Source organism: Caulobacter sp. UNC358MFTsu5.1 (genome assembly GCF_000712075.1).
Lineage (GTDB): Bacteria > Pseudomonadota > Alphaproteobacteria > Caulobacterales > Caulobacteraceae > Caulobacter.
Window position 1 is genome coordinate 1 of the sequence record NZ_JONW01000003.1, and the last position, 55,385, is coordinate 55,385.

Consider the following 55,385-nt stretch of genomic DNA (forward strand, 5'->3'; position numbering starts at 1 on the left):
CTTCGAAAGCCTGCGCGACCAGATCACCAAGGCCGTCACCAACGCCAAGTTCAACGGCGTGTCGATCGCCGACGGCTCGACCACCAAGCTGGCCTTCCTGGCCAACTCGGACGGCTCGCAGTTCACGGTCCAGTCCAAGACCCTGTCGCTGAAGGGCATCGGCATGACCACGACGTCGACCTTCACGACCGCCGCGGCCGCCAAGACCATGATCGACACCGTCGGCAAGGCCATCGGCACCGCCACCAACAAGCTGGCGTCGCTGGGCACCAGCTCGACCGGCCTGGACACCCACCTGACCTTCGTCGGCAAGCTGCAGGACAGCCTCGACGCCGGCGTGGGCAACCTGGTCGACGCCGACCTGGCCAAGGAAAGCGCCAAGCTGCAGTCGCTGCAGACCAAGCAGCAGCTGGGCATCCAGGCGCTCTCGATCGCCAACCAGTCGACCGGCTCGATCCTCAGCCTGTTCCGTTAATCGGACCAAGCCCGAGTTTAGTAGCGTCAGTAGCTTAGGAAGGGCGGGTCCTCGGACCCGCCCTTTTCTATTGGCCCTTTTATTGGAATGGGGCCTGTAGAGCCTTGCCCATCCGCACCAGCGGCACCTCGACCCCGCTGGACGTCGGCGCCGAGAACCGTTCGATCTGGTGATAGCCGCACGCCCGGTACAGCGGCTCGCCGGCCATGGTCCCCGCCAGTTCGCAGCGCGTGAACCCCTCCCCCGCCGCCGCGGCCTCGCAGGCGTCCAGGATCAGCCGCCCCACGCCTTTCCGCACATGGTCGGGGTGGGTGTACATCGCCCGCACCCGGGCCGGGTCGCGGGCGGGGTCCAGCAGGGCGGCGTCGCGGCCGGCCGAGTGGTCGCCGCCGAACAGTGTCGCCCGCCGGCTCCAGCCGCCGCAGCCGGCCAACGCGCCCCTTTCTCCAACGGAAAAGTCCTCGACCACGAAATAGGTCCCGTCGGTGATCAGCTGGCTGTCCAGCCCCATGATGTCGAACGAGGCCGCCACCTCGTCGGGTGCGAGGAAGGGCTTGAGCAGCTCGCCGATCGAGGCGTTCATCAGGTCGCGCAGGGCGGGCAGGTCCTCGGGGACGGCGAGGCGAAGGGTCAAACTCAACAGGACGGCTCCTTCTGGATCCCTTCCAACTTGGCGAGGCGACCGGCCGTCGCCAAGGCCGCCGGCCCAAGGAAACCAAGGTTTTCAGCGTCGCCGGAAAAAATTCCATGACAACGTTGTCACAGGAGGAACATTGCGCTATAGAGGTCTCAGTCCTTCTGGGCGTTTCCTCCTATGCGACTTCCGGCCGTCTTCTTCTCCTGTAGAAGGCGGCCTTTCTTTTGCGCGGAGCCCTAGGCCCGCCGCCCGATGCGGGCGAACGCGCCCACCGCCTCCGCCGCGAACATGCCGCTGCGCCAGGCGCTCTCGCGATCGGGCGCGCCGCCCTGGGCCGTGATCCGCGCGTCGAAATCCATCACCTGCCAGGTCCATTCGTCGTTGCCGGCGTGGATCACCACGGCGTAGTCGCGCACCTGGATCTGGTCGAAAGGCATCGGTCGGGCTCCTGCTCTGCCCGGACAGGTCTAGGGCCGCGAGGTCGCGCGATCGTGGCCGAGGGTTCCAGGGGGCGGGAAAAGGCCGTGCAGTTTCCGTGCAGCCCGGCCGTCAAGCCGTGACGATCCGCCCGTCCTCGACCCGCACGGGCCACGGCGACAGGCGCGCCCCGACGCAGGGCCCGCCGACGCAGGCCCCGGTGTCGGGCTCGAACAGGGCCCCGTGCCACGAGCAGGCGATCAGCGCACCGTCCTCGGTGAGGTAGCGGTCCAGCACCTGGGCCAGCGGCAGGCCGGCGTGGGGGCAGCGGTCGACATAGCCGAACGCCTCCCCGCCCCGGCGCACCACGAAGCCGTGGAAGCGCTTGTCGCCGATCTGCAGCACGTAGTTCCGCGCCCCGGGATCGGCGATCAGGTCCAGCGGACCCAGCCTCACGCCCGCGGGCGTCGTCCAGACCCGCCCGACAGTCGTCGCTTCCGGCGCGACCTCCTGGCTCAAATGCGCTCGACCGTCTGCTCGATGGCGCCGAAGATCGAGTGCCCCTTGGCGTCGCGCATCTCGATGCGGATCGTGTCGTCGCCCAGCAGGAACGGCGTCTTGGGATGGCCGGTCTGGATCGTCTCGACCGTGCGCACCTCGGCCAGACACGAATAACCAAGGCCGCCCTCGGCCACCGGCTTGCCCGGACCGCCGTCGGCGTCGCGGTTGCTCACCGTGCCCGAGCCGACGATCGTGCCGGCGGTCAGGGCGCGGGTCTTGGCGGCGTGGGCCACCAGGGTTCCGAAATCGAAGGTCATGTCGACGCCCGCGTCGGCCTTGCCGAAGTCCTTGCCGTTCAGGGTGACCAGCAGCGCGCCGTGCAGCTTGCCGTCCTTCCAGGCGTCGCCCAGCTGGGCCGGCGTCACGGCCACGGGCGAGAAGGCGCTGGCCGGCTTGGACTGGACGAAGCCGAAGCCCTTGGCCAGTTCGGCCGGGATCAGAGCGCGCAGGGAGACGTCGTTGCACAGCATGACCAGCTGGATGGCGTCCAGGGCCTCCTCGCGGGTCGCGCCCAGCGGCACGTCGCCGACGATCACGGCGATCTCGCCCTCCAGGTCGCAGCCCCAGGCGGAGTTGGCCAGCGGGATGGTGTCGCGCGGGCCCAGGAAGCCGTCCGAGGCGCCCTGGTACATCAGCGGATCGGTCCAGAAGCTCTCGGGCATCTCGGCGCCCCGCGCCTGCCGCACCAGCTGGACGTGGTTCACATATGCCGAGCCGTCGACCCACTGGTAGGCGCGCGGCAGCGGACTCGCGGCGTCGTGCTCGTGGAAGCGTTCCAGCGGCACGCCGCCGTCCTCGACGCTCTTGGCCAGGGCTTCGAGCATCGGACCGCAGCGTTCCCAGTCGTCCAGGGCCGCCTGCAGGGTCGGGGCGATCGTTCCGGCGTCGGTGAACCAGGCCAGGTCGTTGGAGACCACCACCAGCCGGCCGTCGCGGCCGCCCTTCAGAGACGCGAGCTTCATGGGCGCTTCCTCTTGCTGTCGTTGTTCTAGGGCAGCCGGGCCTTGGGGAAGCCCGTCCAGCACGCGTCATAGTCGGCCTGAAGCGCGGAAGTCTCCAGAGCGTATTTCGTGGGACGGATCACCCAGCGGCTTTCGAACATGAAGGCCATGGTCCCGTCGATCTTGTGCGGCTTGAGCTCGGCTTCGGTCGCGCCCTTGTGGCTGGCCACGTCGGGGCCGTGGTCGCTCATGGCGTTGTGCAGGCTGGCGCCGCCCGGCGAGAAGCCGCCGGCCTTGGCGTCGTAGGCGCCGGTGACCAGCCCCATGAACTCGCTCATCACGTTCCGGTGGAACCACGGCGGACGGAAGGTGTGCTCGGCCACCATCCAGCGCGGCGGGAAGATCACGAAGTCCACATTGGCCGTGCCCGGGACCTCGCTGGGCGCGGTCAGCACCGTGAAGATCGACGGGTCGGGATGGTCGAAGCTGACCGTGTTGATCGTGTTGAACCGGGCCAGGTCGTACTTGTAGGGCGCGAGATTCCCGTGCCAGGCCGCCACGTCCAGCGGGCTGTGATCCCAGGTGGCCTTCCACAGGCCGCCCTGGAACTTCTGGATCACCTCGGTGGGGTTCTCGATGTCCTCGAAGGCGGCGACGGGGCTGAGGAAGTCGCGGCTGTTGGCCAGGCCGTTCGATCCGATCGGACCCAGTTCCGGCAGGCGGAAGGCCGCGCCATAGCTTTCGCAGACATAGCCGCGCACCGGGCCGGCGATCTCGACGCGGAAGCGCACCCCGCGGGGGATCACCACGATCTCGCCGGGCGCGACGTCCAGCCGGCCGAACTCGGTGACCAGGTGAAGGTCGCCCTGCTGGGGCACGATCAGCAGCTCGCCGTCGGCGTTCTGGAACACCCGGTCGATCATCGAACGGTTGGCCAGGTAGAGATGGGCGGCCATGCCGGCCTGGGTCGCCACGTCGCCGTTGCCGCCGATCGTCACCAGGCCGTCGACGAAGTCGGTCGGCTCGGCGGGGACCTCCATCGGGTCCCAGCGCAGGCGGTTGGGCGTGGGCGCGGCGGCGTCGAACGGGCCGCTCTTCAGGCGATCCTGCGCGTAGGGCGCATAGGGTCCATGCCCGGCGCTGGGCCGCAGGCGGTACAGCCACGACCGGCGGTTCTCGTGGCGTGCAGCGGTGAAGGCCGTGCCCGACAGCTGCTCGGCATAGAGCCCGAACGGCGGCGTCTGCGGCGAGTTCTGGCCCAACGGCAGGGCGCCGGGGACGGCCTCGCTGCTGAAGTGGTTGCCGAAGCCGGATTGGTAGTGGAGGTCCATGAGCGTTTCCGTGACCCTCTGGCCATCATTTATCGTTGTCATCCCGGAAGCCTCGCAGAGGCTGTCCGGGACCCAGGGGAACCGCACCGCGTCAGCCCAGTCCCCAGGGTCCCGGCTCTACGCTACGCTTCGGCCGGGATGACACGGAAGGGGAATTCGGAGAAAGCCCCTCAGGCCTCGACCGTGATCACGCCGCGGCGGATCTGGTCCAGCTCGATGCTCTCGAACAGGGCCTGGAAGTTGCCGTTGCCGAAGCCCTGGTTGCCCTTGCGCTGGATGATCTCGAAGAAGATCGGGCCGAACAGGTTCTCGGTGAAGATCTGCAGCAGCAGGCCTTCCTCGCCGACATTGCCGTCCAGCAGGATGCGGTTCTTCTTCAGGCGCTCGGTGTCCTCGCCGTGGCCGGGCACGCGCTTGTCGACCAGCTCGTAATAGGTCTCGATCGTGTCCTGCAGCTTCACGCCGCGCGCCCGCAGGCGCTCCACCGTGTCGTAGATGTCCTCGGTGGTCAGGGCCAGGTGCTGGATGCCCTCGCCGTTGTACTGGCGGATGAACTCCTCGATCTGGCTCTGGTCGTCCTGGCTCTCGTTCAGCGGGATGCGGATGGCCTTGTCGGGAGCGATCATCGCCTGGCTGAACAGGCCCGTGGCCTGGCCCTTGATGTCGAAGTACTTCTGCTCCTCGAAGCCGAAGACGTCGCGATAGAAGGTCGACCAGGTGCGCATCTGGCCCCGGCGGACGTTGTGGGTCAGGTGGTCCAGCAGGTCCAGGCCGACATTGTTGGCCGCCTCCGCCTCGGCCGCGCCGGGGACTGGGGTCCAGGTCGAGAAGACCGCGTCGGGACCGGCCACCAGGTACAGCATCGAGCCGCCGATGCCTTCCAGCACCCGCGCGCCCTCGCCCAGCACGGTCGGGCCGGCGTCGGCCGCCACGGCGCCGCGCTTCAGGGCCGCGGCGTAGGCCTGCTCGACGTCGGCGACGGTGAAGGCCATGCCGTTGGCCGAGGGGCCGTGGGCGGCGCGGAACTCGGCGACCTGGCCGGTGGGCTCGTCATTGACCAGCAGGTTGATGCGGCCCTGCTTGTAGCGGGTCACGGCCTTGGTCGGATGGGTCGAGGCGGCGACGAAGCCCAGTTGCTCGAACAGCGCCTTCATGGCGGCCGGCTCCGGGCTGGTGAACTCCACGAAGGCGAAGCCGTCGAGGCCCAGGGGGTTTTCGGGGGAGATGCTCATGGACGTGGCTCCGAAGGATCAGAGAGCGAGAGCGGCCGGCAGGGCGGCGATCAGGCGGTCGTTGTCGGCGGGGCGGCCGATGGTGATCCGCACCCAGCCGCCGGGCACGGGCGTGGGACGGACGATAAGCCCTTCCCGCAACAAACGCGCGGCGGTGGCTTCGGCGCCCGACGGGCTGCGCAGGAAGACGAAGTTGGCGGCGCTCTGGGTGCGCTCCACGCCCATGGCGTCCAGCACGGCCTCGACCCGGCCGCGCTCGGCGATCGTGAGCGCCACGGTCCGTTCCAGGTGTTCCTGGTCGTCCCAGGCGGCCAGGGCGGCGGCCTGGCTGATGGCGGTGACGTTGAAGGGCGGGCGGATGCGGTCCAGATAGCCCGTCAGCTCGGCCGACGAGCAGATCCCGTAGCCCACCCGCATGCCGGCCAGGCCGTAGGCCTTGGAGAAGGTGCGGCCCGACACCCAGGTCCCGCCCCAGGCCTTCAGCAGCTCCAGGGTGTCGAAGGCCTGATGGTATTCGCGATAGGCCTCGTCGACGAAGACGACGGTCGAGCGCGGCGTGACGGCCAGGATCTCGGCCATCTCGACGCCGGTCATGGCGTTGCCGGTCGGGTTGTTGGGGGTGCACAGGACCAGCAGCTTGGGGCCCTTGGCGGCCTCGACCTTGAAGGCCTCGACGTCGAGGTCGAAGTTCGCCAGGCGCGGCACGTCGATGAAGGTCGCCTCGGCGCAGCCGCCGAAGATCGCGTAGGCCGGGAAGGTCGGCGAGCTGAGCAGGACGCTGTCGCCCGGGTGCAGCACGGCGCGGAACAGGTAGTCGATCAGGGCTTCCGAGCCCGGGGTCATGACGATCCGCGCCGGATCGACCGCCAGCCGCTCGCCGATCGCGGCGCGCAGGGTCTCGCAATAGGGGTCGGGATAGATCTCGGGGCTGGCCAGGGCGGCCTGCACGGCGTCGGCGACCTTGGGGCTGCAGCCCAGCAGGTTCTCGTTGCTGGCCAGCTTGGACAGGTCCGCGCGGCCGGCCAGGCGACCGGCCTCGGCCAGGGTCATGCCGGCCTTGTAGGCGCTGACGCCTTCCAGCGCCGGACGCACGGGCGAGACCACGGCGGGCGACAGGGACTTTTGATCGACAACCAGCATGCCGCGCTCCTCCGGACAGAACCGGGGCAAGTTAACGCGACGGGCCGGTCAGAGCGTGGCGATCATGGCCAACATGCAGATAAATAATGTCACTATATGCCAACGATTGGCCACTTCGGGTCATGTTGAGACATGCCCCTGTTGCGACGCGACAGCCGTCCACGCGACACGGCTTGACTCGCGCGACGGCCTCGGACCAAATCGCGTAATACTAGAAAAATCCCGTCACTAAATCCATGAGGGCATGACGCGCGCCGCGGGACGCCCGTCGCAGAGTCACGAGGAAAGCATGTCGACGCCAACCATCGACCATGTGGTCGTGCTGATGCTGGAGAACCGTTCCTTCGACAGCCTTCTGGGCTGGCTCTACCAGACCGGCGCGCCGTCCCAGGTCCTGCCGGCGGGCTCCAGCCCCACCTTCGACGGCCTGCAGACGGTCGACCTGGGCGCCTTCACCAACACCGCCTCCAATCCCGCGATCTCCAGCCCGCCGATCCAGGGCGCGCAGGGCTTCACCGTCCCCACGATCGACCCCGGCGAAGAGCTCGAGCACGTCAATCTGCAGTTCTTCAACACCGAGACGTTCCCGCCGGTCACCGAAGCCAACATGCTGGGCTACCTGCAGGACTTCGTGAACGTGATGACGGCGCTGGGCATCGACGCCGGCGACATCCCCGGCCTCGCGCCCGAGGTGATGCAGAGCTATACGCCCCAGCAGTTGCCGGTGCTGAACCAGCTGGCCCAGGCTTATGCGGTCAGCGACGCCTGGTACGCGTCGGTCCCGTCCCAGACCAATCCCAACCGCGCCTTCCTGATGTGCGGCACCTCGCTGGGCCTGGTCAACAACGGCCAGCTGGAAGACCCCAACTCGCCCGCCGCGACGATCGAGTCGATGCTGGGCATGTCCATCGGCGACGACCGCTTCGACGCGCCGACCATCTTCAACGCCGTGGACGCCGCCGGCCGGGGCTGGAACGTGTTCTGGCAAGCGCCTTACCTGCCCGAGAAGATCTCGACCCTGCTGGAATACGGCAAGGCGCTGGCCACGGTGCTGGCCGTGGTCGACCCGCCGGTCGGGGTCGCGCTGCTGGCCACCTGGACGGCCCTGCAGCCCTATATCAGCTACATGCAGTCGCTGACCAACGGCCAGCTGGAGTCCTGCTACACGTGGCGGCTGTTCCCCCAGATCCAGAACCTGAAGGACGCCAGCAGCAAGTTCCAGTCGCTGGACCAGTTCCACAAGCTGGCCCAGGCCGGGAACCTGCCGGCGTTCAGCTATATCGAGCCCTACTGGTCGATCTCGCAGACCACCATGGCCAGCCAGTCGTCCCTGCCCAAGGCGCTGATCACGGCCCTGGGCAACGACTACCACCCGCCCAGCAACCTGCTGGTGGGCGAGCAGTTCGTGAAGGAGGTCTACACCAGCCTGATCTCGCACCAGGACGCCTGGCAGAAGACCCTGCTGCTGATCACCTTCGACGAGTTCGTGGGCACGTTCGACCACCAGACCACGGGCCTGGCCCAGGGGCTGGTGCAGCCGCCCTGGGGCTCGGGCACGCCGCCGGCCCTGGCCACCCAGAACAACTTCAACTTCGACCGGCTGGGCGGCCGCGTGCCGACCATCGTGGTCTCGCCCTACATCCAGGCGGGCACGGTGTTCCGCTCGCCCACCGATACGCCCTACGACCACACCTCCATGATCGCCACGGCGCTGAAGCTGCTGGGCGGCTCGAGCCAGCTGTCGGACTTCGGGGCCCGGGCCGAGGCGGCGCCGACCTTCGAGACCGTGATGACCCTGAGCCAGCCGCGCACCGACGCGGCGAACCTGGACTTCATGGACAAGACCCGGAAGAACGGCGACGGCGTGAAGTACGGCGACAGCTTCCTGCTCAAGAACCAGAACGGCCACCACCTGACGGCCTTCCAGGCCGCGGTGAAGGCGGCGATCCCGGGCCTGCCCAGCGGGGCCATGGGCATGTGCGTCGACATCGGCCTGGCCGCCCTGTTCCCCACCCTGGGAGAGGGCACGCCCTCGCCCCTGAGCTTCGTGACGCCGGCGTCCAACGTCTCGGGCCACGTGCCCGACCAGGCCCAGGTCTACCTGATCTCACGGGAATCCGGGCTGTGGGCGGCCAACGCCCTGGGGGCGTGGAGCGACTCCCACGACTGCTACTACTACACGCCCTATTTCGACGGGGACTACCTGCCCTACCAGACCTGGACCATCCACAACAAAAGCCGGCCGGGCCAGTCGATCAGCTACGGCGACCAGGTGATCCTGATGAACAACCAGTTCCAGCAGGGCCTGAGCCGCGACACCCGGCCGTTCGAGGGCAGCTGGATCAGCACCAGTTCCAGCCCCGACTACTGGACCGTCGAACCCGCGCCGGTGACCCCGCCCAGCTAAGGCGGCGCGCGCCTATTCCAGATAGTCCAGCGGCAGGGCCGTCGCGTCCTTGATCGTCTCCAGCACGAAGGACGACCGGATGTCCTTGACCGCCGGCATCTTCAGCAGGCGCTTCATCGTGAACTCGGCGTAGGCGTCCAGGTTCGGCGCGACCACGCGCAGCAGGTAGTCGTAGCCGCCGGTCATGGCGTGGCAGCCCACTACCATCGGCTCGCGCCGCACGGCCTCGGCGAAGGCCTCGGCGGCGGTCTCGCTGTGGCGGTCGACCTGGACCTCGACATAGGCCAGCAGGTCCAGCCTGGCCTTGCGCCGGTCCAGCAGGGCGACATAGCCGCTGATCAGGCCCGAGGCCTCCAGCTGCTTGACCCGGCGCAGGCAGGGGCTGGGCGACAGGCCGACCCGCTCGGCCAGCTCCACGTTCGTGATCGAACTGTCCTGCTGGAGGATCTCCAGGATCTTCCGATCGGCGCGGGTGAGGTTCATCGTGACCTGGATTGAAGCTGGATTGGCAGGTTGTGACCCATAGCAGATGCTCCCCCTCCGGGGGAGCTGTCGCGAGGGGCTTTCCCGGTCTGCGGCCTTCCCCCTCCGTCGGCTTCGCCGACACCTCCCCCGGAGGGGGAGGATCCAAAGCAAAACCCCGGAGCTTTCGCCCCGGGGGTCTCGGTTACGCTTACTGGTACGCTACTAAACTTATCGAGCTTTTCAGTTGGCCAGGCGACGCAGGAACGACGGGATCTCCAGATCCTCGCCTTCGTCCGTGGTCGGCTGCTCCAGCGGCTGCAGCTGCGGGCGGGCCGAACCCCGTTGCGGCTGCTGGGCCGGTTGCTGCTCGTAGCGCTGCTGGCGACCGCCGCCGAACAGGCTCATCCAGCCGCCCGACTTCTGGGCCCGGCGGTCTTCGTAGGTTTCGCTGTACAGCGGCTCTTCCTCGACCTCGGCGGTGTCGGCGACCAGCGGGTCGACGATGCGGGTCACGCGCGGCGCCGGGGCGGTCACGCGGGGCTCTTCCATCACCGGCTCTTCGAAGTGCAGGTCTTCCTGGGCTTCGACGATCGGGGCGGGTTCTTCATAGGCCGGTTCCGGCGCGTAAGAGGCGACCGGGGCCGGAGCCGCGGCGGGACGCTCGATCGGGCGCGGCTCGTAGCGCATGCCCGGGCGACCGGTCTCGGCCACGGTAGGGGCGGGCGCCGGAGCGGCCTGCGGCGCCGCCGGACGGGTCTCGGCGATCAGCGGCTGGGCCGTGGTGTTGCGCGCGACGGGCTTGGGCTCGATCTGGGCGATCGAGGCGCCGTCCATGCCGGTGGCGACCACCGACACGCGGATCACGCCGTCCAGCGACGGATCGAAGGCGGCGCCGAAGATGATGTTGGCTTCCGGATCGACCTGGTCCGAGATCGCGTTGGCGGCCTCGTCGACTTCCAGCAGGGTCATGTCCATGCCGCCGGTCACGTTGACCAGCACGGCCTTGGCGCCCTTCAGCGAGACTTCGTCCAGCAGCGGGTTGGCGATGGCGTTCTGGGCGGCCATCAGGGCGCGGTCTTCGCCGGTGCCCTCGCCGGTGCCCATCATCGCCTTGCCCATCTCGGTCATGACCGTGCGGACGTCGGCGAAGTCGAGGTTGATCAGGCCCGGCAGGACCATCAGGTCGGTGATCGAGCGGACGCCCGAGTGCAGCACCTGGTCGGCCATGCCGAAGGCTTCGGCGAAGGTCGTGCGCTCGTTGGCGACGCGGAACAGGTTCTGGTTCGGAATGACGATCAGGGTGTCGACATAGCGTTGCAGCTCACCGATGCCGGCGTCGGCCAGACGCATGCGGTGACGGCCTTCGAAGTGGAAGGGCTTGGTGACGACGCCGACGGTCAGGATGCCGCGCTCGCGGGCGCACTTGGCGATGATCGGGGCCGCGCCGGTGCCGGTGCCGCCGCCCATGCCGGCGGTGATGAACACCATGTGCGCGCCGTCCAGGTGCTCGCCGATCTCGGGGAAGCTCTCCTCGGCGGCGCTCATGCCCACTTCGGGGTGCGCGCCGGCGCCGAGGCCCTGGGTGACTTGCACGCCCAGCTGGATGCGACGGTCGGTCTTGGCGAACTGGAGCTGCTGCGCGTCGGTGTTGGCCACCACGAACTCAACACCCTCGAGGCCGGCCTCGATCATGTTGTTGACAGCATTGCCACCGGCCCCACCGACGCCGAACACCACGATACGCGGCTTCAGTTCAGTGGTACGCGGCGCGGAAAGAGAAATAGCCATGGGACCCTCGCGTCCTAAACGCCGAATTCGTCAACTACCGAGCGGATCAACCGCCGGGAGTCATCTCGACGATCGGGTTAACAGAACAACCACCAACCTTAATCGGTGGTTAACTCCATAAAGTGAGTCGGCCCGGGGTCGATCCCAAAGCGCCTCTAAAAATCCAGTTATCCAAAGGAATCACGAGGGATTCCTTGGGTTCCCGAAGGTAGCCAAAACCCCCGTGCGGCGGAACGCCGCTGACCGAAAAAGCCTTGGAAAACCCCGTTTTCAGAGCGTCGAAAACTAGGCCGTCAGGTGTTTCCGACACTTAGATCGTAAACGAACAGGCTTAAGTTCTGTTAAGACTTGGCCGTTGCTCTTGGCCAGCTTCACCAAGACGAAAAAATTTCGTGTCACGCGCGATTTCGAGGTCGCGCCCCGACGGGCGCGACTCAGCCAAGCTTCTGGTCAAGCTGGGAATATGTGGGACGAAGTCCCACGATGTTCGATCAGAGATTGTCGCGCAGCCACGCCGCGGCCCGGGCGACCGGGCTGGCGTTGGGGTCCAACGGACGCTTGCGGATCGCCGCCCCGGCCAGGGCCTTGGGCGAGACGACCTCGCGCGGACCGAAGGCCGTGCGGTGCAGGACGCCGGCGGCGGCGCAGAAGGCCGGACCGGAGGCGGCGTCGGCCAGGTGCGGCACTCGGCGCGGGCGGCCCAGGCGGACGGGGCGGTCGAAGACGCGCACGGCCACTTCGCGCACGCCGGCCAGCTGGCTGGCGCCGCCGGTCAGGACGATGCCCGCGCCCGGTTCGACCGGCGCGCCCGAGGCCTTCAGGCGCTCGCGCAGCAGCTCCAGCGTCTCCTCGACGCGCGGCTGGATGATGCCCTTCAGCAGGCTGCGGGGCGCGATCACCGGGCCCGCGCCCGGATCGTCGCCGCGCGGCGGGGCCTCGATCATCTCGCGGTCCTCGTTGGCCGAGGCGATGGCGCTGCCGTGCAGGGTCTTGATGCGCTCGGCGCCGGCGACCGAGGTCTGCAGGCCGCGGGCGATGTCCTGCGTGACGTGCCCGCCGCCGACGGCCAGGCTGTCGACGTGGCAAAGGGCGCCGTTGTTGAACACGGCCACCGAGGTCGAGCCGCCGCCCATGTCGATGCAGACCGCGCCCAGGTCCATCTCGTCCTCTTCCAGGGCCGCCAGGGCCGAGGCGAAGGGCGCGGCGACCACGCCTTCGAAGCTGAGGTGGGCGCGTTCCACGCAGTGGGCCAGGGTGTGGAAGATGTTCTCGTTGACCGAGACGACCAGCAGCTCCAGCCCCAGGGCGCGGCCGAACATGGCGCGCGGGTCGCGGATGCCGCGCTGGCCGTCCACCGACCAGGCGATCGGCAGCAGGTGGATCGGCTTGCGGCCCGGAATGCGGACCTGGGCCAGGGCTGAGGCGATGGCGCGCGACAGGTCGCCGTCGCCGATCGGACGGGCGCCCAGCGACACCTGGGTATGGACGCGGTGGCTGGCCAGCTGGCCGCCGGCCGTGCAGACCGAAACGCCCTGGACGTTGACGCCGGCCACGGTCTCGGCCCGCTCGACGGCCTGGGCGATGGCCTGCGCCGCCTCGTCCAGATTGACGATCGCCCCGCCGCGCACGCCGCGCGACTGCACGTAGCCGACGCCGGCCGTGGTCAGGGTGCGGTTGTCGCGATGGACCCCGTCGGCCTTCATGATGAAGCAGGTGACCTTGGACGCGCCCAGGTCGACGGCCGCGACCGCGGGCTGACGCACGAGCGTCGCCTTCAAGCCTTCCCTGGCTTGTTTCCGGTCATCCAGTCGCGACATCGCTACAGTCACCTCACACACAAGTTCATGATCAGGCCCCGCCGGCCACGGGCTGCCCGGGCAGCACCGCGTCGCGAGGCCTCACGGCCACCATTTCGGGATCGCGCAGATCGATGCGCGCGAAACCGAGATCGAGGATTCGTTGTCGTTGATCGAGCTGATCCAATTGAATCAGCGCGGACTCTTCGTCAATGGCCGGAAGCTGGATCAGCGAACCATCTTTCAAGCGCAGGTCCCAACGACGGTCGTCGACCCGCACCAGGGCCTCCAGACGGTCGCGCAGGCGCGGCCGCGCGTTGACGGCCGGCAGGATGGCGCCGGCGGCCTGGTCGGCGCCCTGCCCCACCACCAGCGGCAGCTGCGGGAAGCGCGCGGCGTCGGCCTCGCGGATGATCCGGCCCTCGCCGTCGATCACGCGCATCGCGCCGGAGTGCTGCCACACGGCCAGGGCCGGGCGCTCCTCGACGGAGATGAACACGGTGTCGGGCAGCAGGCGCACGACCTTGGCGGACTTGACCCAGCCCACGCCCTCGACCCGCGCGCGCAGGTCGTTGAGGTCGAGACCCAGGGTCGGCTGGTCCTGGTAGAGCGCCGTGGCGTTCAGGATGTCGGCCTTCGCCATCGGCGAGGCGCCCTCGATGTGCACGGTCTTCAGCTTGAAGCCCAGGTCGGCGAACTCGCCGTCGACGCCGCGCCCCAGGGCCTCGCCCAGGTGCTGCAGGCGATGGCCGGTGGCCAGGGTGGCGATCACGGCGACGGCCAGGGCGCCGCCGGCCACGGTCAGGGCCAGGCGCGGCGAGACGCCCACGCCTCCACGCGCGGCTTGCAGCTTGCCGGCCGGCGGCGCGGCGTTGCGCGCGGCCGGGCGGGCCTTCGGACTTGCGGGCGCTTCGGCCCGGGGGCGCGTTGGCTTACGCGATCCCCCCCGCACTGACGCGGGCATAAGCGTCCTCCACGATCCAGAACACTAAACGATCAAACGAAACGCCGGTGTGGTCCGCCTGCTCGGGGACGAGCGAAGTGGGTGTCATGCCAGGCTGCGTATTGACCTCTAAAAGGACCAGAAGGTCGTTAATGTCGTCATAACGGAAGTCGCATCGGGTCACACCTCGGCAACCAAGACTTGTATGGCCAAGCTCGGCCATGCGCATGGCCCGATCCCTTACGGCGCTGGGAATCGGGGCTGGAAGCAGGTGGATCGAACCGCCTTCTGCGTACTTGGCCTCGTAGTCATAGAAACCTGTGGACGAGCGGATTTCGGTTACCGCCAGGGCCCTGGGACCATTTGACTCACCCACCACGGCGACCGCCAGCTCCAGACCCGGAACGAAGGGCTCGACCATCACCCGCTCCCCGAACGCCCAGTCGGGCGCGGCCAATTCGCGCGGCGGTCCGTTGGCCCCCTCGCGGACGATGAACACCCCGACCGACGAGCCCTCGGCGTTGGGCTTCACCACGTAGGGCGGCGGCATCACATGGTCGCGCGCGACATCGTGGCGGTCGTACAGGCCGCCGCCGGGGACGGGAATGCCCGCCGCCGCCAGCACGGCCTTGGACTTGGCCTTGTCCATGGCCAGGGCCGAGGCCAGGACGCCGGAGTGGGTGTAGGCCAGGCCCAGGGTCTCGAGCACGCCCTGGACGCAGCCGTCCTCGCCCCAGCGGCCGTGCAGGGCGTTGAAGACGACGTCGGGCTTGAGGCGGGCGAGGACCTCGGCGACATCGGGCCCCGGATCCACGCGACTGACCCGCGCGCCCAGGCGCTCCAGGGCGTCGGCGCAGAGCGCGCCGGTGGTCAGGCTGACCTCGCGCTCGGCGGAGGGGCCGCCCAGAAGGACGGCGATGTGACGGTCGGTGAGAGGCTGGGTCATGCGTCCTGGCTAGCGAGGACGCGTCGAGACCTGAGGGAGCGGCTTCGGAAGTTCGGTGCAGGGTTTGGGGACACGCCGCGAGGGCATATCCCCGGCCCGCGATCGGGGACACGCCCTTGCGGCGTGTCCCCACGTCTCGCTAGTGCCCCGCCGGAGCGGCCGGAGCGGCCGCCTTCAGCGCCCGGAAGTCGATGTCGCTGTCGGCCACCAGGTAGATGAAGCTGGCCCAGGCGGCGACGTTCTGCGCCAGTTCGTCCGGACGGACCTTGTTGAGGGTGTCGTCCATCGTGTGGTGGTAGTCGAAGTAGCGGCTGGCGTCCTGCTCCAGCTCGATCGACGGCACGCCGGCTTCTTCCAGTCCCTCGATGTCCGAACCGCCATGGGCCGACGGGTCGCGGTTCACATAGATCTTGAGCGGAGCCAGCACGTTGCTGGCGACCGTGGCGATGGCGTGCTTCTGGGCGCCGGCGGGCAGCTTGAGCGAGTAGATGCGGTCGGCGCCGGTGTCGCTTTCCCCCGCCAGCACGATCTTGGGCAGCTCGTCCTTGTGGGCCGCCACATAGGCTTCCGACGAGCCGCCGCTCTCTTCCGAGCCGAACATCACCACGCGGATGGTGCGCTTGGGATGCTTGGGCAGGTCGCCGATCAGCTTGGCGGCGGCCGTGGTGATGGCCACGCCGGTGGCGTCGTCCAGGGCGCCGGTGCCGACGTCCCAGCTGTCCAGGTGGCCGCCGATGACGACGACTTCGTCAGGCTTTTCCGAGCCCTTGATCTCGCCCGAGATGTTCCAGGCCACGTCGGCCGGATCGACAGTCGAGGCCAGCTTCAGCTTGATGCGCAGCGGGCCCTTGGCGGCCAGGCGTTCCAGCTGCTCGGCCTCCGGCACGCCCATGGCGGCCGAGGGGATCGAGGCGACGCCGTCGCCGAAGGCGGTGACGCCGGTGTGCGGCACGGTGGAGTCCGAGGTCGAGACCGAGCGGATCAGCAGGGCGACGGCCCCGCGCTTGGCGGCCTCGACCGGACCGGCGCGGCGCGAGATGCCGGCCACGCCGTAGCCGGCGCCGTCCTGGGCGCGGACCATCGGCTGGGTGATCACCACGATCTTGCCCTTCAGCGAGCCCTCGGGCGCGGCGATCATCTCGGCGTAGGTCTTGAACAGCGCGACCTCGGCCTCGATGCCCTCAGGGCCGGTCGGCACGGTGCGGCCCAGGCCGACGATGTTCAGCTTCATCGGATAGGGAGCGACCAGTTCGGCGCTTTCCTCGCCGCGCGTCCACGACGGCTTGGCGAATTCCTCGACCTTGACGTTGGTGAAGCCCAGGGCCTTCAGCTTGGCCACGCCCCAGTCCTTGGCCCGGGCCATGGCCGGCGAGCCGACGATGCGCGGGCCGATGTTGGTGGTCAGGTCCTCGGTGACGTTCCACGCCGTGCGGTCCAGCAGGGCCTTGTCGCGCAGGGCCTCGGCGGTCTTGACGTCCTGGGCGTGGGCGGCGCCGGCCATCAGGGCGGTCGCGGCGGCGGCGGTCAGCAGAGTGCGGAACAGGCGCATGAAATCTCCCTCGATTTGGGGGTTTCATAGCACCGCTATTGCCAGCGGATAGGCAACAACCGGATGAACTATCGGTAACCTTTGGGATGCCCGACCCTGAGGCGCCGCGGGCGAAGATGGGGACACACACTCGCGGCAAAGCTTCCGCAAGTCCGCAAAGGCCGTGGGGCGAGTGTGTGTCCCCTCCGTCGTGCGCGGCCTCAGCCCGCCCGCCCGATCCGCTTGATCTCCCAGTCCAGCTGGACGCCGGTCTTGGCCAGGACGTCGGCGCGGACGGTGTCGCCCAGGCCTTCCAGGTCGGCGGCGGTGGCCTCGCCGGTGTTGATCAGGAAGTTGCTGTGCAGAGGGCTGAACATCGCCCCGCCGTACGGCTTGCCGCGCCAGCCGGCCTCGTCGACCAGCTTCCACGACGAGTGGCCGGGCGGGTTCTTGAAGGTCGAGCCCCCGGTCTTCTCGCGGATCGGCTGGGTGGTCTCGCGGCGCGCGGTGATCTCGGCCATGCGGGCCTGCACCGCCGCCGGGTCGTCCGGCGTTCCCTGGAACACGGCCTGGACCCAGAACATGCTGTTGGCCGGCACCTCGGTGTGGCGATAGGTGAAGCCGAAGTCCTCGTTGTTCCAGACCCGCATCTCGCCGGTGCGGTCGTAGCCCCAGGCGCTGACCAGGATGTCCTTGGTCTCGCGGCCGTAGCAGCCGGCGTTCATGGTCAGGGCGCCGCCGACGGTGCCGGGGATGCCGACGAAGAACTCCAGGCCCGCCAGGCCCGCCTTGGCCGCCGCGCGGGCGACCTGGGCGTCCAGCGCCGCCGGGCCGGCGATGATCAGGTTCTCCTCGGCGTCGACGATCACCTCGCCGAACGCCCGGCCGGCGCAGCGGATGACCACGCCCTCGACGCCGCCGTCACGGATGATGACGTTGGAGCCGACGCCAAGCGCCTGGACCGGAACCTCTTCCGGCAGCGCCATGAGGAAGTCGCGCAGGTCGTCCGGATCGGCCGGCAGGAACAGCACCTCGGCCGGCCCGCCGACGCGGAACCAGGTGAACGGGCACAGGGGCTCGTCGAACAGCAGCTTGCCGCGAACGGCGGGGAGCGACGCCTTCCAGCTCACTTGGACAGCGCTTCCAGCTGACCCGGCAGGGCGTAGGCCCAGCTGGTGATGTCGCCCGCGCCCAGCAGAACGACCAGGTCGCCCGCCTGGGCCTCCTGGGCGATCAGGGCCGGCAGGGCGGCGGGGCTTTCCAGCGGCAGGGCCCGGCGGTGGCCGAACTTCTTGAGGCCCTCGACCAGGTGGTCGCGGTCCACGCCCTCGATCGGCTGTTCGCCGGCCGTGTAGACGTCGGCGACGATCACCGTGTCGGCGTCGTTGAAGCACGAGCTGAACTCGGTCATCAGGTCGCGCAGGCGGGTGAAGCGGTGCGGCTGGACCACGGCGATCACCTTGCCCGTCGAGACCGCGCGGGCGGCCTTCAGCACGGCGGCGATCTCGACCGGGTGGTGGCCGTAGTCGTCGACCACGCGGATGCCGTTGGCCACGCCCGTGGTGGTGAAGCGGCGCTTGACCCCGCCGAAGCCGGCCAGGCCGGCGCGGATGGCGTCGGCGTCGACGCCCAGCTCGCGGGCCACGGCCACGGCGGCGGTGGCGTTGAGCACGTTGTGGTGGCCGGCCATCGGCATCTTCAGCCCGTCATAGCGGACCTGCTCGCCGTCGCGCGGGGAAACCAGAATGTCGAACGTAGCGCCGTCGGGACCCATCTGGATGTTGGAGACGCGAACCTCGGCCTGCGGGTTGGCGCCGTAGGTGACCAGGCGGCGGTTCTCGATGCGCGAGGTCAGGGCCTGGACTTCCGGGTGGTCGGTGCAGACCGCCGCGAAGCCGTAGAAGGGGATGTTCTCGATGAAGTCCTGGAAGCCGCGCTTCACCGCGTCGAAATCGCCCCAGTGGTCCAGGTGCTCGGCGTCGATGTTGGTGACGATGGCCACGGTGGACTTCAGCTTCAGGAAGCTGCCGTCGCTCTCGTCTGCCTCGACCACGATCCAGTCGCCCTCGCCGACCTTGGCGTTGGTGCCGTAGGCGTTGATGATGCCGCCGTTGACCACGGTGGGGTCCAGGGCGCCGGCGTCCAGCAGGGCCGCGACCATCGAGGTGGTCGTCGTCTTGCCGTGCGTGCCGCCCACGGCGACGCTGAACTGCAGGCGCATCAGTTCGGCCAGCATCTCGGCGCGGCGCACCAGCGGCAGGCGCTTGTCGCGGCCGGCGACCATCTCGGGATTGTCGCCCTTCACCGCCGTCGAATAGACGATGGCCGAAGCGCCTTCGACATTGGCCGCGTCGTGGCCGATGAAGATGCGCGCGCCCAGCTTCTCCAGGCGCTCGGTGTTGGCGCTGGCCTTGGCGTCGCTGCCCTGCACGGTGTAGCCGATGCGGATCATGATCTCGGCGATGCCGGACATGCCGATGCCGCCGATGCCGATGAAGTGCACGGGGCCGAGTTCGAAGGGGACGGGTCGTCGACGCTGGATCATCCGGCTCGATTAGACGATTTGGCGACAGGGTGAAACGGGATGTTTGGTGCAGATCGCGTGGATTTTGGCCTTCGGGCAAGCGTGGCCGGTGCGGTCTGCGGCCTGGCCGCCCTCGCCTCGCCCGCGTTCGCCCAGGTCCCGCTCGAGCTGCGCCTGGCCGATGTGGGCCGCTTCGCCAGCTTCGTGGACGTGGGCGGGATCGCCTGGACGGGGCGGACGGCCAGGCTTCGCGTGCTGCAGGTGACCGAGGACGGCTTCACCGCCGGGAGCGAGGCCTTCTGGGGCGGCTGGCGCTATGAGCTGATCGACTGCGACGCCCGCACGATCGCCCACGCCGGCTTCTCCAGCGTCCGGGTCGGCGGTCGCGAGGGCCCGGTCAGCGGCGATCTGCGCCCAGCCGCGGCGATCCCCTCCGGAAGCGCCGACGACGCGGTGGCCAAGCTCGTCTGTGATGGGTGGCGGCCCTATGCGGGCGTGGCGCCGGCCGCGAGCGTCGAGGAAGCCGTTAGGATCGGCCGTCCGCTGATCGCCACGGGCGCCGAGCCCTGACCGCCCGCGCGAAGCGTTACGGGCGGCCTCGCAATCTCCAGCTGAATCTTCGTTCCGCTCCCCGAAAAATCCGGCTACCCATGGCCAAGTTCCAAATCGCTTTCGGGGGAAGCGTACATGCGTCTGAAATCCTTCTTGCTAGCCGGCGTCCTGACGCTCGGCGCGGGACCGGTCATGGCGGGCGAGCCCAGCGACTGGGTGCGCTGCGACGGCCTGGCCAAGCCCGAGAACGTCGGCGTCACGCTCAGCCGGCTGGTGCCCGCGATCATGACGGCCGGTCTGATGGGCCTTCCCGAAGCCAGCCGCGAGGAACCGGCCGAACAGGGCGCCGCCGGCGTCAAGGCCTGCGACACCGTGCTGGCCGACCCGATGCTCGACCGCTACTGGGCCCGCAAGGTCAGCCTGCTGAAGGCCCGCGCCCTGCACCACATCGAGGCCGGCGACCTGGACGCGGGCCTGGCCGACCTGGCGGCCACCCACGCCGCCGCCGCCGGCAATGTCGACGACGCCACCTATGCGCGGTCCCTGGGCGCCTCGACCCAGCTGTTCGAGGCCGCGACCCAGCTGAAGAAGGATCGGTTCGACGAGGCCGCCGCCCTGGCGATCAAGGCCGCCGACGCCCGGCCCTACTCGCTGGAGGTGGGGATGGCCGCCGTGCGCATCCTCGACGCCGATCCGCGCTGGTCGCCCGACGAGGACCGTGTCCTGACCCGCGTGGCGGCGCTGGAGCCCGACCTGCGCGTGGCCCGCGCCAAGTCCCGCGAATGGGGCGGTCAGCACGCCCGCGCGGCCGCAGACTGGGCGGCGATGGCCGATTCCCCGACGTCGCCGCTGGCCGGCGTGCGGCTGCCGCGCGGCATGACCCTGCCCACCATGACCGGCGATCCGGTGTTCATGGCCCGGGCCGCCCTGGCCTATGCCCGGGCCGGCGACAACGCGGCCGCCGCGCCCCTCATCGCGCGCTACAAGACCGATTTCGCCGCCCCGCCCGCCGCGGCTCCGGCGGGCGACGACGTGATGGCCAACATGGTGGCGCGGCTGCGCGCCGAGCAGGCCAAGAACGCGCAGGGCTTCATCACCGTGGCCGAGGCCTGGACCCAGGCGAACGACGGGAAGATCGACCAGGCGCGGGCCACGCTGGAGACGCTGGGCGACCGTTTGCCCGCCACGCCCGCCACCCTCGACCTGATCGAGAAGGTGAAGCGACCGACGCCGGCGGGCATGGTGTCCCTGGCCCCGTCCGCCTCGGCCCAGATGGAGGCCCTGATGAACGCCGACCGCGCCGACGCGGCCCGGCGCCTGGATCCGAAGAGCTTCGCCAAGGCCCTGCCGCCGCTGGAGCGCGCCGACCGCTCCTATTCCAAGCAGAGCGCTTGGTTCAAGCCGAACGGCTTCAAGGACAAGAAGACCGCCGACGGCAAGGGCGCCTCGATCGAGTTCTCGGGCGCGTTCTCGACCCACGCGGCGGTCGAGGAGATGATGCTGCTGCGCGCCGCCCAGCTGACGCGCGAGGCGGGCCGGACCGGCTTCGTGATCCGCAAGCGGGCCGACTACAAGCAGTACATGGTCCAGACGATGTACGGCTCCGAGATCTCGCGCTCGCCCAACGGCTTCAAGACCACGGCCGAGATCGAGTTCGTCGACGCCCCGCCCGCCGGCGCCGCCGACAGCCTGGTCTTCAACGCCGACAAGGTCTGGAACGACCTCAGCCCCATCTACACCACGCCGGCCCAGGGCAAGACCTAGACGCGGCCGGGGCCGCGGGGCGCTGCGTTTTTCGCAATCGCCCCCAAGTGCGGCGCGGGACGGCCGCTATCCTCGATGACGCACCTTCACCGCCCAAGAGGTCGTCATGACAGCCAGCCCCCCGTCCCAGACCCGCCGCGCCACGATCGCCGGAGGCCTGATCACCAGCTTGCTGGTCGCGGGCGGGGCCGAAGCCCGCCCCGCGGGCGACGACCCCAGCCGGGGGATCACCGGCGGCCCGGACGATTGGGCCTTCCTGGTGGGGCGCTGGAACGTCCGCCACCACCGGCTGAAGGAGCGGCTGGTCGGCAGCACCGAATGGCAGGACTTCAACGGGACCTGCGAGAACTGGCCCCTGATGGGCGGGCTGGGCAATGTCGATGACAACCTGCTGGAGCTGCCGGCCGGGACCTATCGCGGCGTCGGCGTCCGGGCGTTCGACGCCGAGACCCGCCAGTGGTCGATCTGGTGGATCGACTCCCGCATCGCCAACATCGACCCGCCGGTGCGCGGCGGTTTCAAGGACGGGACCGGGGTGTTCATCGGCAGCGACACCCACAAGGGAACGCCCGTCACGGTGCGCTTCCGCTGGTCGGAGCTGACCGGCGACACGGCCAAGTGGGACCAGGCCTTCTCCACCGACGGCGGCAAGACCTGGGAGACCAACTGGCGGATGGAGTTCACCCGGGCGAAGGGGTGAGGCCCGCGCAACTCGGCGGCGGCTGGCGCGCTTAAGGCGGCATCGATCCGGAGCGGCCCGCCATGGCGACGAAACTCTCACGCGACGAGCTGGTGGAGCGCCTGGTCAAGGCCGGTGAGGCCGAGGTCGCCGGAGCGCCGCCGGACGAGATCGCCGGCTATTTCGACACCGAGGCGTTCCGCTTCCACGGACCGGACGGCTTCGAGTCCGACTACGAGGGCCTCAACGCCTATTTCGCCGCGATCCGCGCGGCGTTCGACGACCGGACGATCCGGCGCGGGATCGTCGTCGTCGAGGGCGACCTCGCGGCCTGCCAGACCTGGATCGAGGGCACGTTCGTGCGCGAGTTCACGATGTCGCCCGCCGGCCCGCTGCCACCCAACGGGGCGCGCGTCACGTGGGACCTGATCAACATCTTCCGGTTCGACGATCGCGGCCGGCTGGTCGAAGAGTTCGTGCGCACCGACTATCGCAGCTTCCTGCGCCAACTGGGCGCGGAGCACCGATAGGGCCTAGCGGGCCATCTGCTCCACCAGGTCGGCCAGCTTCTCGGCCGCGTCCGGCACGGCCACCTTGCGCGCGCCCGCGGCCATGCGGCCCAGGCGCTCGGGGTCCTTGAGCAGGGCGTTCAGGGCGCCGGCCATGGCGTCGACGGTCAGCTCGTCCTCCAGGCAGACGGCGGCCGCGCCGGCCTCCTCCAGTTGCTTGGCGTTGAAGCGCTGGTGGTCGTCGGCGGCGATCTTCAGCGGCACCAGGATCGACGGGCGGCCGGCCACGGCCAGCTCGGTGCATGTCGAGGCGCCCGAGCGGCCGATCACCAGGTGGGCCTGGCGCAGATAGCCGGCCATGTCGCGGAAGAACGGCGCGACCTCGCAGTCGACCATGGCGTTGCGATAGGTCTTGCGGGCGCCTTCCATGCTCTCGGCGCGGGCCTGCTGGAAGACCTTCAGGCGCGAGCGCAGGTCCTCGGGCAGCTTGGCGACCGCCTCGGGGATCAGTTCAGACAGCAGGCGCGCGCCCTGGCTGCCGCCGGTGACCAGGATGCGCAGCTGCACCTCGGGCGGCAGATAGGGCACGTCGTAGAGCGCGCGGATCGGCGGGCGCACGGGATTGCCCACCACCTGGGCGCGGGCCTTCACGGCGGGCTTGGCCATCTCCAGGGTCGGGAAGGCGCAGGCCACCGCGTTCACCTTGGGGGCCAGGAAGCGGTTCACGCGGCCCAGCACCGCGTTCTGCTCGTGGATCACCGTGGGCCGCTTCTGGCCCAGGGCGCCCAGCAGGGCCGGCAGGGCGGGATAGCCGCCGAAGCCTACGACCACGGCCGGATCCAGGCGCTTGAAGGCGGCCTTGGCCTGGTTCATGCCCTGCCAGACCACCAAGCCGGCCTTGGCCATGCCGATCGGGTCGCCGGACTTGGCGGTGGCGGCCGACAGCGCCAGGCGCTCCTCGGCGGGGAACTTGTCGGCGTACAGCGCGCCGCGCTCGTCGGTGGCCAGCACGATGCGCCAGCCGCGCACGGCCAGGGTCTCGGCCAGGGCCTGGGCGGGGAACAGGTGCCCGCCGGTGCCCCCGGCGGCGACGACAGCCAGCTTGCTCATCAGACGAAGGCTCCAATACGCGAGCGGATCATGGGCGAGACGGCCTCAAACAAGACAGGCAGCGACAAGACGGGTCTCCCGAGAGACTCAGCCCAGGGCCCCAGCCTGATCGAACTCTCCCGCCCCGCCATAGGCCCCCGGACGCTTGCGCGTCAACGCCAGGGCCATGCCCAGGGTCAGGCCCATGGCCAGCATCGACGAGCCGCCGTAGCTGATGAAGGGCAAGGTCATGCCCTTGGTGGGGATCATGTTCAGGTTCACGGCCACGTTGATGAAGGCCTGCTGGCCCACCAGCACGAACAGGCCCGAAGCGGCCACCTGCTCGAAGGTGTCCGACAGCTTCATCGCCCGGTACAGCCCGCGCACCACGATGAAGGCGAACAGGGTGATCAGGGCCAGGGAGAACACCAGGCCGTATTCCTCGGCCGCGACCGAATAGATGAAGTCGGTGTGCAGGTCGGGCACGTGGCGCTTCATCACGCCCTCGCCCGGGCCGCGCCCGAACAGGCCGCCGGCGTGGATGGCCTCGGCGGCGCGGGTGATCTGGTGGGTGTCGGCCTGGTCGGGGCTGAGGAACTTCTGCACCCGGGCGTGGACGTGGTCGAACAGGAAATAGGTCGACATCAGCCCGCCGACGGCGACCGCGCCCAGGCCCATGATCCACGAGATCGGCACCCCGGCCATCCAGAAGGCGGCCCCGAAGGCGATGGTGATCAGCACGGTCTGGCCGACGTCCGGCTGGACCAGCAGCAGGGCCACGGCGATGAAATAGAGGGCGAAGGCGATCGAGACGCCCGGCACCCCCTCGCCCTTCTGGCCCTCGGCGAACATCCACGAAACCAGCACGATCAGGGCCGGCTTCATGAATTCCGAGGGCTGGAAGGTGAAGCCGCCGATCAGCAGCCAGCGGGCCGCGCCCTTGGCGCTGTGGCCGATGAACGGCAGGGCCGCCATGACCCCGATGGCCACCAGGTAGATGAAGAAGGCCGAGCGGCGGATGCCCCTGGGGCTGAGCATCGACACCGACAGCACGATCAGGGCGGCGCCCAGGCCGAACACGCACTGGCGGACGGCGAAGTGGAACTGGTCGTCGATGCCGATCCGGGCGGCGGCCGCCGGGCTCGAGGCGAACGACAGCAGCACGCCCACGGTGACGAGGATCGCGGTGGCGCCCAGCAGCCAGCGATCGGTCGTCCACCACCAGACGCCGAGCCGCGAACGGTCGGTGCGGGCGAAGGCGTGGGTGGTCTGGAACGTCATGGCCGGAGGGTCGGAGTTTAGGGTTAAGCGAGTGTTGTTGTGGAGGTTGGAAGAGGTGTGGCGAAAGGACTCTGATCAGTCCGAACCGGTGTTTTCGTAGCCGAGCGGAAACCAGATCCCACGAACCAGGATGTCGCCCATGTTCGGGATCACATGGCCCTGGTCCAACCCATCGAGGTTCTTCAGGACCGCCATATCCGCGACGGCCAGTCCGCCAAAGGCCTCTCCAATCAGACGCCGAGCGTCGCCGTCGTCGCGCGCCGTGACACCCGCGCCCAGGTTCAGGGGCGTGGGGTGATCGATCGGCTCGAAGGTGAACCAGTAGGGATGCATGCCGAACCTTTCACCCGAAGGCGATGGCGCGCCTTAGGCCCTCTTCGCCGAAGCCGGCGCCCTGCCCAGGCCGTTGACCGCCGCGCGGAAGGCGTCGCCCCGCTGCTCGAAGTCGGCGAACTGGTCGAACGAGGCGCAGGCCGGCGACAGCAGCACGATGGCCTCCTCGCCCGAGGCCGCGGCGTCGGCGTAGGCGGCGGCGACGGCGGTCTCGATGTCGCCGCACTGGCGCACCGGGGCCTTGCCCTCCAGCGTCTTGCCGAAGTCCTCGGCCGCCTGGCCGATCAGGTAGGCGCCGGCCACGCGCGGGAACAGGTCGACCAGATCGTCGATGCCGCCCGCCTTGGGCACGCCGCCGGCGATCCAGTAGAACTTCGGATAGCTGGACATCGCCTGGCGGGCGGCGTCGGCGTTGGTGGCCTTGCTGTCGTTGACGAAGCGGACCTTGCCGATCTTGCCGACCGTCTCCATCCGGTGGGCCAGGCCCGGGAAGCTCATCAAGCCGTCGACCGCCTGCTGGGGCGAGATGCCCAGGGCGCGGGCGGCGGCGTAGGCGGCCGCGGCGTTCTGCCAGTTGTGGCGGCCCGGCAGGCTGCGGGCCCGCAGCAGGTCGACCATCTCGGTCACCCGCTCGCCGGTAGCGTCGTACAGCACGCCCTGCAGGGCGTAGACGCCCCGGCCCATGGCCTTGCCGGCGCTGATCGGCCAGATGGTGCGGCGGTTGGCGGCGGTGATCTCGGTGCAGATCTGCTGGCACCAGGGATCGTCCACCCCGATGATCGCGGTGTCGCCCTTGCCCTGGTTCAGGAAGATCCGGCGCTTGGCGGCGATGTAGCCGTCCATGCCGCCGTGACGGTCCAGGTGGTCGGGCGAGATGTTCAGCAGCACGACGGCGTCGGGCTTGAGGCTGGAGGTCAGGTCCAGCTGGTAGGACGACAGTTCAAGCACATACACGGCTCCGCCGTGCATATCTTCCAAGCCCAGCACGCCCTCGCCGATATTGCCGCCCACCCGCGTGTCGCGGCCGGCCTGGCGGCAGACGTGGCCGATCAGGGCCGTGGTGGTCGACTTGCCGTTGGTGCCGGTGATGGCGACGATCTTGGGCTTCTTGTGATCGGGCGCGGCGTTCACCGTGCGGGCGAACAGCTCGATGTCGCCCAGCACCTCGACCCCGGCGGCCTTGGCCTTGGTCACCGTCCAGTGCGGCTTGGGATGGGTCAGGGGCACGCCCGGCGACAGCATCAGGGCGGCGAACTGGCTCCAGTCGGCCGTGTTCAGGTCGACGACGCTGAGGCCCTCGGCCACGGCGGCCTCGCGGCTGGCCTGCTTCTCGTCCCACAGCGCCACCTTGGCCCCGCCGGCGATCAGCGCGCGCGCGGCCGTCAGCCCCGTCCGGCCTAGGCCGAACACGGCGACGGTCTTGCCCTCGAAACCGCGGACCGGGATCATGGCGCGCCCTCTCCTATCTCAGCTTCAGGGTGGCGAGGCCGACGAAGCTGAGCATCATCGACACGATCCAGAACCGGACCACGACGGTGCTCTCGGCCCAGCCGAGCTTCTCGAAATGGTGGTGGATCGGCGCCATCAGGAAGACGCGCTTGCCGGTCCGCTTGAAGTAGGCGACCTGGATCATCACCGACAGCGCCTCGGCCACGAACAGGCCGCCGACGATGCCCAGCACCAGCTCGTGCTTGGCGCAGACCGCGATCGCGCCCAGGGCGCCGCCCAGGGCCAGGGAACCGGTGTCGCCCATGAAGATCTTGGCCGGCGGGGCGTTGTACCAGAGGAAGCCCATGCCCCCGCCGATGATCGCGCCGCACACCACGGCCAGCTCGCCGACGCTGGGCACGAAGTGCAGGTTCAGATAGTCGGCGAACTTGTAGTTGCCCACCAGGTAGGCGATCAGGCCGAAGGTCGAGGCGGCGAACATCACCGGCACGATGGCCAGGCCGTCCAGGCCGTCGGTCAGGTTCACGGCGTTGGAGAAGCCGGCGATCGTGACCGCGGCGAAGGCCACGTAGAACCATCCCAGATTGATCACCAGGTTCTTCAGGATCGGGAAGACCAGCGAGGTCTCCAGCCCCGGGGTCATCTGCGACTTGGGCGCGAACAGGATCAGCGCCACGGCCGCCAGGATCGAGACCACGAACTGGGCGATCAGCTTCTGGCCGCTGGAGAGGCCGGCGGTCGTCTGCTTGGTGACCTTGGCGTAGTCGTCCATGAAGCCCAGCACGCCGAAGGCGGCGGTGATGCCCAGCACCATCCAGACGTGGACGTTGCGCAGGTCGGCGAACAGCAGCGAGCCGACGAACAGGCCCGCCAGGATCATGAAGCCGCCCATGGTGGGCGTGCCGGCCTTCTCGGTGACGTGGCGGGCGATGCCGTCGGTGCGGATCGGCTGACCCTTGCCCTGCTTGGCCTTCATCCAGCGGATGAAGCGCGAGCCCATGGCCACGGCCACGAGATAGCCCACCAGCATCGACATGCCGGTGCGGAAGGTCAGGTATTTCAGCAGGTTGAGCACCGGGATGTGCTCATGCCCGCCGCGCGAGAGCCAATCGTAGAGGAAAAACAGCATCAGCCCTGTCCTTGGAGGTCGAGCGCGCCCAAGGCGGAGGCTACGACCCCCGCTTTGGACCCATTCGATCCCTTCACCATCACCACGTCCCCCGCCCGCATCGCCGAGGCGACCTGAGGCGCGAGCTCCGCAGCGTTCTCGGCGTAGCCGCCCCGCCGAGTCGGCGGAAGCGCTTCCCATAAAGATTTCATTAACGGACCGGCGCAGAACACCAGGTCGATGTCGGCGGCGGCGATCGGGGTGGCCAGGTCGCCGTGGAAGCGGGCGGCCTGCGGGCCCAGCTCCAGCATGTCGGTCAGCACGACGATGCGCCGGCCGGCGACCTTGCGCGCGCCCAGCGTGGCCAGGGCCGCCTGCATCGAGACCGGGTTGGCGTTGTAGCTCTCGTCCACCAGGGTGAAGGTCCCGCCGGGCACGTGGACGGTGCGCTCGGCGCCGCGCCCCTCAATCGGCTCGAACTCGGCCAGGGCCGCCAGGGCGGTGTCGCGGTCGACGTCCAGGGCCTCCAGCATCAGCAGGACGCACAGGCTGTTGAGGCCCCAGTGCACGCCGGTCTGCAGGATCGGGAAGTGGATGGTCTCGCCGCGCACGATGGCGGTGATCTGGGCCCCGTGCACGCCGGCGGCGAACACGGTCAGCTGGGCGGTGACGCCCTCGCCGGTGCCGAAGCTCCAGACCTGGGCGCCGGCCTTCTCGGCCTCGGCCTTCAGCAGGGCGAACCAAGGATTGTCGGCGTTCAGCACCGCCACGCCGTTGGGCTCCAGCCCGGCGAAGATCTCGGCCTTGGCCCGGGCGACGCCCTCCTCGCCGTCGGCGAAGTTCTCCAGGTGGACCGGACCGACGGTGGTGATGGCCACGGCGTGCGGCCGGATGAAGTTCGACAGCGGCACGATCTCGTCGGCGTGGTTCATGCCGACCTCGAACACCGCCCGCTGGGTGTCGCGCGGCATCCGCGCCAGGGTCAGGGGCACGCCGATGTGGTTGTTGTACGACTTGACCGAGGCGTGGGCCTTGCCCGCGCGACGGAGGCCCGCCTCGACGGCGCGGGTGACGCTGGTCTTGCCGACCGAGCCTGTCACCGCCCCGCGGCGGACCTGGGGCGCGCGCTCACGGGCGGCGACGCCCAGGCGCTCCAGGCCCCGGAAGGTGTCCTCGACCAGCACGGCCGGAACCGCGACCGGCTTGGAGATCAGCGCCCCGGCCGCGCCCTTGTCGGCGGTCTGAACGACGAACTCGTGCCCGTCCCGCGCGCCGGTCAGGGCCACGAACAGGTCGCCGGGCTCGATGCTGCGGCTGTCGATCGACACGCCGGTGGCCTCGAACTCGCCCAGCACCTGGCCGCCGGTGGCGGCGGCGATCTCGTCGGCGGTCCAGAGCACGCTAGACATGAGCCGGCTCCAGCGCCTGGGCGGTCTCGGTCACGTCGTCGAACGGATGGTTCACGCCGGCCACCAGCTGGCCTTGCTCGTGGCCCTTGCCGGCCACCACCAGCACGTCGCCGTCGGCCAGCAGGGCCGCGCCGGCCCGGATGGCCTCGCGGCGATCGCCGTATTCCTTGGCGCCCGGCGCGGCGGCCAGGATGGCGGCGCGGATCGAGGCCGGTTCCTCAGAGCGGGGGTTGTCGTCGGTGACGATGGCCACGTCGGCCAGGCGGGCGGCGATCTCGCCCATCAGCGGGCGCTTGCCGCGGTCGCGGTCGCCGCCGGCCCCGAACACCACGATCAGCTTGCCGCGCGTATGGGGGCGCAGGGCCGCCAGCACCGTCTCCAGGCCGTCCGGCGTGTGGGCGTAGTCGACATAGGCCTCGCCGCCGCGCGCGCCGGTCCCGACGCGCTGCAGCCGGCCGGCCGCGCCTTCCAGGTGCTCCAGGGCCGCGATGGTGGCGTCCAGGTCCTCGCCCGTGGCCAGGACCAGACCCGCCGCGACCAGCACGTTCGAGGCCTGGAAGTCGCCGGCCAGGGGCAGCAGGATGTCGAACACCCGCTCGCCCGCCGCGATCTTCAGGCGCTGGCCCTGCGGCACCGGCGTGCGCTCGACCAGCTTCAGCCCCTGCCCGTCATGGCCGACCGACAGGATGGTCTGGCCCGAGGTGACGGCGGCCGAGGCGAAGGCCGGGAAGGCGTCGCTGTCGGCGTTCAGCACGGCGGTGCGGCCGCGCGGCAGCAGGGTCTCGAACAGCCGCAGCTTGGCCGCGCGGTAGCAGCCCATGGTGCCGTGATAGTCCAGGTGGTCCTGGGTGAAGTTGGTGAAGCCGGCGGCGGCCAGGCGCACGCCGTCCAGGCGGCGCTGGTCGATGCCATGCGACGAGGCCTCGACCGCCAGGTGGGTGACGCCCATCTGCGCAAGCTTGGCCATCATCTCGGCGACGTCGGCGGCGTCCGGCGTGGTCAGGCCCGGCGGGGTCAGTTGCAGGTCGGGCTTGCCGGCCTCGCTGACCACGACGCCCAGGGTGCCCATGCTGGCGGCCTTGCGGCCCAGGCGGGCGTAGATCTGGCGGGCGAAGCCGGCGACCGAGGTCTTGCCGTTGGTGCCCGTCACCGCCACGCAGGTCTCCGGCTGCACGGCCCAGAACTGGCTGGCGGCCAGGGCGTAGGCGCGGCGCAGGTCGCCGGCGTGGACCACCGGGACCGACAGGCCCGTCACGTCGTCCGGCGCCAGCACGGCGGCGGCGCCCGAGGCGATCGCGCCGGGGATGAAGTCGCGGCCGTCCACCTTGCTGCCCGGCAGGGCCGCGAACAGGAACCCTTCACGCACCTTGCGGCTGTCGGCGGTGACCCCGGTGATCACGGGATCGACCTCGCACGGCCGGTTCAGGATCTGCGAAAGGGTCTTGCTCAAAGTCCCGCCTCCGAAGCGGCTTGCGGCTGCTGGGCCACGGTGAAGATGTCGCTCTGGCGCTTGACGCCCAGGAACGGCGCGATGCGATCGATCACGCGGCCCGCGGCCGGCGCCGACACCCAGCCGCCGGTCGAGAAGCCGTGCGTTTTAGCGTTGCCCTTGGGTTCGTCCAGCAGCACCAGCACGAAGTAGCGATCGGCCTCGATCGGGCCTTCCGTCGGGAAGACGGCCGCGAACGATGAGACCTGGCGTTGGTGGTTATAGCCCCGAATGGCCGGATCGTACTTCTCGCCGGTGCCGGTCTTGCCGCCCACCGACAGCCCCGGGATGTTGGCCGACTTGCCGCTGCCGCCGGTGACGTTGGCGCGCATGATCCGCAGCATCTGCTGGGAGGTCTCTTCCGACACCGCGCGCGGGCCTTCCGGCCGCACGCCCTGGGCCATCTTGTGGATGGTCAGGGGCTGCAGCGTGCCGCCGTTCAGCAGCGCGCCCATGGCCTGGGCCAGGGCCAGCGGCGAGACGTTGATGCCGTGGCCGAACGAGGTGGAGGCCACCGCGTCGTCATCCCACTTCTTCGGGGTCAGCGGACGGGCCGACTCCAAGAGCTCGATCTTGGCCGGCTTGGTCAGGCCCAGGGCCGTGAAGTAGCGGGACAGGCGCTCGCCGCCGATCCGCTCGGCCAGGATGGCGGTGCCGATGTTGGACGAGTGCTGGAACACCTCGACCAGGGTCAGGATCTTCTTGGCGGCGTGGAAGTCGTGGATCGTCCGGTAGCCCAGCTTGAACGGCTCGCGGGCGTCGAAGGTCGAGGCCGGGGTGGCCGCGCCGGTGTCCAGGCCGATGGCCACGGTGAACGCCTTGAAGGTCGAGCCCATCTCGTAGACCGTCGCCGCGGCGTGGTTGGTCATCTGCTCGCTGGACGCCTGGTTCAGCTGGTTGGGGTCGTAGTCCGGGAAGCTGGTCATGCCGAGGATCTCCCCGGTATGGACGTTGGTGACGATGCCGACGGCGTCCTTGGCCTGGAACTCGATCGCGGCCTTGCGGACCTCGTCCTCGAGCGCCGCCTGGACGCGCAGGTCGATCGACAGCGGGATCGCGCCGTCCGGCCCCTTGGCGGCGGCCTCGCGGACGTCCTTGTCCAGGGCCTTCTCGGCGCCCGACAGGCCCTTGCCGCCCTTGTCGACGAAGCCGATGAAGTGGGCGGCGCTGGAGCCCAGCGGATAGACCCGGGCGGCCTGCTCCTCGAACTCGACGCCGGGCAGGCCCAGGTCGAAGATCGCGTCCTTCTCGGCCGGGGTCATGCCGCCGACCACGAAGCCGCGACGATCCGAGAACACGGCCTTGTCCAGGCGCTCGACCGGCACCTGCGGCAGGGCCTTGTGCAGCGCCTGGCGGGTGGCCTTGGCGTCCCAGACGTCCTTGGGATTGATGTAGAGGGCGTAGTGGGTCAGGTCGACGGCCAGCAGCTGGCCGTTGCGGTCGACCAGGTCGCCCCGAGCGCCGTCGGTCGAGGCCAGGTAGCCGTTGCCGCCCACCTTGGAGAACACCGCCGCCCAGGTCGCGCCCAGGGCCAGCACGGTGAAGGCCAGGCCGAAGATGGCCATGACGAAGAAGATGCGGATGCGGGTGTCGTCTTCCGGACGCGCGGCGGCGCGCGAGCGCTCGAAGGCGTGCTCCAGCCGCCAGACCCGTTCGATCAGCCAGCGCCAGGCGCGCGGCGCGCCGCCGGGGGCGAGATTGGCCAGGCTCATCGCGGCGCCTCCCCGGAGGTCTGGCCGGCGGCCTGTTCCGGCGACGGATAGTCGTCCGGCGTCGCCTCAGGCGCCTCGGCGGCGGCGGCGGCGTCGTTCGCGGCCGCCGTCGGCGAGGCCGGGGCGTGGGCGACCGGCGCGTGGCGCGCCACGTCGATCAGGGCGTCCTCGGTGGTCTCGTGCTCGGGGCTGATCGGGGTCAGCCCCAGCTGCTGGGCCAGCATCTCGATGCGGCGCGGCTGCTCCAGATAGGCGACCTCGGCCTTGAGCAGGCGGACGCGGATCTTCTCGTCGTCGATCTGCTGCTCGACCTCGGCGATCTGGGCGCGCTCGCGGCCGGCGAAGGTCTTGGCCATGTAGACGCCCAGCACCAGGACCAGCAGGACCGTCAAACAAACGAGTTCGACCACCCGGAAACCCCGCACGCGGCGGTCGAAGATGCTCGACAGGCTCATGCGGCGCTCCAGACCGGAGCCGTCGTGCGCACGGCGGCGCGCAGCTTGGACGAACGGGCGCGCGGATTGACCGCCAGTTCCGCCTCGCCCGGCGCGATCGCCTTGGACGAGGTCAGCTGGAAGCTGGCCGGAGCGCCCTTCTCGACCGGCGGCGCGTGGCGCGACCCGCCCGGCGTCTTGCCGGCGCGCTCGGCCAGGAAGTTCTTCACGATGCGGTCTTCCAGCGAATGGAAGGTGACCACCGCCAGGCGGCCGCCCGGCTTCAGCACGCGCTCGGCGGCCAGCAGCCCGGCCTCCAGCTCCTCCAGCTCGGCGTTGACCGCGATGCGCAGCCCCTGGAACGAGCGGGTGGCGGGATGGACCTTGGCGCCCTTGCGGCCGCCCAGGGCGCGCTCGATCACGGCGGCCAGGTCCAGGGTGCGGGTGAACGGCTGCTCGGCCCGGCGCTTGACGATGAAGCTGGCGATGCGGCGCGAGGCGTGCTCCTCGCCGTAGACGTAGAGGATGCGGGCCAGCTCGACCTGGTCCAGCTCGTTGACCAGGTCGGCGGCCGTCGGACCGTCCGCGCCCATGCGCATGTCCAGGGGACCGTCGCGCATGAACGAAAAGCCGCGCTCAGCCTCGTCGAGCTGCATGGAGGAAACGCCGAGATCCAGGGTGACGCCGTCGACCGACGCATCCTCGAAATACTCGGTGATTTGCGAGAAACGATCCTGAATCAGCCGAAAGCGACTTTCAGTCGCGGGAGTATCGGCCGTCGCGGAAAATTCAGCCGCGAAGCGAGCGACGCTGGGATCGCGGTCGAAGGCGACGACCGAAGCGCCCGTGGCGAGGATCGCGCGGGTGTAGCCGCCGGCCCCGAACGTGCCGTCCACGACCGTGTCGCCCGGGCCCGAGGCCAGAGCGGCGACGACCTCGCCGAGCAGCACCGAAAGGTGAGGAGCGCCGTCGGCGACTTGGCCAAAAACGGAGGGGGTTTCGAGATCGCTCACGCCGCGCCCCCGATCCGGGCCGTGCGCTGTTGGGCGCGCATCGCCGCCAGGCCTTCGCGGGCCAGTTCGCGCTGGGCCGAGCGGTGGGCCTGGAAGGCCTCGCGCGACCAGATCTGGAACCGCTCGCCCAGGCCGACCACCGCCACCCAGTCGGTCAGGCCGAACATCTCGCACAGGGTGTCGGGCAGGGTGATGCGGCCGGCGGTGTCGAACGACAGCCGCGCCACGCCGCCCAGCACGCTGGTCTCCAGGGCCGAGCGCAGGGGATCGCCGAACGGCAGCTCGTCGATCACGCCCTGGTAACGGTCGAACAGGCTTTTTCCGCCAGCTTCCAGGCAGTCGGCCTCGATGGAGGGGAAGCAGAAGATCCCGTCGAAGGGGCCCGAGAGCGCAGCGCGGAAGTCCTGCGGCACGACGATGCGCCGCTTGCTGTCCAGCTGCTTCTCGAACGTCGAGAGGAACACCCCACTACCCCTGTTTGAGCCCGCCGCCGGACGCCCTGCCACGATCGCCCCGGCAGAAGATGGGTTAACATGGGATTGATTGGGATACAATGACACCAACGGCTGTTTAGCCGTCAAAACCAAGGTGTTGTGGGAGTCTTTCACAGACCCACAAAATCTATCCACAGAACATACATGGAACTTGTTAAGACTTAACGGCCGCTAGACTCTGTCCAGCGCCTTGAAGGGCATGGGGTTGCACGGCTCAGCCGACGCCGATGCGGGGAAAAGTGGGGCTCGATCCCATTTTCCGCGCGCCCCGCGCGCAGGCGGGGCGAATGGACCAGACGGTCTGTAAGCCGGGTTCTGTCTGACGCCCGAAGACGCGAGACGGCCATTCCTCTGGACCGCCCATTGCTGGACGGTTCTCGCGACCTACCCGGACCCTCTCAGCCAGTGACGGCCTATCCGACGCGAGGCCGGCGCGGGGTCCCTATTCGGTCTTGCTCCAGGCGGGGCTTGCCATGCCGTCCCTGTTGCCAGGTCCGCGGTGGGCTCTTACCCCACCCTTTCACCCTTCCCGCCCCGAGGGGAGGAGGTTTGCTTTCTGTGGCGCTATCCCTGGGATCGCTCCCGGCGGGCGTTACCCGCCGCCTTGTCACCGTGGAGCCCGGACTTTCCTCGACGCTGCGAGAGCGCCGCGGCCGTCCGACCGTCTGGTCCGGGGCCTGTTTGACGGTTGGATGACGGCGGGTCAATCGAAGATCGGCGAGAACCGGCCCAGTTTCGGGCGCACCGATCCAAGGTTGCGGGCAAAGCTGGACCGTTCCATCATCGCCGGGAGACAAAGGGGGAGCCGTCCATGGCGATACGAGGCGCGCCGAACCTGACGCCGCTTCCGCGCGGGGCCGTCTTCGCCCTGGTGGCCCTGATGCCGGTCCTGCTGCTCGGCGGCACGGCCGCGATCGCGGTGGACGATCCGACCGAGAACATCCGCCCGAGCGAGACGTCCGACCTGTCGCGGATCGGCGCCACGGCCTTCGCCGAGGGCCGGCTGTGGCTGCTGGCCGGCGGCAAGCTCAGCACGGTCACCGAACGCGGCGGGGCCCGTGTGGCCGAACCGATCGACGGCAAGGCGGTCGCGATCTGCGCCCGGTCTGGGCGGTTGTCGGCGCTGACGATCGACTCCGACGGCCGCTGGACGCTGCGTCGCCGGCAGGCCGGAGGCTGGGCGGACACGGCTCGGATCTCGCCGGCGACGGACGAGTACGTCATCGGCCTGGCCTGCGACGGAGCGGGCGCCGTCCTGCTGACCGACCGCCGCCTCGTCGAGACCGGCGAACGCCCGCCGCGTTCGGTGGCGCTGCAGGGCGAGCCGCACGGCGGGGTGACCCACGCGCTGCTGATGGTCGGCGACCAGTTGCTGGTCGGCGCCAACGCCGGCGAATGGGGCGGCGGCCTGCAAAGGATCGATCGACGGACGGGGCGGATCGTCGACCTGGAGCGCAACGACACCGGCGAGCCCTGCGACGCCGTCCTCGACCGCCGGTGCACGCCGGTGAACGCCCTGACGCCCGCGCCCTGGAAGCCGGGCTGCGCGGTGGCCGCCGTCGGGATGGTCCACATGTTGTCGCGCGGCGGGCTGGTGGAAATCTGCGGCGACCGGATCGAGCCGATCTACGCCAAGCCGCTGCCCGGCCCGTTCGACCGGCCGGGCAAGCCCCCGCTCGACCAGGTCGCCTTCTTCGGCGCGAGCCAGGTCGGCGACACCGTCCTGGCCGTGGGGATCGACGGCCTCTATCAGCTGCGCGGCCGCCGGATGGTGGCGTTCACCCCCCTGCCCAAGTTCCGCGCCGTCGACGGCGTGCGGGTCAGCTTCGCCCGGCCGGGCGCCGTGCTGGCCCTGACCGACATCAATCAGAGCGTCTCGCTGTCGGGCAGCGTGCCGCTGCTGGCGACGCGTCAGGACTGACGCATCCGCTCCGCCAGCGGGTCATCGCCCAGCGCCGCGATCACGCCGGCGCGTTCGGCTGCGGTCTTGTTCTGGCCCAGCTTGAAGGTCCCCTCCAGCCGCTCGACGGTCAGGCGGCAACCGACGATCCCGCGGATCAGCCCCTCGAAACGGGCCGGGGTCATCTTGTCGCGCGTCCAGGGTTTCTTGGGCGAGAGCCGCCCCTCCTCCTGGGCCGACAGGTCGTCGAGCAGGACCAGGGTCTCGTCGGCCGACAGCGGGGCGACCAGGCCCTCGGCCTCGGCCGAGACATAGTTCCAGGTCGGCACCTGGTCGTCGGTCCCGTACCAGTCGGGGCTGACATAGGCGTGCGGGCCGGTCGCCAGGGCCACGGCGCGGAAGCCCTGCACCAGATGCGGCGCCAGGGCGTTGGCGCGCGACAGGTGGAAGTCCAGCGCCACCTCACCGAAGTCGAGCTCGCGGACCACCACCGGCGCCTGGGCCACGAACGGCAAGCCGCCGACCGCGGTGGCCAGGGTCACGAAGCTGTGCTCGCGCACGAAGGCCAGCAGGGCGTCGCGATCGTCGACGTGGAAGGCTTTCGCCGGATGCATCAGCCCGCCGCCCGCAGCAGGGCCACCAGCCGCGCGCGGGTCTCGCCGTCGGCGACGCCGTCGAAGCGGGTCTGCAACCAGTGGCGCTGGAAGGCGGCCACAACGGTCTCGGTCCACTCGTCGTACTGGCCCGAGGGCGCGCAGTTGTAGCCGAGGCGGGTCAGGCCCGCCTGCAGGGCGAAGACGCCGGTCCCCTCCTCGCCCCGGCCCAGCGGCGCGCCGGGCGACGGCGGCGGCTCGACCCACAGGCCGTGGCCAGCCTCGGCCAGGCGCTTCCATGGGAACAGTTCGCCCGGATCGATCTTGCGGCCGGGGGCGATGTCGGAGTGGCCCAGGATGCGGTCGTCGTCGATGGTCCAGCGCGAGCGGATGTCGGCCAGCAGGTTGATCACCGCGGCGATCTGGGCCTCGGGGAAGGGGCGATAGCCGAACTCGTGGCCGGGATTGACGATCTCGACGCCGATCGAGGCCGAATTGATGTCCTTGACGCCCTTCCAGAAGGCGGCGCCCGCGTGCCAGGCGCGGCGCTCCTCGGGCACCAGGCGGAAGACGCGGCCGTCCTCCTCGACCAGGTAGTGGGCCGAGACCTTGGCCTCGGGATCGCACAGGCGCTCCAGGGCCGCCGGGCCGGTCTCCATGCCGGTGTAGTGCAGGATGACGCAGTCGGGGACGGCCTTGCGCGCGTCGAAGTTCGGCGACGGGGCGTCGATGAACGTCATTGGGACCGGTTCCTCGTCAGCATCAGCAGCGGCATCACCTGGTTCTTGCGCAAGGCGATGATCAGCACACCCATTAGCGCGAGCAGCGTGCCGATTCCCATCCGGGCGTCGAAATGATCGTGCGTGATCAGGACGCCCAGGCCAATGGTCATCAGCGGGGTCATCAGGGTCAGCGGCGCGATCAGGTTGGCGTCGTGGCGCCCGATCAGGCCGTAATAGGCGGTGTGGCCCAGCACGGAGACGATCAGGGCCGAGAACAGCAGGGCCGCCAGGAACGGCAGGCCCGCCTTCCAGGCCAGGTCCACCGCGCCCGGCTCGGTCAGCAGGCTCATCAGGCCCAGCGGCAGGATCGAGGTCGCGCCGACCCAGGCCTGGAACTGCAGGGGTTTCACGCCCTCGATCTGCTTCATCATCACCGCGCCCAGCGAGCCGGTGAAGGCCGAGGCGACGATGAACCACAGGCCCGGCGACAGCTGCAGGCCGTGCGGGTTCCACATCACCACCACCGCGCCGCTCAGGGTCAGGGCGATGCCCAGGCCGCGCTTCCAGCGCACCTTCTCGCCCAGCATCAGCATCGACAGCAGGGTCGTGAACGGCACGCCCAGCTGGATCACCACCGCCGAGGCCGAGGGCGAGGCGGTCTTGAAGCCCATGAACAGCAGGGCGAAGTTGCCGGCCCCCATCAGCAGGCCCACCGTGACGATCCGCCAGGGCGGGCGCGGGGCCGGCAGCAGCCACGGCAGGGTCACCGCCGCGACGATGGCGAACCGCACCGCCGCGTAGAACAGCGGCGGCACGCCCCAGTGGGCGACCACGATCTTGGAGATGATGTTGTTGCAGGCCCAGACCAGGCAGACCAGGACCAGCACGCCGAAGTCGCGCAGGGACATGGCTTGAGCGCATACGCGGGTCGAACACCTGTTTGCAACGAAAAGCGCCGCGCCCGCCCTTCGGAGCGACCACGCGACGGCGTACCGAGGTTTCGATGTCGCAGTTGACGTAACGGCTAAACGGTCGTTTGTTGGTGAACAGCGTTCACATATTATGAGCGTCCGGATGAGCCGGACCCGGGCGCAAGGGTGGAAGCGGGATGGCCATCGAGCATTTCGACGTACTGATCGTGGGCGCGGGCCTGTCGGGCATCGGCGCCGCCTACCACCTGAAGCGCGACTGTCCGAAGAAGACCTACGCCATCCTCGAGGCGCGCGACGCCATCGGCGGCACCTGGGACCTGTTCCGCTATCCGGGCATCCGGTCGGACAGCGACATGTACACCCTGGGCTACGCCTTCAAGCCGTGGCGCGAGGCCAAGGCCATCGCCGACGGCCCCTCGATCCTGAAATACGTGCGCGAGACCGCCGACGAGAACGGCATCACCCCGCACATCCGCTACGGCCACAAGGTCAAGCGGGCCAGCTGGTCGTCGGAGACCGCGACCTGGACCGTCGAGGCCGAGCACGACGGCAGGACGGTGAAGGTCAGCTGCAATTTCCTGTCGATGTGCAGCGGCTACTACAATTACGACGCCGGCTACACGCCCGACTTCCCGGGCGTCGAGCGGTTCCAGGGCCGACTGGTCCACCCGCAGCACTGGCCCGAGGACCTGGACTACGCCGGCAAGACGGTGGTGGTGATCGGCAGCGGCGCCACGGCCGTGACCCTGGTGCCGGAAATGGCCAAGGACGCCGGCCACGTGACCATGCTGCAGCGCTCGCCGACCTATGTGGTCTCGCGCCCGGCCGAGGACGGCATCGCCAACTGGCTGCGCGCCAAGCTGCCGGCCATGACCGCCTACAACATCACGCGGTGGAAGAACGTCGGCATGCAACTGCTGTTCTTCAACATCGCCCGCAAGAAGCCGGAGAAGACCAAGGAACGGCTGCTGGGCCTGGTGCGCGAGCACCTGGGGCCCGACTACGACATCGAGACCCACTTCACCCCGCGCTACAATCCGTGGGACCAGCGGCTGTGCCTGGTGCCGGACGCCGACCTGTTCGACTCGCTGAAGGCCGGAACGTCGTCGGTGGTCACCGACCAGATCGAGACCTTCACCGAGACCGGCATCCTGCTGAAGTCGGGCCAGACCCTGGACGCCGACATCATCGTCACCGCCACCGGCCTGCGCATGCAGCTGCTGGGCGAGATGGAGATGGTGGTCGACGGCCAGCGCATCGCCCCGCACGAGACCACCAGCTACAAGGGCATGATGTTCAGCGGCGTGCCGAACCTGGCCTCGACCTTCGGCTACACCAACGCCAGCTGGACCCTGAAGGCCGACCTGACGGCCGAATATGTCTGCCGCCTGCTCAACCACATGGACCGCACCGGCACGACGATCTGCACGCCGCGCCTGCCCGAGGGCGGGATGGAGATCGAGCCGTGGCTGGACTTCTCGTCCGGCTACGTCCAGCGCGCCCTGAAGATCCTGCCCAAGCAAGGCGCCAAGACCCCCTGGAAGGTGCACCAGAATTACGCCCTGGACCTGGTGGCCCTGCGCTACGGCAAGGTGGACGACGGCACGATGGAGTTCTCCAAGGCCAAGGCGCCGGCCAGGGCGAAGGCGGCGGCGTAGACCGGGGACATGCGCTCGCGCGTGTCCCCAAGAGGCGCGGTGCGGAATTTGGGGACACGCACAAGTGCATGTCCCCGGCCTGTCACTTCGTCTTCTTCTTCGTCACCGAGACGTTCGCCGTCTTGAAGCTCTGGAGCACCTTCAGGGCGTATTCGGCGCGGGTCTTGACCTCGGGCCGGGGATCGCGTTCCAGGGCCGCTTGGTACCAGAGCTCGACCACCTCGATGTCGGCCATCGGTATGCCGCCCTTGAAGGCGTAGGCGCCCGGCCCCGGCTTGCGCCCGCCGGTGATGTCCGAGAACAGCTGGTCGGCCACCAGGATGCAGACGGCCTGGTCGCCCGCCTGCTCGGCCTGGCCCCACAGCTCCAGCGCCTTCTTGGTGTCCTGCTTGCCGCCTTCGCCGCTGGCGTACAGCTGGCCCAGCTTGCGGGCGGCCATCAGTGGGTTCTGCTTGGCGGCCATCTCGTACCACTTGCGCGCCTCGGCCGGGTCGCGGGCCACCACCGCGCCGGTCAGGTAGGCAGAGCCCACGACCAGCTGGGCGTCGCCGTCGCCGGCCCGGGCGGCCTCCTTGCACAGGGCCACGCCCCGACCGACCGTCGCCGTGTCGGCCATCAGCATCTGGCCCAGGCCGCACTTGGACTTGGCGTAGCCCATCTGGATGGCGCGGCCGTAGGCGGCCTCGGCGCCCTTGAGGTCGGGCGCGCTCCCCGTCAGGCCGTATTGCAGGCAGCGGGCGCGCAGGTGCATGGCGTCGGGCCGCTGGTCGGCGGCCTTGGCGGCGTAGGCGCAGCCGCGCGGCGGGTCCGCCGGGATCTTGCCCCGCCCGACCACGAACAACAGGCCCGCATAGGCCTGGGCGTCGGCGCGGCCGCCGTCGGCCAGGGCCGCGAGGGCCTCGGGCGAACCCGTGGCCGCCTTGTCCAGCGCGGCCTTGAGATCGGCGTCGGGCGGCGGCGGCGTCCAGGCCTTGGCCGCGGTCTGGGCGAAGGCGGGCGGGCCGCCCGTCAAGAGGATCAGCCCCGCGAGGAGGAAGAGGCTGCAGGCGGCGAAGGGCGCTCTGGCGATGCGGAAGGCGATCGCGGGCGCGCGGGGCGCGGTCATCGGCGTGGACCCCTGGACGGACGCGCCAGCCTAGCTGGCCGCGCCCCGGCTCCCCATCAGGTGGATCACGCGGGCGACGCGGGCGAAGACCCGATGGCCCCCGCTAGGGCGCGAAGTCGACGACCGTGTTGGCGCCCGGCCACTCGGCCGCCCGATGCGGGTCCAGGCCCGTCGGCGGCGCGTCCCACCGCCGCGCGCCCAGACCGCCGACGTCGAGATAGCGGCCCAGCAGGGTGAACCGGTCGAGGGCGAACGGAACCCCCTCCCCGCCCAGCGGCGTGTCGCCGTCCGCGACGTGGAAATGCAGATGCGGCCCGGTGGTGTCGCCGGAGAACCCCAGCGCGCCGAGGACGTGGCCGCGCCGGACCCGGTCTCCGGCCTTCACCCGGACGCTGCCCAGCTTCAGATGTTCGTAGAAGGCCGTGCGCCCGCCCGGGAGGCCCAGGGCCACGAAGTTCCCCGCCGCGTCGCCGACGGCGTGCTTGGGGTTGCCGGCGATGCTGGCGCTCTCGGCCATGCCGTCGCGCACGGCCACGACCGTCGCGTCGGCCACGGCCAGGACGTCGGCGCCGTAGCCCAGGGCGTCGGCGGGGCGATCCTTGTCGCCGCGCGTGATCCGCCCCTGCTCGTCGACCCGCACGAAGTCGACCGCGAACCTCCCCGGGATGCGCGTCCGCCCGCCGACCGCATAGGTCACCCGGCGATGGCCGCGCGGCCACTCGGCGGCGTGCACCGCCGCCCAGGGACCGCCGGCCAGGGGCGGGCCGAGGACGACGGTCGCGGTCGCGTCGACCGCGATGTCGGGCCCAGCCACGACGAAGGTCGCCTCGCCGGTCGCGTAGTCGATGCGATGACCCAGCCGATGCGGAACCTCGCCCGGCGGCAGGTCCAGCTCGACGAAGACGATCGCGCGGCGGCCAGGCGCGGTGACCGCGTCCTTGCCGCCCGCCGGCACGGACGCCAGTCGCGCGGCCAGGGCCGGGCCCGCGAAGTCGCCGAGCACCCGGCCCGTGGCGGCGTCCAGAACCTGGAGCCGCCTCGGCTCCAGCGGCTCCTGGCTGAAATTGGTCAGGTGCAGTTCGTAGACCAGCTGCGCCCGCCCCTCGACGACGACCGGCGCGGGCGGCTTGGGGACGACGATGTCGAACGCCTCCCGCACCGGCGGCGGGGCTTCCAGCGGCCGCGCGACGACGGGCGTCGACGCCAGGACAAGGCAGGCGGCAAGGCGCGCGACGCGGCTTTTCATGGCGATCTCCCCGATAGGCCGGACGTGGTGTCGCCGCGCCGCCGGATCAATCCTCGTCGTCGAAATCCGCGTCGTCGTCCTCGACAGGGGCTGGCTTGGCAACCGCCCCGCCCTTGCGCCGCACGAAGCGCAGCGCCGTGTGGGTCTTGGAGAAGGCGCAGACCTTGGTGTCCACCAGGCCCCGTTCGCGGACCTCGGCCAGGATCTCGACGTCCTTCAGCGGCGCGCCCTTGCCCTTCTGCGCCACGATCCAGATCGCGCCCTTCGGCCCCAGCCCACCGATCAGATCTTCAAGTTGATCGAAATCGGCCAGGTCCTCGACGCCCAGGAACAGCAGGTCGATGTCTTCCCAGGCCTCGACCGGTTCGACGCGCGTGCGCAGCTCGGCCAGGAACTCCGGATCGTCGAGATTGGCGATCACCACCGTCTGGCCCGGCTTGACGCCCAGCTTGTCCAGGCGGCCCGGCGGGTTCTGGATGGCGTGCAGCCACTTGGCGGCCTGGCCGGCGTCCAGCGTGAACCGCGTGCCGTCGCTCAGCACCAGGTCGTCGCCCTCGGCGCGCAGGCCGCGCAGGGCGTGGCCCTGGAAGTTGCCCTCCACCGCGCCGCGGAAGATCAGCTTCGGCGGCTCCCACAAAAGCTTGCCCGGCCCCTCGCCATCGCGGAGCTGACCCCAGACGCCCTTGGCTTCCCGGCCCATCTCAAGCGCCCTTGAACACGGGAGCGCGCTTCTCGAGGATGGCGTCGACGCCCTCCATGTGGTCCTCGGTGTGGTGCGCGATGGCCTGGGCCGAGGCGCTCATCTCCATCAGGGTGTCGTAGCTGGCGGTCGTGCCGTGTTTGAGCAGGCTCTTGGCCATGCGCAGGGCGTGCGGCGGCTGGGCGGCGATCCGCTCGGCCAGGGCCATGGCCTCGTCCATCAGGGTGTCGGCCGGCACGCTCCTGCTGACCAGGCCCCAGGCCTCGGCCTTGGCCGCGTCGATGACGTCGCCGGTGAACAGCAGCTCGGCCGCTCGGCTCATGCCGACGGTGCGCGGCATCAGCCAGGCGCCGCCGTCGCCGGGGATCAGACCCAGCTTCAGGAAGGTGACGCCGAACTTGGCGGTGTCGGCGGCGATGCGGATGTCGGTCATGCAGGCCACGTCGCAGCCCAGGCCGATGGCCGCGCCGTTGACGGCCGCGATCGACGGGACCTCCAGGCCGTAGATGGCCCGCACGATGCGGTGGATGTTCTTGCGGTAGCCGTCGCGCACCTTGACGCCGTTGCCGCCGAACGCCCCTTCCCGCGCCTTCATCGCCTTGACGTCGCCGCCGGCCGAGAAGGCCCGGCCCGCGCCGGTCAGGATCACGCAGCGGATGTCCTGGTCGTCGTTGATCGCCTCGCAGGCCGCCGCCACCTGGTCGCCGTCGCCCGGCGCGCCCAGGGCGTTCAGGGCGTCGGGACGGTTGAGGGTGAGGATCGCGACGTGACCGCGCTTCTCGGTAAGCACCAGGGGCGATAGGCTTTGGGGGGTGTCTTGCGACATGACGGGGCGCTCCTGCGGACTTTCGTTTTCGCCTGCATAGCGCAAATCCCCCAGCGGGAGGCAAGAGACCGACGCTCGTCGGACTTTGTTTTATAAACTAAGGTGAATCCCCGACTTTGCTGGCCAGGAACAAGACCCTGCGCTCCAGTTTGTGATCACACACAACACCTGGAAGAACTTGCGCGCTGAGAACAAGACGCAACAGCAGACCTGCGACGTTTTAGTCAAGCTGAGCCGTAAAAACCGTTAGCGCAGAAGAGAATCATAGGCTTCTACTACGGCAAGGGACGAATTTGAAAAGCGGTGGCGTGCAGTGCACATGTCCCACAGACATGCTTTGATCATCGAGGATGAAATCCTCATCGCGATGGAAGTCGAGACTTTGCTCGCCGAGCAAGGGTTCGACACCTTCGACATCGCGGAAAGCCCCCAGGAAGCGCTGGATTGCGCGCTCAGGCGTCCGCCGGACTTGATCACCGCCGACTATCGCATCGTCGGAGGCACCGGCGTCGAGGCGGTCACCGCCATCCTCGCCCGGCTGGGGCCCATTCCCGTGGTCTATGTCACCGGCAACGCCGACCAGCTGGGCGCCCGCACCCGCGCCGTGGTCGACAAGCCGATCTCGCCCCATCGCCTGGCCGAGGCCTGCGCCATGGTCCAGTCCGCCAACGCCTAGGCGACGCATCACGACACCCGCTATGCTGGCGGCCCTGCAGGGGAGCCGCGCATGCCCGCCATCGATCACGTCGTCGACAGTCTCGAGGCGCTCGAGGCCCTCTACACGCCGGCTCCGGTCCCGGCCTCGACCGTCAAGGTCGCCGACCACATCACCCCGCACTATCGCGCCCTGATCGAGGCCTCGCCGTTCCTGGCCCTGGCCACGGTCGGCCCCGAGGGCCTGGACTGCAGCCCGCGCGGCGACCAGCCCGGGTTCGTCCGCATCCACGACGCGCGGACGCTGATCCTGCCCGACCGCCGGGGCAACAACCGCATCGACAGCCTGCGCAACGTGGTCCGTGACCCGCGCGTGGCGCTGATGTTCCTGATCCCGGGCTCGGGCACCACCTTCCGAGTCAACGGCCGGGCGGTGGTCAGCGCCGATCCCGGGCTGCTGGCCAGCTTCGCCGTCGACGGCAAGGCGCCGCGCACCTGCCTGGTGGTCACCGTGGTCGAGGCCTACTTCCAGTGCGCCCGCGCCATCGTCCGCTCGAACCTGTGGAAGCCGGAAGCTCAGGTGGATCCCCGATCCCTGCCCACGCCCGGCGCGATGCTGGCGGCGATGAGCGGCGAGACGGTCGGCGGGGCGGAATACGACAAGGCCTGGCCGGAGAGGGCGGCGGCGAGCTTGTGGTGAACCGCCCCTCCGCCTGTGGGGGAGGCGATCGCTCAGCGATCGGTGGGGGGAGTTTCAGGATTGCCGGCCCGGGTGCGGTCGAGGTCGGATCACTCCCCCCTCCGTCGGCTTCGCCGACACCTCCCCCACGGGAGGACCAACGAAAAACGGCCCCGCCGCGAGGCGAGGCCGTTTGAAACACATTCAGTCGAGATGTCCCGAAGGATCTCAATCGTCGCGGTGAACCCGTTCCCGACGTTCATGGCGTTCCTGGGCTTCCAGGCTGAGCGTCGCGGTGGGCCGCGCGTCCAGTCGAGCCAAACCGATCGGTTCGCCGGTCTCTTCGCAGTAGCCGTAGGAGCCATCCTCGACTCGGCGCAACGCCTGGTCGATTTTCGAGATGAGTTTTCTCTGGCGATCCCGGGTGCGAAGTTCCAGCGCCCGATCAGTTTCCGACGACGCGCGATCGGCGAGGTCGGCATGGTTTTCAGTTTCGGCTTGCAGGTGGGAAACCGTTTCGCGAGATTCGCGGAGGATTTCTTCTTTCCAAGCCAGGAGCTTCTGCTTGAAATACTCAAGCTGACGCTCGTTCATGAAAGGCTCGTCATCCGAAGGACGATACGAGTCTGGTACCTTAAGAACAGTGGCCGTTTGCATTAACGCCTCACGCCCCGATGAACTTCGCCTAGGTCAGGCCGGGTGCTTATACCAAAACGATAGCCCGGTTCAATGAACGTCGCGTGAGCGGCGTGTTCACGACCGTGCACGGATGCCCCGTTCCTGGGGATATTCGATGAACCGCGTTCTTTAAGATACGGTTTCATCAGCGATCTCAGCCCAGCCGGGCCTGTTCCAGCTTGGCCGCCTCGACCGCCGCGCGGGTCTCGATCTCGTTGAGGATCGCTTCCAGCTTGGGGTCGTCGGTGGCTTCGCGATGCTCGCGCACGGCGCTCTTGAGTCGCGACAGCGTGCCGGTCGAGATCTCGCCGTCCAGGGTGGCCAGCTTCAGGGCGTCCAGCAGGTCCAGAAGGCCGCCGGCCCGCTTGACCGCCCGGCGCTTGCGCTCCATCGGGTCCATGTCGGCCTGCAGGGCCAGGAGGGCGTCGAGCGAGCCGATCCCGGCCACGCCGCCCGCCTGGGCGACCCCGGAAGCGGCGCTGGCGCCGCCCACTGTCGGTAGGGAAAACCCCGATCCGCCGCCCGTCGGTTTGGCCCGCGACGCGCCAACCGCGCCCGCGCTCCCCGTGCTGGAAACCTTCATGACGAAACGCTGCTCCGACGAACGTTTGGAGGAGTCACCCCCGCCCCGTTAACCACATCTTGCTGAGCGCCGCTTGCGGTATGGTTAATGCCGGGCAGAATCTGCCGAACCAGAATGTCGCAGGCGGAATTTGCACGCCTTTCGACTGATTTCATTGAACTTTTTCACCCAATTGAATTGGCCCGGTTCTGGCATGGGACGGCGTGGGGATGCCGCCCCGCCGTAGGAAAGCCATGTCTCGTTCATTCTTTGCTTCCGTTCTGGGCCTTGCTCTCGCCGCCGTGGCGCTCGTCGCGTCACCGGCCGACGCCAAGTCGCGCATCAAGGACATCGTCGCCTTCGAAGGCGTGCGCGACAACCAACTGGTCGGCTACGGCATCGTCGTGGGCCTGAACGGTTCGGGCGACAGCCTGCGCAACGCGCCGATGACCAAGCAGAGCCTGGAAGCGATGCTGGAGCGCCAGGGCGTCAACGTCCGCGACGGCAACCTCAACACCAAGAACACCGCCGCCGTCATGGTCACGGCCAACCTGCCGCCGTTCTCGGCGGCCGGCGCGCGCATGGACGTCACGGTCTCGACCCTGGGCGACGCCAAGAGCCTGCTGGGCGGCACCCTGCTGGTCACCTCGCTGCAAGGCGCCGACGGCCAGACCTATGCGGTGGCCCAGGGCACGGTGCAGACCGGCTCGGTCTCGGCCGGCGGCGCCTCGGGCAGCTCGGTCACCAAGGGCGTGCCGACCGCGGGCCGCATCGCCGCCGGCGGCATCATCGAGAAGGAGACCGGCTTCCAGATGGTGAACATGGACGTGCTGCGCATGACCCTGCGCAACCCGGACTTCACCACCTCGCGCCGCATCGCCGACGCCATCAACCAGCGCTTCCCCGGCTGCGCCCAGGCCCAGAACCCCACCATCGTCGCCGTGCGCGCGCCGGCCGGCATGGACATGATCAGCTTCGTCACCAACATCGAGAACCTGGAGGTCGAGCCCGACTCCCCGGCCAAGGTGATCATCGACGAAGTGGCCGGCGTCATCGTCATGGGCGACGACGTCCGCATCAGCCAGGTGGCGATCGCCCAGGGCAACCTGACCATCTCGGTCCAGGAGAACCCCGCCGTCAGCCAGCCGGCCCCGTTCAGCCAGGGCCAGACCAAGGTCGTCCCGCAGTCGACCGTCAGCGTCAACGAGGAGACCGGCCGCAAGCTGCTGACCCTGGGCGGCGGCGCCTCGCTCAAGAGCCTGGTCGGCGGCCTCAACGCCCTGGGCGTCACGCCGCGCGACATGATCTCGATCCTGCAGGCCATCAAAGCCTCGGGCGCCCTGCAAGCCGACATCGAGGTGATGTGATGAGCCTTCTCGCCGCCGCCATCGCCGCCCCGACCGTGATCGACACGGTCGGCAAGACCGCCGCCTCGACCGCCGAGCTGCTCAAGCGCGGCAAGATCCGCGAGACGGCCCAGAAGTTCGAGGCCTCGTTCCTGTCGGTGATGATGCAGTCGATGACCGCCGGCATGAAGACGCCGGAGATCGGCGGCGGCGGGGCCGGCGAGGACATGTTCAAGTCCCTTCTGGCCGAGGAGATGGCCAAGCAGGTCTCCAAGGCCGGCGGCATCGGCGTGGCCGCGTCGGTGCAGAAGGAAATGCTGAAGATGCAAGGTCTGAAGGAGTAGCCCATGGCCCTCAACGCCACCGATTGCGACGATCGCGTCGAACAGCTGATCATCCTGACCGAGCGCCTGACCGATCTGATCGCCAGGCAGTCCGCCGCCTTCGAGGCCCGCCGCCCGCACGAGGCGGCGCGTTACGTCGACGAGGTGGCCAAGCTGGCCAATCTCTACCGCCACGAGTCGACCAAGGTGCGCGGCAACGTCGCCCTGGTGCAGGGCGCCTCGCCGCAGCGCCGCCAGCGCCTGGTGCGCGCCACCGAGGCCTTCGACGCCGTGCTCGCCCGCCAGGGCCGCGCCGTCACCGCCGCCAAGACCGTCACCGAGGGCCTGGTCCGCGCCATCGCCGAGGAGATCGCCGTCCAGCGCCCCACCGGCGCCGGCTACGGCCCCGGCGCCCAGGCCACCGCCTACAAGCAGAACGGCACCGCGATCACGCTGAACCAGCGGGCGTAGGGCTGGCGGGTCAGCATCACTTCGCCTAGCTTCGCCGCTGAACAGGGGCGAGCGACGATCGATGGTGCAGCTTAGCGTGCTCTTGGCGGCGACCGCATTGGCGGCCTCTCCTGCGCCTGACCAGGATCAGATCCGCGCCGCCATCTTCGATGACGTCCAACTCAACGCCCTGGTCGGCAACGGCAATACGCTTGTTTCCGGCGGCTGGGTCATGGGCTACCAGCACGAAGCCACCGCGCCCCAGATCCAAATCCGTGATCTCGACTGCACTGATGGCGCGACGGACGCACGCTGTGATTTTGTCCTGGCGCGTCTGTCGAAGCCGACCATCGACATCTGGACCGGAAAACCGGTTCCCTTGCTCGTCAAATGCAAGGCGCGTCTCGTCAAGGAGGCCGAAGGCGCCTGGTCCGTGGCCCATACCCCGTCACCGGCGTCCGGAGGCCATTCCAGGACGACAATGACCTGCCGTAAGGCCTAGGCCGTCGCCTCGGCCGCCTTCGCCGTCACCACCTTCTTCCGCCGCTTCGGGTTCCCCACCGGGTTGCCCCAGAACGTGACCACCGCCAGCGTGCCCAGCAGGGTCAGGGTCAGGCCCGACACCGTCATCACCAGGCGATACGGCAGGCCGCCGACCTTGGCCGCGTGCAGCGGGTAGTCGAGATTGGCGATGCGCGAGCCCAGCGGCAGGGTCTGGGCGTCGCGCGTGGCGACCATCTTGCCGGTGGCCGGGTCGAACCAGGCCATGGTGCGGCCGTTCGGCAGCCATTCGGCCTGCTGGCGCAGGCGGATCGCGATCAACCCGCCCGGCTTGGCCGGCAGGCCGATGGTGCGGACCTCGGCGCCGGGATAGCGGGCCTGGGCCGCCCCGATCACCGCCGTCCAGTCCAGGTCCTTGGCCAGCTTGCCGCCCTTGATCTTCGGCGGGGCCGAGGCGGCCTTCATCGTCGCCGCCGACGAGAACGGCGCCCGCAGCGTGTCGGAGAACCACTTCAGGTTCATCGCCGCCCCCGTGGTCAGGGACAGGATCAGCAGCGGCGCCACCAGCACGCCCAGGTCGCGGTGGTGATGGACGATGGCCGCCCGCTTCATCATCCGGGGCCACGGCCGGACGTGGAACATCCGCCGGGTCGGCCACCACAGCCAAAGGCCGGTGCCCACGAAGCCCAGCCCGGCCAGGCCCGCGATCCCGCCGACGATCTCGCCGGTGTCGCCGTTGAACAGGTGGTGGTGGAAGTCGAACAGCCAGACCTCCGGCCGCGTCCAGTTCGACGTCCAGCTCTGGACGATCGCGCCGTCCTGGTCGGCGTAGGCGGCGTGCTCGCCCTTGTAGCTCAGCTTGTGCAGGCCCAGGCGCGGCGTCGCCAGCACGATGGAGCGCGGGCGGTCCTTGGCGGCGAAAATCCGCGTCGCCGCCGCGCCCAGGGCGGCCGCGTCCTGGCGCTGGGCGTCGGCGGCGTGCGGCACGGTGGCGCGCAGGAAGGCGTCCTCGTGCAGCAGTAGCGACCCCGTCAGCCCCATCAGGGCCAGCAGCAGGCCGATCAGCCCGCCGGTCCAGCGGTGGATCTGTCGGACGACCTTCATCAGAAGCGGGCTTCCCAGCCCAGGGTGGCCGTCCGGCCGCGCCCGGCGAAATAGCGGTCGACCGCCGGCGCCGTGGTGTCGGAGTTGTACGAGATGTACTGCTCGTCGAACAGGTTCTGGATCCCCAGCGACAGCGCGCCGACCGGCAGTTCATAGCGCACGAAGGCGTCGGCCAGGGTGTAGCCGGTGAAGTCGTCCTTCACGAGGGCGTTCTGCATGTCGCGCTTGATGTAGTTCTGGATCTGGAAGCGCAGGCCCCACTTGTCGCCCTGGTAATCGGCGGCCAGGTTCAGGCGGTCGGGCGAGATGTTGGCGCCGTCCAGGTCCTTGTCGACCTTGCCGTCGGCGTTGGTGTCGGTCCGGCCCTTCAGGTGGGCGTAGCCCGCCGAGACGACCAGCCCCTGGATCGGCGTGCGGGCCTTCAGATTGGCCTCCAGCCCCTCGATCTCGACCCGCTGGCGCTGGACGTCGAAGATGCCGCCGCTGTTCTTGATCAGCAGCTGGCCCAGCTTCGAGCTGGACCAGAAGTAGCTGACGCTGGCGTCGAACGGTCCGCGCTTCAGCTCGGTCCCGATCTCGCGGTTGTTCGACACGATCGGCTCGATGTTCAGATAGGTGTCGACGTCGACGCCGTCGACATTGATGCCGCGCAGGATCCGGCCGACGTCGGGCACGGTGTAGCCCTCGGCGTAGCTGGCGTAGACGCGCAGGCCCGTCACCGGCTCGACCACGATCCCGCCGTTGGCCAGCGTCGCCTTGAAGTCGGGATTGCCGCCGGCCACCTTGCGCGAGCCGTAGAAGGCCAGGGTGGTGAAGTCGTCGACCTTCAGCTCGACGTTCTCGAAGCGCACGCCGCCGGCCAGGTGCACCTTGTCGCCCAGCAGCGAGAGGTTGCCCTGCACGAACGGCGCGACGCTCTGGAACTTGGTCGGCGGCACCCAGGCGCGGCCGGTCTCGATCAGCACCTGCTCGGTGCGGTCGTTGATGGTGTCCAGGCCCACGGTGCCGGTCAGGCCCTTGATCCCCGGAACGGCCCGCTCGTAGCTGACCCGGGCGCCCAGCTTGCGCGAGCGGTTCGAGGACTGGTCGAACAGGGTGTTCAGCGGCGCGATGCGGACATCCTGGAACGTGGCGTTGATGTCGCCACCGAAGGTGTCGCGCGAGCGGTTGAAGAACAGCTGGGCGATCAGGTTGCCGCCCGCCAGGTCGCTGTTGACCAGCGAGGCCGACACCGTCTCGACGCGGTTAGCCGCCGGCTCGCCGGGCTGGACGCCGCGAAAGCTGGTGGTCGGCACATGGAACGTGCGGTCGCCGTTGGTGGCGGGCTTGGGATTGGTCGCCGAGATGGTGGTGGTGACGTAGTCGCCGTCGCCCTTCAGCTCGAAGCGGTTGGCCACCACGTCCAGGCGGGTGTTCTCGCCCAGCTGCCAGCCCAGGCGGGCGAAGAACGACAGGGCCTTGGAGTCCTGGACCTCGCCTTGGGTGCCGTCCATCCCCAAGCGGCGGCCGTCGCCGTCGTAGAAGGCGCCGCGCGCGTCGTAGGCAGCGCCGACGGTGGCGTCGAACGCCCCGCCGCGCCAGGCCACCAGGCCGGCCACCTTGCCGCCGACGCTGTCGCCCAGGTCGTCGCCGGCGCTGACCTGGGTCAGGACCTTGCCGGTGACGCCGTCGGCCTTGGGCGGGCCGACAGTCACCTGGTTGACCACGCCGCCGGTGGCGCCGATGCCCTGCAGGGCGTTGGAGCCGTAGATCACCTCCACCCGATCGATGAAGAACGGATCGATCGTGTAGCCGTCGCGCGAGCCGTCGCGGATCGGGGTCGACTGCGGGATGCCGTTGATGGCGTACAGCGGCGAGCGGCCGCGCAGGGTCTCGCCCGCGCCCGACAGCTTCTGGCGCGTGGGCGAGAACGACGGCGACAGGTTCGAGACCGCGTCGACCACCGAGCCGCTGATGGCGACCTGCTGGGTCAGGGCCTCGGAATCGATCACGTCCACCGTCAGCGGCAGGGCGCTGGCCGGCAGGATGGTGCGGGCGGCGGTGACCACCAGCTGGTCCACGTCGGTGGGCTCGGCCTTGTCCTCGGCGTGGGCGGCGGTCGCGATCGCCAGGGCCGTCAGGCTGAGGCCGGTCAGGATCGAGGCGCGCCGCGCACGGCTGATGGAGATGGTCCGCATGATGATCGACGCCCCGGCAGTTCGAATGATGGCGCCGTATAGCTGCTGTTGAGAGTGATTAGCAACAAACCGTAACGTGTAGGTCACCGCGGCCTAAGGTCGATCCGCCGCTCCACGCCCACCGCCTCGAGGAAATCCTCGTCGTGGCTGGCGATCAGCAGCGCCCCGTCGTAGCCGGCCAGGGCGCTCTCCACCGCCTGGACCGAGTCGAGGTCCAGGTGGTTGGTCGGCTCGTCCAGGATCAGCAGCTTGGGCGGATCGGCCGACATCAGCACGCAGGCCAGGGCCGCGCGCAGGCGCTCGCCGCCGCTGAGCGTGGCGACGACCTGGTGGGCGGCGACGTTGCGGAACAAGAAGCGCGCCAGGGCGGCGTGGGCCTCGTTGGCGCCGGCGGCCGGGTTCAGGCGGCGGAAGTTCTCCAGGATGGTCTGGGTCTCGTCCAGCACGGCGGCGCGCTGGTCCAGGAGGGCCGCCGGAACGCCGCGCGTCACGGTCCCCGTCGTGGGCTCCAACCCGCCCGTCGCCACCTTGATCAGGGTGGACTTCCCCGCTCCGTTGCCCCCGACGAGGGCCACGCGTTCGGGACCGGCCAGGCGGAAGCTCAAGTCAGACAAGACCGGCTGTCCGTCGGGATAGGCGAACCCCACCCCGTCGAAGTCCAGCACCGTCCGTCCGGCGGGCAGGCCGCAGGACGGGAGGTCGAAGGCCAGGCGGCGCAGGCGCTCGACCTTCGCGTCGGCGGCCTCGCGGGCTTGGGCGGCCTCCTGGGCGGCGCGGTCGGCCAGCCGTCCTTCGCGTGCGCCGCTGTTCTCGGCCCGCTCGGCCTGGGCGCCCAGCAGGATCTTCGGCTCGCTGCCCTTGGCGGCGAACTTGCGCCCGGCGGCGTCGCGGCGCGCCTTGCGCTCGCGGGCGACCTGGGCCTCGCGCGCGGCTTGGCGGACCTGGCGCTCGGCCGCCTCCAGGTCGTGCTCGGCGGCGGCCGCGGCCTTCTCCTTGCGCTCGGCGTAGAGGTCGTAGCCGCCGCCGTAGTTTGCCGCGCCCAGGCTGGTCAGCTCGACAATGCGGTCCATGCCGCGCAGCAGGGCCCGGTCGTGGCTGACCACCACCGCCCCGCCCTTCCAGCGCCGCAGGACGTCGGCCAGCAGCAGGCGGGCCCCGGCGTCGAGATTGTTGGTCGGCTCGTCCAGCAGGATGACGTCGGGCGCGGCCAGCAGCAGACCGGCCAGGGCCAGGCGGGTCATCTGGCCGCCGCTGAGCTGGGCCGCCGGACGCGAGGCGTCCCAGCGCGACAGCCCGACCTCGGCCAGGACGGCGGCGACGCGGCCCGGCAGGCTCCAGTCGGCCTCGACCAGGTCCTCCTCGCTGCCCTCCTCCGCCTCGATCCGGCACAGCCGGTCCCAGGCCGGGCCGACGCCCAACAGGTCGGCGACGCGCGCCCCCGACGGCGGGGCGTGCAGTTGCGGCAGCACGCCGACCACGCCGGCGCGGCTGATCGTTCCCGAGGTCGGGGCGCGGCTCCCGGCGATCAGCGACAGCAGCGTGGACTTGCCCACGCCGTTGCGGCCCACGAGGCCGATGCGCTCGGCCCCGATCGCCAGGGTCAGATTGTCGAAGAGGACGCGGCCGTCAGGCGTGTCGGCGCGAACGGAATCCAGGGTGATGAAGGCGGGCATGGGAAACCACGGTCAGGTCAGTGGGAAGGGCGAAACGGTCGTCCATCGCAATGTCCATGGTGGCCTCCATCGGTGAGCCCGGGATTTCGAGCACGGACGATCTAAGCGATCAACCGGCGTTCGGCAAGTTTCGACTCGACCGCAAGGATCGGGTGTCGGCCCGGATCGGCCGCCGTCAGGATCGGGCTCTCACTCACAGGAGCCCGTCATGTCGTTCACCGTTTCCAGCCTGCCCATCGAGCCGTTCGCGCCGCTGTTCGCCCTCGACGACGACGCCCTGGCCGAGCGCGGCATGCTGCGCGTCGTCGCCGACGCGCCGTTCGCCTTTCCCTGCCGCGTCACCCTGGACGACGCCGCGCCGGGCGAGACCCTGATCCTGCTGAACCACGAGCACCAGGCCGCCGACACGCCGTTCCGCTCGCGCTACGCCATCTATGTCCGCGAGGCGGCCCAGGCTCCCGCCACGACCAAGGACGCGCTGCCCCCGGCCCTGCGCCGCCGCCTGCTGTCCCTGCGCGGTTTTGACGCGGCCGGCATGCTGCTCGACGCCGACGTGGTCGAGGGCGCGACGGCCGCCCCGGTGATCGAGCGGATGCTGGAAAACCCCGCCGTGGCCTACCTGCACGCCCACTACGCCAAGCCCGGCTGCTACGCCGCCCGCATCGATCGCGCCGCCTAGCTATTGTCCGACAACGGTAGCGCTCTCAATCGCAACTTAACCTTGATCTCCTACGGTGTGCTCAAGCCAGGGGGCTGAAGAGGGCGCGCGGGGGCTCATGAAGTGGACTTTCGGCAAACCTGAACCCATACCGTCGAACGAGATCGTCAGCTCGTACGTGCCCATCCTGCGCGGCTATCTGGCGGCGGCCGCGGCCTATTACTGCGTGATCAGCCTGTCGCATCCCTTCTACGAGAAGGGCGCGGCCCTGGTCCTGCTGGAAGGGCTGGCGGTGGCCGCCGCCGCGACCGGGCTCTGGTTCTGGCGCCGGCTGAAGACCCATTCGCCGGACATGCCGGCGATGGAAACCGCCGCCCTGGCGATGAACACGCTCTTCATGGCCAATGTCGCGGCCTATCAGAGCATCCATTTCGAGCCGGCCAAGCTGGTCT

The 55,385-nt window shown here is 69.6% G+C and carries 54 protein-coding genes and 1 other RNA gene (1 of these 55 running past the window's edge); 16 read left to right on the forward strand and 39 right to left on the reverse strand.

From position 1 onward, the window contains the following. On the forward strand, window positions 1–475 hold a 475-nt coding region (locus BR39_RS0101605), incomplete at its 5' end, for a flagellin (RefSeq protein WP_029907283.1). Between the two features lie 79 nt (window positions 476–554). On the opposite strand, the gene BR39_RS0101610 is transcribed toward BR39_RS0101605, so the two are convergent. From BR39_RS0101610 to BR39_RS0101640, 7 genes are all read right to left on the reverse strand, one after another. After that, the gene (locus BR39_RS0101610) at window positions 555–1,058 is read right to left on the reverse strand and encodes a GNAT family N-acetyltransferase (protein ID WP_156035546.1); all 504 of its coding nucleotides are present in this window, start codon (window positions 1,056–1,058) and stop codon (window positions 555–557) included. 290 nt (window positions 1,059–1,348) lie between these two features. Then, window positions 1,349–1,549 (reverse strand): hypothetical protein, encoded by a 201-nt coding sequence (locus tag BR39_RS0101615; RefSeq protein WP_029907285.1) that lies wholly within the window; start codon window positions 1,547–1,549, stop codon window positions 1,349–1,351. A gap of 112 nt (window positions 1,550–1,661) precedes the next feature. Next, window positions 1,662–2,048: a Rieske (2Fe-2S) protein gene (locus BR39_RS0101620; protein WP_029907286.1), complete on the reverse strand. Its 387-nt coding sequence runs from the start codon at window positions 2,046–2,048 to the stop codon at window positions 1,662–1,664. Next, window positions 2,045–3,052: a fumarylacetoacetate hydrolase family protein gene (locus BR39_RS0101625; protein ID WP_029907287.1), complete on the reverse strand. Its 1,008-nt coding sequence runs from the start codon at window positions 3,050–3,052 to the stop codon at window positions 2,045–2,047. The genes BR39_RS0101620 and BR39_RS0101625 overlap by 4 nt, the downstream gene beginning before the upstream one ends. A 26-nt stretch (window positions 3,053–3,078) precedes the next feature. Continuing rightward, complete coding sequence (gene hmgA, locus BR39_RS0101630; RefSeq protein WP_029907288.1) at window positions 3,079–4,362, reverse strand: homogentisate 1,2-dioxygenase; 1,284 nt, start codon at window positions 4,360–4,362, stop codon at window positions 3,079–3,081. Between the two features lie 170 nt (window positions 4,363–4,532). Beyond that, on the reverse strand, window positions 4,533–5,594 hold the full coding sequence (gene hppD / locus BR39_RS0101635) for a 4-hydroxyphenylpyruvate dioxygenase (RefSeq protein ID WP_029907289.1): 1,062 nt from the start codon (window positions 5,592–5,594) through the stop codon (window positions 4,533–4,535). 18 nt (window positions 5,595–5,612) lie between these two features. Further along, entirely contained in the window at window positions 5,613–6,734 is a 1,122-nt protein-coding gene (locus tag BR39_RS0101640; protein WP_029907290.1) for a histidinol-phosphate transaminase, read from the reverse strand. Window positions 6,735–7,023: 289 nt separating this feature from the next. Here BR39_RS0101640 and BR39_RS25140 point away from each other — a divergent pair, with 289 nt between their 5' ends. Beyond that, on the forward strand, window positions 7,024–9,141 hold the full coding sequence (locus BR39_RS25140; protein ID WP_035018095.1) for an alkaline phosphatase family protein: 2,118 nt from the start codon (window positions 7,024–7,026) through the stop codon (window positions 9,139–9,141). Between the two features lie 12 nt (window positions 9,142–9,153). Here the strand turns inward: BR39_RS25140 and BR39_RS0101650 are convergent, their stop codons facing one another. The 8 genes from BR39_RS0101650 to murC all read right to left on the reverse strand — a co-directional run bounded on the left by BR39_RS0101650 (window position 9,154) and on the right by murC (window position 19,152). Next, complete coding sequence (locus BR39_RS0101650; RefSeq protein WP_029907292.1) at window positions 9,154–9,624, reverse strand: Lrp/AsnC family transcriptional regulator; 471 nt, start codon at window positions 9,622–9,624, stop codon at window positions 9,154–9,156. Window positions 9,625–9,846: 222 nt separating this feature from the next. Further along, on the reverse strand, window positions 9,847–11,394 hold the full coding sequence (gene ftsZ, locus BR39_RS0101655) for a cell division protein FtsZ (protein ID WP_029907293.1): 1,548 nt from the start codon (window positions 11,392–11,394) through the stop codon (window positions 9,847–9,849). Between the two features lie 491 nt (window positions 11,395–11,885). After that, entirely contained in the window at window positions 11,886–13,211 is a 1,326-nt protein-coding gene (gene ftsA / locus BR39_RS0101660; protein ID WP_029907294.1) for a cell division protein FtsA, read from the reverse strand. A gap of 31 nt (window positions 13,212–13,242) precedes the next feature. Then, window positions 13,243–14,154 (reverse strand): cell division protein FtsQ/DivIB, encoded by a 912-nt coding sequence (locus BR39_RS0101665; RefSeq protein ID WP_029907295.1) that lies wholly within the window; start codon window positions 14,152–14,154, stop codon window positions 13,243–13,245. Further along, window positions 14,123–15,079: a D-alanine--D-alanine ligase gene (locus BR39_RS0101670; RefSeq protein ID WP_029907296.1), complete on the reverse strand. Its 957-nt coding sequence runs from the start codon at window positions 15,077–15,079 to the stop codon at window positions 14,123–14,125. The genes BR39_RS0101665 and BR39_RS0101670 overlap by 32 nt, the downstream gene beginning before the upstream one ends. A 139-nt stretch (window positions 15,080–15,218) precedes the next feature. Continuing rightward, window positions 15,219–16,628 (reverse strand): M20/M25/M40 family metallo-hydrolase, encoded by a 1,410-nt coding sequence (locus tag BR39_RS0101675; protein ID WP_029907297.1) that lies wholly within the window; start codon window positions 16,626–16,628, stop codon window positions 15,219–15,221. A gap of 200 nt (window positions 16,629–16,828) precedes the next feature. Beyond that, complete coding sequence (gene murB / locus BR39_RS0101680; RefSeq protein ID WP_029907298.1) at window positions 16,829–17,737, reverse strand: UDP-N-acetylmuramate dehydrogenase; 909 nt, start codon at window positions 17,735–17,737, stop codon at window positions 16,829–16,831. Further along, the gene (gene murC / locus BR39_RS0101685; RefSeq protein WP_029907299.1) at window positions 17,734–19,152 is read right to left on the reverse strand and encodes a UDP-N-acetylmuramate--L-alanine ligase; all 1,419 of its coding nucleotides are present in this window, start codon (window positions 19,150–19,152) and stop codon (window positions 17,734–17,736) included. The genes murB and murC overlap by 4 nt, the downstream gene beginning before the upstream one ends. A gap of 39 nt (window positions 19,153–19,191) precedes the next feature. Between murC and BR39_RS0101690 the strand changes: the two genes are divergently transcribed. From BR39_RS0101690 to BR39_RS0101705, 4 genes are all read left to right on the forward strand, one after another. Next, entirely contained in the window at window positions 19,192–19,701 is a 510-nt protein-coding gene (locus BR39_RS0101690; protein WP_369795601.1) for a hypothetical protein, read from the forward strand. 117 nt (window positions 19,702–19,818) lie between these two features. After that, window positions 19,819–21,447, forward strand: coding sequence for a hypothetical protein (locus tag BR39_RS0101695; protein WP_029907301.1), 1,629 nt, complete (start codon window positions 19,819–19,821; stop codon window positions 21,445–21,447). Window positions 21,448–21,553: 106 nt separating this feature from the next. Beyond that, window positions 21,554–22,147 (forward strand): DUF1579 domain-containing protein, encoded by a 594-nt coding sequence (locus BR39_RS0101700; protein ID WP_197026632.1) that lies wholly within the window; start codon window positions 21,554–21,556, stop codon window positions 22,145–22,147. A 62-nt stretch (window positions 22,148–22,209) separates the two neighbouring features. Beyond that, window positions 22,210–22,656 (forward strand): ester cyclase, encoded by a 447-nt coding sequence (locus tag BR39_RS0101705; RefSeq protein ID WP_051695065.1) that lies wholly within the window; start codon window positions 22,210–22,212, stop codon window positions 22,654–22,656. A gap of 3 nt (window positions 22,657–22,659) precedes the next feature. Here BR39_RS0101705 and murG read toward each other — a convergent pair whose 3' ends face one another. The 12 genes from murG to rnpB form a co-directional block, all read right to left on the reverse strand. Continuing rightward, window positions 22,660–23,745, reverse strand: coding sequence for an undecaprenyldiphospho-muramoylpentapeptide beta-N-acetylglucosaminyltransferase (gene murG, locus BR39_RS0101710; protein WP_029907304.1), 1,086 nt, complete (start codon window positions 23,743–23,745; stop codon window positions 22,660–22,662). Window positions 23,746–23,832: 87 nt separating this feature from the next. Next, window positions 23,833–25,005, reverse strand: a complete 1,173-nt coding sequence (gene ftsW, locus BR39_RS0101715; protein ID WP_029907305.1) for a putative lipid II flippase FtsW — start codon at window positions 25,003–25,005, stop codon at window positions 23,833–23,835. 75 nt (window positions 25,006–25,080) lie between these two features. Then, on the reverse strand, window positions 25,081–25,338 hold the full coding sequence (locus BR39_RS0101720; protein WP_029907306.1) for a hypothetical protein: 258 nt from the start codon (window positions 25,336–25,338) through the stop codon (window positions 25,081–25,083). Between the two features lie 33 nt (window positions 25,339–25,371). Continuing rightward, a complete protein-coding gene (gene murD, locus BR39_RS0101725; protein ID WP_029907307.1) occupies window positions 25,372–26,787 on the reverse strand; it encodes a UDP-N-acetylmuramoyl-L-alanine--D-glutamate ligase in 1,416 nt (471 codons plus the stop codon). 13 nt (window positions 26,788–26,800) lie between these two features. After that, the gene (gene mraY / locus BR39_RS0101730) at window positions 26,801–27,916 is read right to left on the reverse strand and encodes a phospho-N-acetylmuramoyl-pentapeptide-transferase (RefSeq protein ID WP_029907308.1); all 1,116 of its coding nucleotides are present in this window, start codon (window positions 27,914–27,916) and stop codon (window positions 26,801–26,803) included. Next, window positions 27,916–29,304, reverse strand: a complete 1,389-nt coding sequence (gene murF, locus BR39_RS0101735; protein WP_029907309.1) for a UDP-N-acetylmuramoyl-tripeptide--D-alanyl-D-alanine ligase — start codon at window positions 29,302–29,304, stop codon at window positions 27,916–27,918. Before murF ends, mraY begins: the two co-directional genes overlap by 1 nt. Continuing rightward, on the reverse strand, window positions 29,297–30,754 hold the full coding sequence (locus BR39_RS0101740; protein WP_029907310.1) for a UDP-N-acetylmuramoyl-L-alanyl-D-glutamate--2,6-diaminopimelate ligase: 1,458 nt from the start codon (window positions 30,752–30,754) through the stop codon (window positions 29,297–29,299). The genes murF and BR39_RS0101740 overlap by 8 nt, the downstream gene beginning before the upstream one ends. Beyond that, the gene (locus BR39_RS0101745; RefSeq protein ID WP_029907311.1) at window positions 30,751–32,505 is read right to left on the reverse strand and encodes a penicillin-binding protein 2; all 1,755 of its coding nucleotides are present in this window, start codon (window positions 32,503–32,505) and stop codon (window positions 30,751–30,753) included. Before BR39_RS0101745 ends, BR39_RS0101740 begins: the two co-directional genes overlap by 4 nt. Further along, window positions 32,502–32,960: a cell division protein gene (locus BR39_RS0101750; RefSeq protein ID WP_029907312.1), complete on the reverse strand. Its 459-nt coding sequence runs from the start codon at window positions 32,958–32,960 to the stop codon at window positions 32,502–32,504. The genes BR39_RS0101745 and BR39_RS0101750 overlap by 4 nt, the downstream gene beginning before the upstream one ends. Then, complete coding sequence (gene rsmH / locus BR39_RS0101755; RefSeq protein WP_051695066.1) at window positions 32,957–33,952, reverse strand: 16S rRNA (cytosine(1402)-N(4))-methyltransferase RsmH; 996 nt, start codon at window positions 33,950–33,952, stop codon at window positions 32,957–32,959. The genes BR39_RS0101750 and rsmH overlap by 4 nt, the downstream gene beginning before the upstream one ends. Then, window positions 33,949–34,416, reverse strand: coding sequence for a division/cell wall cluster transcriptional repressor MraZ (locus BR39_RS0101760; RefSeq protein WP_029907314.1), 468 nt, complete (start codon window positions 34,414–34,416; stop codon window positions 33,949–33,951). The genes rsmH and BR39_RS0101760 overlap by 4 nt, the downstream gene beginning before the upstream one ends. Before the next feature lie 318 nt (window positions 34,417–34,734). After that, window positions 34,735–35,115: RNase P RNA component class A (gene rnpB / locus BR39_RS25600), an RNA gene on the reverse strand. A gap of 142 nt (window positions 35,116–35,257) precedes the next feature. On the opposite strand from rnpB, the gene BR39_RS0101765 reads away from it, so the two are divergent. Next, complete coding sequence (locus tag BR39_RS0101765; RefSeq protein WP_029907315.1) at window positions 35,258–36,367, forward strand: hypothetical protein; 1,110 nt, start codon at window positions 35,258–35,260, stop codon at window positions 36,365–36,367. Here BR39_RS0101765 and BR39_RS0101770 read toward each other — a convergent pair. Genes BR39_RS0101770 through BR39_RS0101780 form a run of 3 tightly spaced genes read right to left on the reverse strand, consistent with a single transcriptional unit; the run spans window position 36,358 to window position 38,569 of the window. Continuing rightward, window positions 36,358–36,960, reverse strand: a complete 603-nt coding sequence (locus BR39_RS0101770; RefSeq protein WP_029907316.1) for an FMN-binding negative transcriptional regulator — start codon at window positions 36,958–36,960, stop codon at window positions 36,358–36,360. The two genes, BR39_RS0101765 and BR39_RS0101770, sit on opposite strands and share 10 nt — an antisense overlap. Further along, on the reverse strand, window positions 36,960–37,679 hold the full coding sequence (locus BR39_RS0101775) for an N-acetylmuramoyl-L-alanine amidase (protein WP_029907317.1): 720 nt from the start codon (window positions 37,677–37,679) through the stop codon (window positions 36,960–36,962). Before BR39_RS0101775 ends, BR39_RS0101770 begins: the two co-directional genes overlap by 1 nt. Then, complete coding sequence (locus tag BR39_RS0101780) at window positions 37,676–38,569, reverse strand: DMT family transporter (RefSeq protein ID WP_029907318.1); 894 nt, start codon at window positions 38,567–38,569, stop codon at window positions 37,676–37,678. The genes BR39_RS0101775 and BR39_RS0101780 overlap by 4 nt, the downstream gene beginning before the upstream one ends. Window positions 38,570–38,769: 200 nt before the next feature. Here BR39_RS0101780 and BR39_RS0101785 point away from each other — a divergent pair, with 200 nt between their 5' ends. Beyond that, window positions 38,770–40,251 carry an NAD(P)/FAD-dependent oxidoreductase gene (locus BR39_RS0101785; protein WP_029907319.1) on the forward strand — a complete coding sequence of 494 codons (1,482 nt, stop codon included), beginning with the start codon at window positions 38,770–38,772 and terminating at the stop codon, window positions 40,249–40,251. Window positions 40,252–40,333: 82 nt separating this feature from the next. Here BR39_RS0101785 and BR39_RS0101790 read toward each other — a convergent pair whose 3' ends face one another. From BR39_RS0101790 to BR39_RS0101805, 4 genes are all read right to left on the reverse strand, one after another. Then, entirely contained in the window at window positions 40,334–41,356 is a 1,023-nt protein-coding gene (locus BR39_RS0101790; protein ID WP_029907320.1) for a tetratricopeptide repeat protein, read from the reverse strand. Window positions 41,357–41,459: 103 nt separating this feature from the next. Continuing rightward, the gene (locus tag BR39_RS25580) at window positions 41,460–42,602 is read right to left on the reverse strand and encodes a M23 family metallopeptidase (protein ID WP_051695068.1); all 1,143 of its coding nucleotides are present in this window, start codon (window positions 42,600–42,602) and stop codon (window positions 41,460–41,462) included. Window positions 42,603–42,648: 46 nt separating this feature from the next. After that, window positions 42,649–43,302, reverse strand: coding sequence for a DUF3052 family protein (locus BR39_RS0101800; RefSeq protein ID WP_029907322.1), 654 nt, complete (start codon window positions 43,300–43,302; stop codon window positions 42,649–42,651). 1 nt (window position 43,303) lies between these two features. Continuing rightward, entirely contained in the window at window positions 43,304–44,128 is an 825-nt protein-coding gene (locus tag BR39_RS0101805; RefSeq protein ID WP_029907323.1) for a crotonase/enoyl-CoA hydratase family protein, read from the reverse strand. A gap of 319 nt (window positions 44,129–44,447) precedes the next feature. Here BR39_RS0101805 and BR39_RS0101810 point away from each other — a divergent pair, with 319 nt between their 5' ends. Next, on the forward strand, window positions 44,448–44,804 hold the full coding sequence (locus tag BR39_RS0101810) for a response regulator (protein WP_029907324.1): 357 nt from the start codon (window positions 44,448–44,450) through the stop codon (window positions 44,802–44,804). Between the two features lie 51 nt (window positions 44,805–44,855). Continuing rightward, entirely contained in the window at window positions 44,856–45,482 is a 627-nt protein-coding gene (locus BR39_RS0101815; protein WP_029907325.1) for a pyridoxamine 5'-phosphate oxidase family protein, read from the forward strand. A 207-nt stretch (window positions 45,483–45,689) separates the two neighbouring features. Here the strand turns inward: BR39_RS0101815 and dksA are convergent, their stop codons facing one another. Then, window positions 45,690–46,118 carry an RNA polymerase-binding protein DksA gene (gene dksA / locus BR39_RS25990; RefSeq protein ID WP_012287706.1) on the reverse strand — a complete coding sequence of 143 codons (429 nt, stop codon included), beginning with the start codon at window positions 46,116–46,118 and terminating at the stop codon, window positions 45,690–45,692. A gap of 175 nt (window positions 46,119–46,293) precedes the next feature. Further along, window positions 46,294–46,722 carry a flagellar assembly protein FliX gene (locus tag BR39_RS0101825; RefSeq protein WP_029907327.1) on the reverse strand — a complete coding sequence of 143 codons (429 nt, stop codon included), beginning with the start codon at window positions 46,720–46,722 and terminating at the stop codon, window positions 46,294–46,296. 233 nt (window positions 46,723–46,955) lie between these two features. On the opposite strand from BR39_RS0101825, the gene BR39_RS0101830 reads away from it, so the two are divergent. The 4 genes from BR39_RS0101830 (at window position 46,956) to BR39_RS0101845 (ending at window position 49,322) form a co-directional block, all read left to right on the forward strand. Beyond that, window positions 46,956–48,068 carry a flagellar basal body P-ring protein FlgI gene (locus BR39_RS0101830; RefSeq protein WP_029907328.1) on the forward strand — a complete coding sequence of 371 codons (1,113 nt, stop codon included), beginning with the start codon at window positions 46,956–46,958 and terminating at the stop codon, window positions 48,066–48,068. Next, the gene (locus tag BR39_RS0101835) at window positions 48,068–48,391 is read left to right on the forward strand and encodes a rod-binding protein (RefSeq protein ID WP_029907329.1); all 324 of its coding nucleotides are present in this window, start codon (window positions 48,068–48,070) and stop codon (window positions 48,389–48,391) included. Before BR39_RS0101830 ends, BR39_RS0101835 begins: the two co-directional genes overlap by 1 nt. 3 nt (window positions 48,392–48,394) lie before the next feature. Continuing rightward, complete coding sequence (locus tag BR39_RS0101840; RefSeq protein ID WP_029907330.1) at window positions 48,395–48,841, forward strand: hypothetical protein; 447 nt, start codon at window positions 48,395–48,397, stop codon at window positions 48,839–48,841. Between the two features lie 61 nt (window positions 48,842–48,902). Beyond that, a complete protein-coding gene (locus tag BR39_RS0101845) occupies window positions 48,903–49,322 on the forward strand; it encodes a hypothetical protein (protein ID WP_029907331.1) in 420 nt (139 codons plus the stop codon). Here the strand turns inward: BR39_RS0101845 and BR39_RS0101850 are convergent. The 3 genes from BR39_RS0101850 to BR39_RS0101860 all read right to left on the reverse strand — a co-directional run bounded on the left by BR39_RS0101850 (window position 49,319) and on the right by BR39_RS0101860 (window position 54,275). After that, window positions 49,319–50,425, reverse strand: coding sequence for a PepSY domain-containing protein (locus BR39_RS0101850; RefSeq protein WP_029907332.1), 1,107 nt, complete (start codon window positions 50,423–50,425; stop codon window positions 49,319–49,321). The two genes, BR39_RS0101845 and BR39_RS0101850, sit on opposite strands and share 4 nt — an antisense overlap. Beyond that, window positions 50,425–52,602, reverse strand: coding sequence for a TonB-dependent receptor (locus BR39_RS0101855; protein ID WP_029907333.1), 2,178 nt, complete (start codon window positions 52,600–52,602; stop codon window positions 50,425–50,427). The genes BR39_RS0101850 and BR39_RS0101855 overlap by 1 nt, the downstream gene beginning before the upstream one ends. Before the next feature lie 83 nt (window positions 52,603–52,685). Then, window positions 52,686–54,275 carry an ABC-F family ATP-binding cassette domain-containing protein gene (locus BR39_RS0101860; RefSeq protein WP_029907334.1) on the reverse strand — a complete coding sequence of 530 codons (1,590 nt, stop codon included), beginning with the start codon at window positions 54,273–54,275 and terminating at the stop codon, window positions 52,686–52,688. 208 nt (window positions 54,276–54,483) lie between these two features. Here BR39_RS0101860 and BR39_RS0101865 point away from each other — a divergent pair, with 208 nt between their 5' ends. Both BR39_RS0101865 and BR39_RS0101870 read left to right on the forward strand, forming a co-directional pair. Next, window positions 54,484–54,954 carry a DUF1203 domain-containing protein gene (locus BR39_RS0101865; RefSeq protein ID WP_029907335.1) on the forward strand — a complete coding sequence of 157 codons (471 nt, stop codon included), beginning with the start codon at window positions 54,484–54,486 and terminating at the stop codon, window positions 54,952–54,954. Between the two features lie 97 nt (window positions 54,955–55,051). Continuing rightward, window positions 55,052–55,385 carry the 5' portion of an ATP-binding protein gene (locus BR39_RS0101870; protein ID WP_029907336.1) on the forward strand. 1,472 nt of this gene lie beyond the right edge of the window, so the window shows 334 of its 1,806 coding nt (coding positions 1–334); it begins with the start codon at window positions 55,052–55,054; its stop codon lies off the right edge, out of view.

Coding starts and splice junctions, on each gene's coding strand:
- BR39_RS0101805 (WP_029907323.1), bottom strand. CDS start 44,128: ATGTCGCAAGACACCCCCCAAAGCCTATCGCCCCTGGTGCTTACCGAG.
- BR39_RS25580 (WP_051695068.1), bottom strand. CDS start 42,602: ATGAAAAGCCGCGTCGCGCGCCTTGCCGCCTGCCTTGTCCTGGCGTCG.
- ftsA (WP_029907294.1), bottom strand. CDS start 13,211: ATGTCGCGACTGGATGACCGGAAACAAGCCAGGGAAGGCTTGAAGGCG.
- BR39_RS0101670 (WP_029907296.1), bottom strand. CDS start 15,079: ATGACCCAGCCTCTCACCGACCGTCACATCGCCGTCCTTCTGGGCGGC.
- BR39_RS0101770 (WP_029907316.1), bottom strand. CDS start 36,960: ATGCATCCGGCGAAAGCCTTCCACGTCGACGATCGCGACGCCCTGCTG.
- BR39_RS0101790 (WP_029907320.1), bottom strand. CDS start 41,356: ATGACCGCGCCCCGCGCGCCCGCGATCGCCTTCCGCATCGCCAGAGCG.
- mraY (WP_029907308.1), bottom strand. CDS start 27,916: ATGCTGTTTTTCCTCTACGATTGGCTCTCGCGCGGCGGGCATGAGCAC.
- BR39_RS0101750 (WP_029907312.1), bottom strand. CDS start 32,960: ATGAGCCTGTCGAGCATCTTCGACCGCCGCGTGCGGGGTTTCCGGGTG.
- ftsZ (WP_029907293.1), bottom strand. CDS start 11,394: ATGGCTATTTCTCTTTCCGCGCCGCGTACCACTGAACTGAAGCCGCGT.
- BR39_RS0101745 (WP_029907311.1), bottom strand. CDS start 32,505: ATGAGCCTGGCCAATCTCGCCCCCGGCGGCGCGCCGCGCGCCTGGCGC.
- BR39_RS0101705 (WP_051695065.1), top strand. CDS start 22,210: ATGGCGACGAAACTCTCACGCGACGAGCTGGTGGAGCGCCTGGTCAAG.
- BR39_RS25140 (WP_035018095.1), top strand. CDS start 7,024: ATGTCGACGCCAACCATCGACCATGTGGTCGTGCTGATGCTGGAGAAC.
- BR39_RS0101625 (WP_029907287.1), bottom strand. CDS start 3,052: ATGAAGCTCGCGTCTCTGAAGGGCGGCCGCGACGGCCGGCTGGTGGTG.
- BR39_RS0101695 (WP_029907301.1), top strand. CDS start 19,819: ATGCGTCTGAAATCCTTCTTGCTAGCCGGCGTCCTGACGCTCGGCGCG.
- BR39_RS0101610 (WP_156035546.1), bottom strand. CDS start 1,058: ATGAACGCCTCGATCGGCGAGCTGCTCAAGCCCTTCCTCGCACCCGAC.
- BR39_RS0101775 (WP_029907317.1), bottom strand. CDS start 37,679: ATGACGTTCATCGACGCCCCGTCGCCGAACTTCGACGCGCGCAAGGCC.
- BR39_RS0101650 (WP_029907292.1), bottom strand. CDS start 9,624: ATGAACCTCACCCGCGCCGATCGGAAGATCCTGGAGATCCTCCAGCAG.
- murC (WP_029907299.1), bottom strand. CDS start 19,152: ATGATCCAGCGTCGACGACCCGTCCCCTTCGAACTCGGCCCCGTGCAC.
- BR39_RS0101640 (WP_029907290.1), bottom strand. CDS start 6,734: ATGCTGGTTGTCGATCAAAAGTCCCTGTCGCCCGCCGTGGTCTCGCCC.
- murG (WP_029907304.1), bottom strand. CDS start 23,745: ATGAGCAAGCTGGCTGTCGTCGCCGCCGGGGGCACCGGCGGGCACCTG.
- BR39_RS0101865 (WP_029907335.1), top strand. CDS start 54,484: ATGTCGTTCACCGTTTCCAGCCTGCCCATCGAGCCGTTCGCGCCGCTG.
- BR39_RS0101815 (WP_029907325.1), top strand. CDS start 44,856: ATGCCCGCCATCGATCACGTCGTCGACAGTCTCGAGGCGCTCGAGGCC.
- BR39_RS0101690 (WP_369795601.1), top strand. CDS start 19,192: ATGTTTGGTGCAGATCGCGTGGATTTTGGCCTTCGGGCAAGCGTGGCC.
- BR39_RS0101800 (WP_029907322.1), bottom strand. CDS start 43,302: ATGGGCCGGGAAGCCAAGGGCGTCTGGGGTCAGCTCCGCGATGGCGAG.
- BR39_RS0101830 (WP_029907328.1), top strand. CDS start 46,956: ATGTCTCGTTCATTCTTTGCTTCCGTTCTGGGCCTTGCTCTCGCCGCC.
- murF (WP_029907309.1), bottom strand. CDS start 29,304: ATGTCTAGCGTGCTCTGGACCGCCGACGAGATCGCCGCCGCCACCGGC.
- BR39_RS0101765 (WP_029907315.1), top strand. CDS start 35,258: ATGGCGATACGAGGCGCGCCGAACCTGACGCCGCTTCCGCGCGGGGCC.
- BR39_RS0101845 (WP_029907331.1), top strand. CDS start 48,903: ATGGTGCAGCTTAGCGTGCTCTTGGCGGCGACCGCATTGGCGGCCTCT.
- dksA (WP_012287706.1), bottom strand. CDS start 46,118: ATGCAAACGGCCACTGTTCTTAAGGTACCAGACTCGTATCGTCCTTCG.
- BR39_RS0101810 (WP_029907324.1), top strand. CDS start 44,448: ATGTCCCACAGACATGCTTTGATCATCGAGGATGAAATCCTCATCGCG.
- BR39_RS0101825 (WP_029907327.1), bottom strand. CDS start 46,722: ATGAAGGTTTCCAGCACGGGGAGCGCGGGCGCGGTTGGCGCGTCGCGG.
- BR39_RS0101720 (WP_029907306.1), bottom strand. CDS start 25,338: ATGCATCCCTACTGGTTCACCTTCGAGCCGATCGATCACCCCACGCCC.
- BR39_RS0101780 (WP_029907318.1), bottom strand. CDS start 38,569: ATGTCCCTGCGCGACTTCGGCGTGCTGGTCCTGGTCTGCCTGGTCTGG.
- BR39_RS0101615 (WP_029907285.1), bottom strand. CDS start 1,549: ATGCCTTTCGACCAGATCCAGGTGCGCGACTACGCCGTGGTGATCCAC.
- BR39_RS0101835 (WP_029907329.1), top strand. CDS start 48,068: ATGAGCCTTCTCGCCGCCGCCATCGCCGCCCCGACCGTGATCGACACG.
- BR39_RS0101785 (WP_029907319.1), top strand. CDS start 38,770: ATGGCCATCGAGCATTTCGACGTACTGATCGTGGGCGCGGGCCTGTCG.
- murD (WP_029907307.1), bottom strand. CDS start 26,787: ATGATCCCGGTCCGCGGTTTCGAGGGCAAGACCGTCGCCGTGTTCGGC.
- BR39_RS0101850 (WP_029907332.1), bottom strand. CDS start 50,425: ATGAAGGTCGTCCGACAGATCCACCGCTGGACCGGCGGGCTGATCGGC.
- ftsW (WP_029907305.1), bottom strand. CDS start 25,005: ATGACGTTCCAGACCACCCACGCCTTCGCCCGCACCGACCGTTCGCGG.
- BR39_RS0101855 (WP_029907333.1), bottom strand. CDS start 52,602: ATGCGGACCATCTCCATCAGCCGTGCGCGGCGCGCCTCGATCCTGACC.
- BR39_RS0101840 (WP_029907330.1), top strand. CDS start 48,395: ATGGCCCTCAACGCCACCGATTGCGACGATCGCGTCGAACAGCTGATC.
- BR39_RS0101860 (WP_029907334.1), bottom strand. CDS start 54,275: ATGCCCGCCTTCATCACCCTGGATTCCGTTCGCGCCGACACGCCTGAC.
- hppD (WP_029907289.1), bottom strand. CDS start 5,594: ATGAGCATCTCCCCCGAAAACCCCCTGGGCCTCGACGGCTTCGCCTTC.
- BR39_RS0101700 (WP_197026632.1), top strand. CDS start 21,554: ATGACAGCCAGCCCCCCGTCCCAGACCCGCCGCGCCACGATCGCCGGA.
- hmgA (WP_029907288.1), bottom strand. CDS start 4,362: ATGGACCTCCACTACCAATCCGGCTTCGGCAACCACTTCAGCAGCGAG.
- BR39_RS0101675 (WP_029907297.1), bottom strand. CDS start 16,628: ATGCGCCTGTTCCGCACTCTGCTGACCGCCGCCGCCGCGACCGCCCTG.
- BR39_RS0101665 (WP_029907295.1), bottom strand. CDS start 14,154: ATGCCCGCGTCAGTGCGGGGGGGATCGCGTAAGCCAACGCGCCCCCGG.